This is a genomic window from Streptomyces sp. NPDC087901, from assembly GCF_044742205.1.
Taxonomy (GTDB): Bacteria; Actinomycetota; Actinomycetes; order Streptomycetales; family Streptomycetaceae; genus Streptomyces.
In genome coordinates, this window is sequence record NZ_JBIUUC010000008.1 from 284,760 (window position 1) to 334,891 (window position 50,132).

At 70.7% G+C, this 50,132-nt stretch carries 45 protein-coding genes and 2 tRNA genes (1 of these 47 only partly in view); 17 read left to right on the forward strand and 30 right to left on the reverse strand.

Features of this window, described 5'->3' with window-relative positions:
* The 7 genes from ACIOEW_RS25110 to ACIOEW_RS25140 all read right to left on the reverse strand — a co-directional run.
* Positions 1-136 carry the beginning of a hypothetical protein gene (locus ACIOEW_RS25110; protein WP_362545344.1) on the reverse strand. The gene continues 857 nt to the left of window position 1, outside the view, so 136 of the gene's 993 nt are visible here — the first part of the coding sequence; it begins with the start codon at positions 134-136; its stop codon lies off the left edge, out of view.
* Between the two features lie 90 nt (positions 137-226).
* Positions 227-1,519, reverse strand: a complete 1,293-nt coding sequence (locus ACIOEW_RS25115; RefSeq protein ID WP_401966085.1) for an HD-GYP domain-containing protein — start codon at positions 1,517-1,519, stop codon at positions 227-229.
* Positions 1,516-2,973, reverse strand: coding sequence for an HD-GYP domain-containing protein (locus tag ACIOEW_RS25120; RefSeq protein WP_362545349.1), 1,458 nt, complete (start codon positions 2,971-2,973; stop codon positions 1,516-1,518). The genes ACIOEW_RS25115 and ACIOEW_RS25120 overlap by 4 nt, the downstream gene beginning before the upstream one ends.
* A gap of 104 nt (positions 2,974-3,077) precedes the next feature.
* Positions 3,078-3,398 carry a mycothiol system anti-sigma-R factor gene (rsrA, locus tag ACIOEW_RS25125; RefSeq protein ID WP_362545352.1) on the reverse strand — a complete coding sequence of 107 codons (321 nt, stop codon included), beginning with the start codon at positions 3,396-3,398 and terminating at the stop codon, positions 3,078-3,080.
* Positions 3,395-4,051: a sigma-70 family RNA polymerase sigma factor gene (locus tag ACIOEW_RS25130; RefSeq protein ID WP_018105559.1), complete on the reverse strand. Its 657-nt coding sequence runs from the start codon at positions 4,049-4,051 to the stop codon at positions 3,395-3,397. The genes rsrA and ACIOEW_RS25130 overlap by 4 nt, the downstream gene beginning before the upstream one ends.
* 284 nt (positions 4,052-4,335) lie before the next feature.
* Complete coding sequence (locus tag ACIOEW_RS25135) at positions 4,336-4,995, reverse strand: alpha/beta family hydrolase (protein WP_401966087.1); 660 nt, start codon at positions 4,993-4,995, stop codon at positions 4,336-4,338.
* A 47-nt stretch (positions 4,996-5,042) separates the two neighbouring features.
* A complete protein-coding gene (locus ACIOEW_RS25140) occupies positions 5,043-5,858 on the reverse strand; it encodes an SOS response-associated peptidase (protein WP_362545358.1) in 816 nt (271 codons plus the stop codon).
* Positions 5,859-5,923: 65 nt separating this feature from the next.
* Between ACIOEW_RS25140 and ACIOEW_RS25145 the strand changes: the two genes are divergently transcribed.
* From ACIOEW_RS25145 to ACIOEW_RS25160, 4 genes are all read left to right on the forward strand, one after another.
* Positions 5,924-6,637 (forward strand): M50 family metallopeptidase, encoded by a 714-nt coding sequence (locus ACIOEW_RS25145; RefSeq protein WP_401966089.1) that lies wholly within the window; start codon positions 5,924-5,926, stop codon positions 6,635-6,637.
* 90 nt (positions 6,638-6,727) lie between these two features.
* Positions 6,728-8,068: a 3-phosphoshikimate 1-carboxyvinyltransferase gene (gene aroA / locus ACIOEW_RS25150; RefSeq protein WP_362545363.1), complete on the forward strand. Its 1,341-nt coding sequence runs from the start codon at positions 6,728-6,730 to the stop codon at positions 8,066-8,068.
* A gap of 3 nt (positions 8,069-8,071) precedes the next feature.
* Positions 8,072-9,088 carry a ribosome small subunit-dependent GTPase A gene (gene rsgA, locus ACIOEW_RS25155; RefSeq protein WP_362545366.1) on the forward strand — a complete coding sequence of 339 codons (1,017 nt, stop codon included), beginning with the start codon at positions 8,072-8,074 and terminating at the stop codon, positions 9,086-9,088.
* Between the two features lie 228 nt (positions 9,089-9,316).
* Positions 9,317-9,640, forward strand: coding sequence for a multidrug efflux SMR transporter (locus tag ACIOEW_RS25160; RefSeq protein WP_124716491.1), 324 nt, complete (start codon positions 9,317-9,319; stop codon positions 9,638-9,640).
* Between the two features lie 31 nt (positions 9,641-9,671).
* Here the strand turns inward: ACIOEW_RS25160 and ACIOEW_RS25165 are convergent, their stop codons facing one another.
* Entirely contained in the window at positions 9,672-10,292 is a 621-nt protein-coding gene (locus ACIOEW_RS25165) for a TetR/AcrR family transcriptional regulator (RefSeq protein ID WP_401966093.1), read from the reverse strand.
* A gap of 120 nt (positions 10,293-10,412) precedes the next feature.
* Between ACIOEW_RS25165 and hisN the strand changes: the two genes are divergently transcribed.
* A complete protein-coding gene (gene hisN / locus ACIOEW_RS25170) occupies positions 10,413-11,213 on the forward strand; it encodes a histidinol-phosphatase (protein ID WP_362545372.1) in 801 nt (266 codons plus the stop codon).
* A 198-nt stretch (positions 11,214-11,411) separates the two neighbouring features.
* Positions 11,412-11,813 (forward strand): CBS domain-containing protein, encoded by a 402-nt coding sequence (locus ACIOEW_RS25175; RefSeq protein ID WP_362545375.1) that lies wholly within the window; start codon positions 11,412-11,414, stop codon positions 11,811-11,813.
* Between the two features lie 224 nt (positions 11,814-12,037).
* Here the strand turns inward: ACIOEW_RS25175 and ACIOEW_RS25180 are convergent, their stop codons facing one another.
* Positions 12,038-13,489 carry a catalase gene (locus tag ACIOEW_RS25180; protein WP_401966095.1) on the reverse strand — a complete coding sequence of 484 codons (1,452 nt, stop codon included), beginning with the start codon at positions 13,487-13,489 and terminating at the stop codon, positions 12,038-12,040.
* A 187-nt stretch (positions 13,490-13,676) separates the two neighbouring features.
* Here ACIOEW_RS25180 and ACIOEW_RS25185 point away from each other — a divergent pair, with 187 nt between their 5' ends.
* From ACIOEW_RS25185 to ACIOEW_RS25200, 4 genes are all read left to right on the forward strand, one after another.
* Positions 13,677-14,096 carry a Fur family transcriptional regulator gene (locus tag ACIOEW_RS25185; protein ID WP_326738631.1) on the forward strand — a complete coding sequence of 140 codons (420 nt, stop codon included), beginning with the start codon at positions 13,677-13,679 and terminating at the stop codon, positions 14,094-14,096.
* Between the two features lie 209 nt (positions 14,097-14,305).
* A complete protein-coding gene (locus ACIOEW_RS25190; RefSeq protein ID WP_362545381.1) occupies positions 14,306-15,124 on the forward strand; it encodes an ABC transporter ATP-binding protein in 819 nt (272 codons plus the stop codon).
* Entirely contained in the window at positions 15,121-15,990 is an 870-nt protein-coding gene (locus ACIOEW_RS25195; protein ID WP_362545384.1) for an ABC transporter permease, read from the forward strand. Before ACIOEW_RS25190 ends, ACIOEW_RS25195 begins: the two co-directional genes overlap by 4 nt.
* Positions 15,991-16,061: 71 nt before the next feature.
* Entirely contained in the window at positions 16,062-17,183 is a 1,122-nt protein-coding gene (locus ACIOEW_RS25200) for an ABC transporter substrate-binding protein (RefSeq protein WP_401966099.1), read from the forward strand.
* Positions 17,184-17,285: 102 nt separating this feature from the next.
* On the opposite strand, the gene ACIOEW_RS25205 is transcribed toward ACIOEW_RS25200, so the two are convergent.
* The 4 genes from ACIOEW_RS25205 to ACIOEW_RS25220 all read right to left on the reverse strand — a co-directional run bounded on the left by ACIOEW_RS25205 (position 17,286) and on the right by ACIOEW_RS25220 (position 22,804).
* Positions 17,286-17,359 (reverse strand) — tRNA-Met (locus ACIOEW_RS25205).
* Positions 17,360-17,473: 114 nt separating this feature from the next.
* Positions 17,474-19,531: a tetratricopeptide repeat protein gene (locus ACIOEW_RS25210; RefSeq protein ID WP_401966101.1), complete on the reverse strand. Its 2,058-nt coding sequence runs from the start codon at positions 19,529-19,531 to the stop codon at positions 17,474-17,476.
* Between the two features lie 213 nt (positions 19,532-19,744).
* Positions 19,745-19,818 (reverse strand) — tRNA-Met (locus ACIOEW_RS25215).
* Between the two features lie 52 nt (positions 19,819-19,870).
* The gene (locus tag ACIOEW_RS25220) at positions 19,871-22,804 is read right to left on the reverse strand and encodes a UPF0182 family protein (RefSeq protein ID WP_401966182.1); all 2,934 of its coding nucleotides are present in this window, start codon (positions 22,802-22,804) and stop codon (positions 19,871-19,873) included.
* 127 nt (positions 22,805-22,931) lie between these two features.
* On the opposite strand from ACIOEW_RS25220, the gene ACIOEW_RS25225 reads away from it, so the two are divergent.
* Positions 22,932-23,501 carry a PPA1309 family protein gene (locus ACIOEW_RS25225; protein WP_362545392.1) on the forward strand — a complete coding sequence of 190 codons (570 nt, stop codon included), beginning with the start codon at positions 22,932-22,934 and terminating at the stop codon, positions 23,499-23,501.
* A gap of 31 nt (positions 23,502-23,532) precedes the next feature.
* On the opposite strand, the gene ACIOEW_RS25230 is transcribed toward ACIOEW_RS25225, so the two are convergent.
* From ACIOEW_RS25230 to ACIOEW_RS25245, 4 genes are all read right to left on the reverse strand, one after another.
* The gene (locus tag ACIOEW_RS25230; RefSeq protein WP_362545394.1) at positions 23,533-24,621 is read right to left on the reverse strand and encodes a PDZ domain-containing protein; all 1,089 of its coding nucleotides are present in this window, start codon (positions 24,619-24,621) and stop codon (positions 23,533-23,535) included.
* Between the two features lie 144 nt (positions 24,622-24,765).
* Positions 24,766-24,954: a hypothetical protein gene (locus ACIOEW_RS25235; protein ID WP_401966104.1), complete on the reverse strand. Its 189-nt coding sequence runs from the start codon at positions 24,952-24,954 to the stop codon at positions 24,766-24,768.
* A 128-nt stretch (positions 24,955-25,082) separates the two neighbouring features.
* Positions 25,083-25,544 (reverse strand): molybdenum cofactor biosynthesis protein MoaE, encoded by a 462-nt coding sequence (locus tag ACIOEW_RS25240; protein WP_362545400.1) that lies wholly within the window; start codon positions 25,542-25,544, stop codon positions 25,083-25,085.
* 180 nt (positions 25,545-25,724) lie between these two features.
* Entirely contained in the window at positions 25,725-26,915 is a 1,191-nt protein-coding gene (locus ACIOEW_RS25245) for an SDR family oxidoreductase (RefSeq protein ID WP_401966106.1), read from the reverse strand.
* A gap of 190 nt (positions 26,916-27,105) precedes the next feature.
* On the opposite strand from ACIOEW_RS25245, the gene ACIOEW_RS25250 reads away from it, so the two are divergent.
* Together ACIOEW_RS25250 and ACIOEW_RS25255 are read left to right on the forward strand one after the other, a co-directional pair.
* Positions 27,106-28,551: a zinc-dependent metalloprotease gene (locus ACIOEW_RS25250; RefSeq protein ID WP_401966108.1), complete on the forward strand. Its 1,446-nt coding sequence runs from the start codon at positions 27,106-27,108 to the stop codon at positions 28,549-28,551.
* Positions 28,548-29,132: an NUDIX hydrolase gene (locus ACIOEW_RS25255; RefSeq protein WP_362545409.1), complete on the forward strand. Its 585-nt coding sequence runs from the start codon at positions 28,548-28,550 to the stop codon at positions 29,130-29,132. The genes ACIOEW_RS25250 and ACIOEW_RS25255 overlap by 4 nt, the downstream gene beginning before the upstream one ends.
* 107 nt (positions 29,133-29,239) lie before the next feature.
* Here the strand turns inward: ACIOEW_RS25255 and ACIOEW_RS25260 are convergent, their stop codons facing one another.
* The 4 genes from ACIOEW_RS25260 to ACIOEW_RS25275 all read right to left on the reverse strand — a co-directional run bounded on the left by ACIOEW_RS25260 (position 29,240) and on the right by ACIOEW_RS25275 (position 33,056).
* The gene (locus ACIOEW_RS25260; RefSeq protein ID WP_401966110.1) at positions 29,240-29,995 is read right to left on the reverse strand and encodes an AIM24 family protein; all 756 of its coding nucleotides are present in this window, start codon (positions 29,993-29,995) and stop codon (positions 29,240-29,242) included.
* A 19-nt stretch (positions 29,996-30,014) separates the two neighbouring features.
* A complete protein-coding gene (locus ACIOEW_RS25265; protein ID WP_250967767.1) occupies positions 30,015-30,695 on the reverse strand; it encodes an AIM24 family protein in 681 nt (226 codons plus the stop codon).
* Positions 30,696-30,706: 11 nt separating this feature from the next.
* Positions 30,707-32,326, reverse strand: a complete 1,620-nt coding sequence (locus ACIOEW_RS25270; protein ID WP_401966112.1) for a TerD family protein — start codon at positions 32,324-32,326, stop codon at positions 30,707-30,709.
* Positions 32,327-32,432: 106 nt separating this feature from the next.
* The gene (locus ACIOEW_RS25275) at positions 32,433-33,056 is read right to left on the reverse strand and encodes a M48 family metallopeptidase (protein WP_362545418.1); all 624 of its coding nucleotides are present in this window, start codon (positions 33,054-33,056) and stop codon (positions 32,433-32,435) included.
* A gap of 187 nt (positions 33,057-33,243) precedes the next feature.
* On the opposite strand from ACIOEW_RS25275, the gene ACIOEW_RS25280 reads away from it, so the two are divergent.
* Both ACIOEW_RS25280 and ACIOEW_RS25285 read left to right on the forward strand, forming a co-directional pair.
* Complete coding sequence (locus tag ACIOEW_RS25280) at positions 33,244-34,389, forward strand: ThiF family adenylyltransferase (RefSeq protein WP_362545421.1); 1,146 nt, start codon at positions 33,244-33,246, stop codon at positions 34,387-34,389.
* Positions 34,390-34,430: 41 nt separating this feature from the next.
* Positions 34,431-35,915, forward strand: a complete 1,485-nt coding sequence (locus ACIOEW_RS25285; protein ID WP_401966115.1) for an ABC1 kinase family protein — start codon at positions 34,431-34,433, stop codon at positions 35,913-35,915.
* A 103-nt stretch (positions 35,916-36,018) separates the two neighbouring features.
* Here ACIOEW_RS25285 and ACIOEW_RS25290 read toward each other — a convergent pair whose 3' ends face one another.
* From ACIOEW_RS25290 to ACIOEW_RS25310, 5 genes are all read right to left on the reverse strand, one after another.
* Positions 36,019-36,222, reverse strand: coding sequence for a hypothetical protein (locus ACIOEW_RS25290; protein ID WP_362545427.1), 204 nt, complete (start codon positions 36,220-36,222; stop codon positions 36,019-36,021).
* Positions 36,223-36,516: 294 nt separating this feature from the next.
* A complete protein-coding gene (locus tag ACIOEW_RS25295; RefSeq protein ID WP_148022160.1) occupies positions 36,517-36,840 on the reverse strand; it encodes a hypothetical protein in 324 nt (107 codons plus the stop codon).
* A gap of 32 nt (positions 36,841-36,872) precedes the next feature.
* On the reverse strand, positions 36,873-37,241 hold the full coding sequence (locus ACIOEW_RS25300) for a WhiB family transcriptional regulator (protein WP_326738612.1): 369 nt from the start codon (positions 37,239-37,241) through the stop codon (positions 36,873-36,875).
* Between the two features lie 173 nt (positions 37,242-37,414).
* Positions 37,415-37,750, reverse strand: a complete 336-nt coding sequence (locus ACIOEW_RS25305; protein WP_362545430.1) for a hypothetical protein — start codon at positions 37,748-37,750, stop codon at positions 37,415-37,417.
* Positions 37,751-37,916: 166 nt separating this feature from the next.
* A complete protein-coding gene (locus tag ACIOEW_RS25310) occupies positions 37,917-40,106 on the reverse strand; it encodes an ATP-dependent DNA helicase UvrD2 (protein ID WP_401966118.1) in 2,190 nt (729 codons plus the stop codon).
* Between the two features lie 382 nt (positions 40,107-40,488).
* On the opposite strand from ACIOEW_RS25310, the gene ACIOEW_RS25315 reads away from it, so the two are divergent.
* Positions 40,489-40,731, forward strand: coding sequence for a mycoredoxin (locus ACIOEW_RS25315; RefSeq protein ID WP_362545436.1), 243 nt, complete (start codon positions 40,489-40,491; stop codon positions 40,729-40,731).
* A 152-nt stretch (positions 40,732-40,883) separates the two neighbouring features.
* Here the strand turns inward: ACIOEW_RS25315 and nudC are convergent, their stop codons facing one another.
* From nudC to ACIOEW_RS25330, 3 genes are read right to left on the reverse strand one after another with little or no spacing between them, the layout of a single operon-like run.
* Positions 40,884-41,828: an NAD(+) diphosphatase gene (nudC, locus tag ACIOEW_RS25320; RefSeq protein WP_362545439.1), complete on the reverse strand. Its 945-nt coding sequence runs from the start codon at positions 41,826-41,828 to the stop codon at positions 40,884-40,886.
* A 44-nt stretch (positions 41,829-41,872) separates the two neighbouring features.
* A complete protein-coding gene (locus ACIOEW_RS25325; RefSeq protein ID WP_401966121.1) occupies positions 41,873-43,267 on the reverse strand; it encodes a dipeptidase in 1,395 nt (464 codons plus the stop codon).
* Between the two features lie 10 nt (positions 43,268-43,277).
* A complete protein-coding gene (locus tag ACIOEW_RS25330) occupies positions 43,278-46,748 on the reverse strand; it encodes a UvrD-helicase domain-containing protein (protein WP_401966124.1) in 3,471 nt (1,156 codons plus the stop codon).
* A gap of 302 nt (positions 46,749-47,050) precedes the next feature.
* On the opposite strand from ACIOEW_RS25330, the gene ACIOEW_RS25335 reads away from it, so the two are divergent.
* Positions 47,051-47,989 (forward strand): SAM-dependent methyltransferase, encoded by a 939-nt coding sequence (locus ACIOEW_RS25335; protein WP_401966126.1) that lies wholly within the window; start codon positions 47,051-47,053, stop codon positions 47,987-47,989.
* Between the two features lie 16 nt (positions 47,990-48,005).
* Here ACIOEW_RS25335 and ACIOEW_RS25340 read toward each other — a convergent pair.
* A partial coding sequence (locus ACIOEW_RS25340) for a PD-(D/E)XK nuclease family protein (RefSeq protein ID WP_401966129.1) occupies positions 48,006-50,132 on the reverse strand: 2,127 nt, incomplete at its 5' end.

Below are 50,132 nucleotides of genomic sequence, written 5' to 3' on the forward strand. Positions count from 1 at the left end.
GCTCCAAATCCGCCGCGCGCGTCAGCAGTGCGCCCGCGTCCTCGTACCGGCCGTCGCCGATCAGCGTGAACGCGCGGTCCGTGGCCTGCCGCCAAGAGGCGGAGGGCCGATGCCGTACCTTCCCGAAGATCCTCACGATTCCCGCCTGTCCCGACTGGACACCCTCGTTTTCCGCTCTCTTCGCATCCAACCATGCCCGGCCGGACGCCCGCTCATTACCCATGGGTTACCCAGGCGGGACGGGGGTCAGACCGCCCCTGGCCAGAACCCTGGCGAGCGACTCCACGACCTGGGACTGGTAATCGCGGCCGGTCCCGAGCCTGAGCTGTTCCAGTGCGCCGAGCGGCCCGCTGAGACCTTCCCCGCACAGGTCGTCGTATGCGTTGACCGCCCGGACGATCCTGGCGGCCAGCGGCTGCTCGCGGTAGGGGTCCGCCTGCTGCTCCACGACTACGGCGACCTCGGTGTCCACCCCGGTCTGCCGGACCACCGCACCCCCCAGCAGGGCGATCCGGCGCTGCTCGGCGGCCGGCAGGGCGGCGGTCGCCCCGGCCGGCACCGGATCGACGAGCGAGAGCTGGCCGATGTCGTGCATCAGCGCCGCGTACTCCAGGACGGTGAGCTCGGGCCCGGAGAGACCCATCTCGCGCCCGACGGCCGTGCAGAGCGCCGCGACCCTGCGGGCGTGGCCGTGCGGGGTGTACCCGGCGATCTCGGTGGACCGGGCCAGCGAGGCGATGGTCTGCCGGTAGGTGGTGCGCACGGCGGCGAACCGGCGGAAGGACACCTGCGTGAGCAGCAGCGGTACGCACAGGACGGGCAGCGCCCACAGACCGGCGACGGCGACCCCGAGCGCCATCACCGCACCGGTCGCACAGACCGCCGATCCGATGCCTCTCAGCGCCCTCAGCTCGTCGCGGAGCAGCGGCCCGTACGGGACGGGGGTGGCGCCCACCGCACGGAGGCTGCGCGGCAGTGTGCGGGCCCGCAGCAGCAGGGCGCCCAGCACGGCGTCGCACAGGGCGGTGAGGCCGAGCAGCACGAGCAGGAAGGCCGCGTAGTACGGGCCGTCGCCGAACCAGCTCGCGGAACGGCCGGAGTTGTACAGCGGCTGGAAGCAGACAGCCGCGAACGCGACGGTCACGATCCGGCGGGCCACCTGGTCGGGGCCGGGCCCGCTGCCGCGCGCGACATGGGGCACGGAGGCGACGAGCTGCGCCGCGACGAGCACGGCGATCACCTGGAGTGCCCCGTGGCTGGTGGGCTCCCCGCCACTGCTCCCGAGCAGGGCGTACGCGAGTGCGCCGGCGGCACCGAGCGGCGCGGGCTCCCGCTCCCCCGGCTGGGCGCCCCAGCGGGCCAGCTCACCGATGGTGACGAGTACCCCGAAGGCGAGGGCGTGACCGGGTTCACGGACGCCGTGCCAGAGGGTGTGCCCGAGCCCGGCGGCGGCGAGCGCGAGGGCGGCGCCGCGCACCGCCAGGACGACGGGCGGCAGCCGTACCCACCTCGGGCTCACCGGGGGCGGTCCGGCAGCCCTGACGGCGAACGCGACGCACCCGTGTCGAGCCCGTCCGGCGACTGGGGACAGGCCGGCCCCCGGACGGCCCCGGCGCCCCTGCTCCGGGCCCCGCCCGCGCCCTCTGCCCGCGGCAGCGGGACCCGCGCCTCGTCCGCCGTCACGGCCGTCGCCGCCCCCGACCACCCGTGCCGTTCCAGACCCCGCGCCAGCGCCCGTACCATCTGCGGATCGAACTGGGTGCCGGCACACCGCTTGAGCTCCGCCACGGCGACCGGCACCGGGCGGCCCGGCCGGTAGGAGCGGGTCGAGGTCATCGCGTCGAACGCGTCGGCCACGGCGACGACGCGGGCGAACTCGGGGATCCCACGGCCGGTCAGCCCGTACGGGTACCCGCTGCCGTCGAGCCGTTCGTGGTGGTGCAGGATCGCGGCCCGTGCCTCACCGAGGAAGCCGATGCCGCGGACGATCTCGTGCCCGTACTCCGGGTGCAGCTCGATCACCCGGCGTTCCTCCGGCGTCAGCGGCCCGTCCTTGCGCAGAACCCGCGTCGGCACACCGAGCTTTCCGACGTCGTGCAGGATCCCGGCGAACCGGAGCACCTCGATCCGTTCCTGCGCCATGCCCAGCTCCTGGGCGATGAGCACGGACGCGTGTCCCACCCGCTCGCTGTGCCCCCTGGTGTAGGTGTCCTTGATGTCGACGGCCTGCACCAGGGCCCTGATCGTGGCGCGGTGCGCGGCGTGTTCGCGGTGGTACTGGGCGAAGACCCAGCAGGAGATGTACATCGGCAGCAGCACGAAGAGCGCGGCCAGCGGCCCGTACGAGCTGTTCCACAGGATCGCCATCATCAGCCCGGCGAGGCCGTGCACCAGGTGCGGTCCCAGCGAGCGCGGCAGCAGCCCGCTCCAGGCCCGTCGCAGGGGCAGCTGTTCGGCTGCGGCGAGGATGGACCCGTCCAGGAGGGTCAGTACGAGGCTGAAGGCCAGCGCGGCAGCGCAGGCGGGCAGCAGGGCGTACGGGAGGTCGGGCAGCCGGCCGGGTCCCGGGCCGCCGAGCGCTGCGGGACCGCCGAGCAGGGAGTGCACGGACGAGGCCGCCCAGACGGTGACGGGCAGCTGGCCGGCCCGCCAGATCCGGCGCGCGGTGGCGGGCGGCTTCTCCACCCTGCCGACGAGTGAGCCCGGGATCGCCACCAGCGCGGCGGCCGAAGGCGGCAGCAGGAAGGCCGCCACGAGCAGCAGGGGAAAGAACGATCCGGCACTGATCGGCACGGAGCTGCCGAAGAAGGGGCAGCGGCCGGGCAGTTCGCAGACGAGGTAGAGCCCGGCGAGCAGTCCGAGGGTGGTCCACGGAGTGCCCGCGCCGGGACGCAGCGCGGGCAGGACACACAGGGCGGCGCCGAGCGCGACGGCCAGGATGTACGCCCGCGCCGCGCCGCGTGTGGCTCTCACCCGTTCCGCCCGCCCCCCAGCATCGCCAATGAAGGCGTCAGGCTAGCGAGTTGGGCGTCCCGGCTGAGTGCCGACGGCTGCGATTAGCACGTTCGGGTGATGCGTCAGTCCTTGGCTGCGGCCGGCAGCTCGGTGTCGGAGACCGTGACGTCCTGGTCCGGCACCGCCTGCCCGGACCGGATCAGGTCGATCCGCCCCATCACCTTCGAGCGCAGGTCGGACGGCACGTCGTCCTGACCGCAGCAGCGCTTGACCAGCTTCTTCACGGCCTGTTCCAGACCGTACTTCTCCAGGCAGGGGGAGCACTCGCCGAAGTGCACCTCGAACTTGGTGCAGTCGCTGTCGGGCATCTCCCGGTCGAGGAACTCGTAGAGGTGATCGAGGACCTCAGCGCACTCCGTCTCGTGCGGCTCTCCGCAGCTCATGAGCCCGAGCCTTTCCGATCGTCCGACTCACCGGCACCCGCCGGGACGAGCCCGCGGTCACGGGCGTAGTCCTCCAGCATGCCGCGCAGTTGACGGCGGCCCCGGTGCAGTCGGGACATCACCGTACCGATGGGAGTCCCCATGATGTCCGCGATCTCCTTGTAGGCAAAGCCCTCTACATCGGCAAGATAAACCGCGATGCGGAACTCTTCGGGGATCGCCTGCAGCGCAGACTTCACATCGGAGTCGGGCAGATGGTCGAGGGCCTGGGACTCGGCGGAGCGCAGACCGGTCGACATGTGCGACTCGGCACGGGCAAGCTGCCAGTCCTCGATCTCCTCGGCGGCACTGCGCTGGGGTTCGCGCTGCTTCTTGCGGTACGAGTTGATGAAGGTGTTCGTGAGGATGCGGTACATCCACGCCTTGAGGTTGGTGCCCTCACGGAACTGGTGGAAGGAGCCGTACGCCTTGGCATACGTCTCCTGGACCAGGTCCTCGGCGTCCGCGGGGTTGCGCGTCATGCGCAGCGCGGCCGAGTACATCTGGTCCAGAAAACCGAGGGCGTCGCGCTCGAAACGCGCGTTGCGCTCGGCGGTCGTCTCCTGCGGGCGGCCGTCGTCGGTCCCTGTGTCGGTCCCAGTGACCGGACCCACCTCCTCCAACGCTGTGGCGGAGCCGAAACCGGACCCGCTCGAATCGGAGAATAGTCGACCTTGGTCCGACGCGGGCTGTCGATCCGATCCGCTCATGGCCCGCTCGGGAGTGGTCTTGGCCGCATGCAGCACCGTCCACTCCAGGTCAGCGACGTTCGAGCGACGCGGGCAGATGGTCGAACCCATGCGACGGACTCCCTCTCCACATACGACGTTGGTGTACCGACGTCCCGAACAACAGTGGCCCCCCGTCCAACATTCCCGGCTCCGGAACCAGTACCGGTTCAGCCGATTCCGGCCAGCCATCCGGTCACGGACGTGGTGAGGATCTCCATGGCCTGAACCTCGGTCAGCCCCGACTTCTTCGGTACGGCGAAGCCATGGTCCCCGTGCGGCACCTCGGCCATCCGGTACTCCCCCGGAGGGAATTCGGCGGGCCTGCCGAACGGGTCGTTGCCGCCCTGGACGACGAGCGTGGGGAGGCCGGCGGCCAGGAGTTCGTCCGCGCGGGACTTCTCCGGACGGCCCGGAGGGTGCAGCGGAAAGCTGAGCGCGAGAACCGCGCGGGCGCCGAGCCCGGCCGCGGTGCGGCAGGCCACCCTGGCCCCGGCGCTGCGCCCGCCGGCGACGACCGGAAGCCCTGGTGCAGTCAGCGCCGGCCACAGGCCGCGCCAGCCGCTGTCCAGGGTCTTCGGGGCGGGCGCGAGCTTCTTCCCGGCGACCCGCCAGGGCTGCTCCACCAGGGCGACGCTCACCCCGTGCGCGGGCAGCGCGGCGGCCAGGGCCCGCAGGTCGCGGGCCTCGATGCCGCCACCGGCGCCGTGGCCGAGCGCGAGCAGGAGGCGCGGTTTGCGTGCGGGGGCCCAGGTGATCCGGGCGGTTCCGGTGTCGGTGTCGACCGTCTCGGTGCGGGGTGCTGTGCCGGTGGGTTTCACAGCAGCCATCCAACCAAGACCGGTCCGGCCGGGCCGGTACCGGCGCATTCCCGGTGTCAGAAGAGGGTGCTCACCTCGGGCGCCGCCAGCTCCTCCAGCAGCTCGGGGCCGTTGTTGCGGACGTTGCTGACGGCGGTCGCCACCGGATAGGCCCGCATCAGGCCGCCGGGCGGGGGCGTGAGCAGGCCCCGCAGCTCCTCGACGTCGGTGCGGGAGGGGTCCAGCCAGTCGTCCCAGCGGTCCGGGGTCAGCATCAGCGGCATCCGGGGGTGGATGTCGGCGAGCGCGGCCGGCCCCTCGGCGGGCGCGACGGCGAGCGGGCTCGTCTCCGCCTCGGTCGTGATCACCGAGCAGGTGACCCACCAGGCCTGGGGGTGGTCGTCCGGCAGCGTCCGGTCGCGCCAGAACTCGTACAGACCGGCCATGGCGAAGACCGATCCGTCGGCGGGCGTCACGAAGTACGGCTGCTTGCGGGGGCGCTTCTTGCGGCCCTTCTCCTCCAGCTGCCGCTCCTCGGTACCGGTCACCCACTCGTAATAGCCGTCGGCCGGCAGGATGCAGCGCCGGGAGACGAAGGGGCGGCGGAAGGACGGCTTCTCGTGGATCGTCTCGGAGCGGGCGTTGATCATCCGGGCGCCGCCCTCAGGGGATTTGGCCCAGGAGGGGACGAGCCCCCATTTCAGGGCGCGCAGCTGGCGAACCGGACGCTGGTCATCAGCGTCTTTCACCGGACGTTCCAGTACGGCGTAGACCTCCTTGGTCGGCGCCACGTTGTAGTCGGGTTCGAGCGTCTCGGCCGGTTCCCACTTCTCCACCTGGAAGAGTCCGGTCAGATCCTCGGGCCGCCGACTCGCTGCATACCGTCCGCACATAAGTGCCAGACTGCCACGATCGTCATCCCGACCGGATGCCAATACCGCAAGGAGCCGCCCACGCCATGGACAGCACCGATCTCGGCAATCTGTGGGAACGCATCGTCGGCACCCAGCCCGCCCCGGAGCAGTGGCTGGTCGTGGTGACCGCCACGGCGGCGCTCATCGCCGTCGTACCGAACTTCATATGGAGGCTGTCCCGCAACGCGATCACCATCGCCCACGAGGGCGGCCACGGACTCGTCGCCCTGCTCACCGGACGGCAGCTCTCGGGCATCCGCCTCCACTCGGACACCAGCGGACTGACGGTGAGCCGCGGCAAGCCGACCGGGATCGGCATGGTCCTGACCGCGGCGGCGGGCTACACCGCCCCCTCGCTGCTGGGACTGGGCGGTGCCTGGCTGCTGGTGAACGGCCGGATCACGCTACTGCTGTGGGTGGCGACGGCACTGCTCGCGGTGATGCTGGTGATGATCCGCAATGTGTACGGGGCGCTGACGGTGATCCTCACCGGTTCGCTCTTCCTGCTGATGTCATGGCTGGCCTCGCCCGCCTGGCAGTCACTGTTCGCCTACAGCGCGGTCTGGTTCCTGCTGCTGGGCGGCGTGCGTCCGGCGTTCGAGCTGCAGTCCAAGCGGAGGCACGGCGGAGCACCGGACTCGGACGCGGACCACTTGGCCCGGCTGACGGACGTGCCGGCCGCGCTGTGGCTGTTCCTGTTCCATGCGGTGTCGCTCTGCTCACTCATCGGCGGCGGCCGCTGGCTGCTGGGTCTGTGACCTTCATCCCCTATCACTCCTGCATTACGCGCCGATTTCGTTGCTTTTGATCAAAATCCTGGTTTGCGATGAGCCACTAAAGTGAGCTCCATGACCGAAAGTTCCGTGCACCCCGCCCTCTGGCCCGCCCCTCACGCGAGCGGAGCCGTCGACGCGACCGTCACCGTGCCCGGATCGAAGTCGGTCACCAACCGCGCGCTGGTGCTCGCCGCGCTCTCCTCCGAGCCCGGCTGGCTGCGCCGCCCGCTGCGCTCCCGCGACACCCTGCTGATGGCCGAGGCGCTGCGCGCGATGGGCGTCGGCATCGAGGAGACGGTGTCCTCCAGCTCGTCCGTCGCCGGCGGCCCGGACGGTTCGGGCGAGGCCTGGCGGGTCATCCCGGCCGGCCTGCACGGCCCGGTGACCGTCGACGTGGGCAACGCCGGTACGGTCATGCGCTTCCTGCCCCCGGTGGCGACCCTGGCCAACGGGCCGGTCCGTTTCGACGGCGACCCCCGTTCCTACGAGCGCCCGCTGACCGGGGTGATCGACGCCCTGCGGGTGCTCGGCGCCCGGATCGACGACGACGGCCGCGGCTCCCTGCCGATGACCGTGCACGGCGGCGGCGCGCTGGACGGCGGACCGGTGGCGATCGACGCCTCCTCGTCCTCCCAGTTCGTCTCGGCGCTGCTGCTGTCGGCGCCCCGCTTCAACCAGGGCGTTGAGGTACGCCACACCGGCTCCCGGCTCCCTTCGATGCCGCACATCCGGATGACCGTCGACATGCTGCGGGCCGTCGGCGCCCAGGTCGACGAGCCGGAGACGGGCGGCGAGCCGAACGTCTGGCGGGTCTCCCCCTCGGCGCTGCTCGGCCGTGACCTGACCGTGGAACCGGACCTCTCCAACGCCCAGCCGTTCCTGGCCGCGGCACTGGTCACCGGCGGCCGGGTCACCATTCCGGACTGGCCACTGCGCACCACGCAGCCCGGCGACGCGCTGCGCGAGATCTTCACCGCGATGGGCGGCAGCTGCGAGCTGACCGAGCACGGGCTCACGTTCACCGGCTCGGGCCGGATCCACGGCATCGACGTCGACCTCGGCGAGGTCGGCGAGCTGACGCCGGGCATCGCGGCCGTCGCGGCCCTGGCCGACTCCCCCTCCACGCTGAGCGGTGTCGCCCATCTGCGGCTGCACGAGACGGACCGGCTGGCCGCGCTCACCAAGGAGATCAACGAGCTGGGCGGCGACGTCACCGAGACCGCGGACGGACTCCACATCCGGCCGCGACCGCTGCACGGCGGTACCTTCCATACGTACGACGACCACCGGATGGCCACCGCGGGGTCGATCATCGGCCTTGCCGTCCCCGGAGTGGAGATCGAGAACGTGGCGACGACCGCCAAGACCCTGCCCGACTTCCCGCAGATGTGGACCGGAATGCTCGGGGCCTGAGACATGCGCCGCTACGGCAAGAACCCCGACGAGGACGACATCCGGGTCCGCCCCAACCGCAAGGGCAACCGGCCTCGTACGCATATCCGTCCCAAACACGAGGACGCCGAGGAGGGCATGGTCCTCACCGTGGACCGCGGCCGCCTCACCTGCCTCGTCGAGGGCCGCACGGTCATCGCGATGAAGGCCCGTGAGCTGGGCCGCAAGGCCGCGGTGGTGGGCGACACCGTCTCCATCGTCGGCGATCTGACCGGCGACAAGGACACCCTCGCCCGGATCGTCCGGATCGGCGAGCGCCGCTCGGTGCTGCGCCGGACGGCGGACGACGACGACCCGTTCGAGCGGGTGGTGGTGGCCAACGCCGACCAGCTGGCGATCGTCACCGCGCTGGCCGACCCGGAACCCCGCCCCCGCATGATCGACCGCTGCCTGGTCGCCGCGTACGACGGCGGGCTCTCCCCCCTCCTGGTGCTGACCAAGTCCGATCTGGCCTCCCCGGACAAGCTCCTGGAGGCGTACACCCCGCTGGGCGTGCCGTTCATCGTCACCAACCGCGAGGAGCTGGAGAACGGCGACGCGGCGGAGCGGGTCCGCGAGCAGCTGCACGACCGGGTGACCGCCTTCGTCGGGCACTCCGGTGTCGGGAAGACCACGCTGGTCAACGCCCTCGTACCGAAGGACAGGCGCCGTACCACCGGGGTCGTCAACGCGGTCACCGGACGAGGCCGCCACACCACCACGTCGGCGCTGGCGCTCCCGCTGCCGGACTACCGGGGCTGGGTGATCGACACCCCCGGTGTCCGCTCCTTCGGCCTGCACCACATCGACCCGTCCCGGGTCATCAACGCCTTCCCGGACCTGCAGCCCGGCACCGAGGAGTGCCCGCGCGGCTGCACCCATGACAGCCAGCAGCCGGAATGTGCGCTGGACGCCTGGGTGGCGGCGGGGCACGCCGATCCGGCACGGCTGGATTCGCTGCGCCGGCTGCTTTCCACGCGGGAACGACGCGAAGGCGACTGACCCCGGCGTCCCGGGCCCCGGGGTCCCGGGGCACCCGTGTCCAGGAGGCATCCAGGAGCCTCGGTGTCCAGGAGCCCCTGCGTCCAGCAGACATCCAGGGGCCCTGTATTCACCCGGAGCGACGGGAAGACGACTGGCCCCGCCACGTTTGCGATCACCCGCCGTTGGTAAGTGCATAATCACACCCAGCGGTACAAGGCGGTCACCTACGCGGGAGGGGCACTGACGATGGCGTGGCTGCTGGTCGTGGTCGCGGGACTTCTGGAGACCGGCTTCGCGGTCTGCCTCAAGCTCTCGCACGGCTTCACCCGGCTCTGGCCGACCATCGCCTTCTGCATCTTCGCCCTCGGCAGTTTCGGCCTGCTGACCATGTCGCTGAAGAAGCTCGACGTCGGGCCCGCCTACGCGGTGTGGACCGGCATCGGCGCGGCGGGCACCGCGATCTACGGCATGGTCTTCCTGGACGACGTCGTCTCCACGCTCAAACTGGTCTCGATCTCGCTGGTGATCCTCGGCGTGATCGGGCTCCAGCTCTCCGGCTCGTCCCACTGACGGTCCGCCCCGCCGGCGGCTCCCCCACCGCTCAGGCCGCCACGTCCGGCAGCCGGTCCACGACGTCCCGTACCAGCGGCACCCCGTCCCCCGCCACGCCCGCAGGCGGCGGTACCAACGCGTAGGACAGGGCGAGCCGCAGAGCGAGCTCGCACACCATGGCCAGGGCCGCCCGGTCGTGAGGCGGGCGCCCCTCGTCCAGTGCGGCCACCGCACGATCCCTGACCTTGCCCAGTAGTTCGGCGGAGGTCGGTGATCCGGCATCCGCCCGGCGCTGGGCCGGCACGGCGGACGCGGAGCGCCGCACCGAGGCTGCGGGGTGGGGTAACCGCTCACCCCAGCAGCCCGTGAGCAACGCCCTGACCAGGGCGTTCCCCCGCGCGGCACGCACCGTCCAGGCGGCGGTGGCGGCCAGCCTGTCGCCCGTTCCGCCGGGGGACCCCAACGCCCGTTCGACACCGGCCAGATAACTGTCGGCGGCGCGCCGGACCAGGGCCCGGGCCAGTCCGTCCTTGCTGCCGAACTCGTTGTAGAGCGTCTGGCGGGACACCCCGGCGGCCGCGGCCACGTCGACCATCCGCACGTCGTGCCAGGGCCGGGCCACCAGAGCCCTGTGGGCCGCGTCCAGCAGTACGTCCCGCGCTGTCGGCATCGCCGCCTCCCCCACCGAGGTCTGCGTTTCAGAGTTGAGGCGCTCCTCCGCACTGTCAAGGGCCCTGGCAGCCTCCGGGGCCCTGTGGCTCCGTTCACCGGCGGTGGATACTGTGACGGCATGCCCGATTACCACGATGATCTGCGCCTCGCCCACGTGCTGGCGGACGCCGCCGATGCGACGACGATGGACCGGTTCAAGGCTCTGGACCTCAAGGTCGAGACCAAACCGGACATGACGCCGGTGAGCGAGGCCGACAAGGCCGCCGAGGAGCTGATCCGCGGGCACCTCCATCGGGCACGGCCGCGCGACGCGATCCTGGGCGAGGAGTACGGGCTCGAGGGGACGGGTCCGCGCCGCTGGGTGATCGACCCGATCGACGGCACCAAGAACTACGTACGCGGCGTGCCGGTCTGGGCGACGCTGATCTCGTTGATGGAAGCCGGCGAGGACGGGTACCAGCCGGTGGTCGGCGTGGTGTCCGCGCCCGCGCTGCAGCGGCGCTGGTGGGCGGCCAAGGGGGCGGGGGCGTTCTCCGGCCGGAGCCTGACCTCCGCGACCCGTCTGCATGTGTCGAAGGTGGAGCGGATCGCGGACGCCTCGTTCGCGTACTCCTCACTGAGCGGGTGGGAGGAGCAGGGCCGGCTCGACGGCTTCATGGACCTGACCCGGGCCTGCTGGCGCACCCGTGGATACGGGGACTTCTGGCCGTACATGATGGTCGCCGAGGGTTCGGTCGACATCTGCGCCGAGCCGGAGCTCTCGCTCTGGGACATGGCGGCCAACGCGATCATCGTCCAGGAGGCGGGGGGCCGGTTCACCAGCCTGGACGGGGTCAGCGGACCGGGCGGCGGAAATGCCGCGGCCTCGAACGGAACACTCCACCACGAACTGCTCGGCTACCTGAACCAGCGCTACTGACCCGTGTCGCAAGGGGCTGTCCGGGCCTGAGCAGGCATACGGGACCTTCGAGGGGCGTGCCGCACCACCGCACGCCCCTCGAACGATCTTCGCTCCCCCTTGTTGCCGCCCCTCATCGGTGCAACTCTGAGAGTCCCCCCACTTGTGAACTTGTGAATCGGCTCACAGAGTCGCTTCACGAAGGAGGTGGCTCCCTTCATGCTCGTCCGAGACGCCATGAGCACGATGGTCCTCACCATCGGCCCGGCCCATACCCTCCGTCAGGCAGCCCGGCTGATGTCGGCGCGCCGGATCGGAGCAGCCGTCGTCCACGATCCGGACACCTGCGGACTCGGCATCATCACCGAGCGCGACATCCTCAACGCGGTCGGATCGGGGCAGGACCCCGATGTGGAGACCGCTTCCACCCACACGACGACCGATGTGGTCTTCGCCGCACCCACCTGGACCCTGGAGGAGGCTGCCGAGGCCATGACACATGGCGGCTTCCGGCATCTGATCGTGCTGGACGATGACGGGCCGGTCGGCATCGTCTCGGTGCGCGACATCATCCGCTGCTGGGCACCGGCCAGACGCCACCCGGTGGAGCTGGTCGGCTGAGGGCCGCGGGCCCTACGGGCGAACGGCCGGCCACCCGCGCAGGGGAGCCGGCCGGTCCAGCGCCGCCACGCCCGCCCGAAGGGCGTCGATGACCGTCGTTGGCCACCGGCTGCACGTCGGCACGGGGCAGCGTGGCGCACCGGCTCGCCCTGTGACGGGAGCGCGCACGAAAACGCGGGGTGGGGCAGCGGATTCACTGCCCCACCCCGCGGGCGTGGCCGGTCTCAGCCGCGCAGGGCCTGCACGGCCGCTTCCAGCCGCTTGCCGAAGTCGCCGTCGGCCTGGCGGAAGTTGTTGATCGCGCGCTCGGCGATGTCGTCGCGCGAGACCTTCGCGATGAACCCGGCGAGGTTGTCGATCAGCCGGCTCTTCTCCTCCTCGGAGTAGAGCCGGTAGAGGTTCCCGGCCTGCACGAAGTCGTCGTCCTCGGCGTGGCTCGGCGCCTCGTGGGTACCCGTGCCGCCCGTGACCGGGGTGGCCTCCCACAGGGGGCGGCCGGTCTGGACCGGCCCGCCGAAGCTGTTCGGCTCGTAGTTCTTCGCACCCTTGTGGCGGCCGTCGTACAGGTACCCGTCACGGCTGTTGGTCCGCGCCTCGGTGGCGTGCGGGCGGTTGACCGGCAGGTGGTCGGCGTTGATGCCGACGCGGTAGCGGTGCGCGTCGCCGTACGCGAAGAGGCGGCCCTGGAGCATCTTGTCCGGGGACGGACCGATGCCGGGCACGAAGTGTGCGGGGCTGAAGATCGACTGCTCGGTCTCGGCGAAGACGTTCTCCGGGTTCCGGTTGAGCTCCAGCTTGCCTATCTCGATCGGCGGGTAGTCCGCGTGCGGCCACACCTTGGTGAGGTCGAACGGGTTGAAGCGGTAGGTCGCCGCCTCGGCCGCCGGCATGATCTGGACCTGCACGGTCCAGGACGGGAAGTCGCCGCGTTCGATGGATTCGCGCAGATCGCGCTGGTGGCTGTCCGGGTCCTCACCGGCGAGCTTGTTCGCCTCATCCTGGGTGAGGTTCTTGATCCCCTGGTCGGTCTTGAAGTGGTACTTGACCCAGAAGACCTCGCCGGCCTCGTTGCTCCACTGGTAGGTGTGCGATCCGAACCCGTTCATGTGACGCAGCGTGGCGGGGATTCCCCGGTCACCGAAGAGCCAGGTCACCTGGTGAGTGGACTCGGGCGACAGACCCCAGAAGTCCCAGACGTTGTCCGCCTCCTGCGAGCCGGTGTACGGGTCGCGCTTCTGGGTGTGGATGAAGTCGGGGAACTTGATGGCGTCCTTGATGAAGAACACCGGGGTGTTGTTGCCGACGAGGTCGTAGTTGCCGTCCTCGGTGTAGAACTTCAGCGCGAAACCGCGCGGGTCGCGCACCGCGTCGGCCGAGCCGAGGTTGCCGGCGACCGTGGAGAAGCGCAGGAAGGTCTCGGTCTGCTTGCCGACCTCGGAGAGGAACTTCGCACGCGTCCACTGCGAGACGTCACGGGTGAGCGTGAACGTGCCGTACGCGCCGGCGCCCCGGGCGTGCACGATGCGCTCCGGAATGCGCTCACGGTTGAAGTGCGCAAGCTTCTCCAGCAGCGACTGGTCCTGCACCAGAACCGGACCGCCGACGCCCGCGGTCTGGCTGTTCTGGTTGTCGGCGACCGGTGCGCCGGCCTCCGTCGTGAGCGGTCCCTGTGTCACGTGCGCCTCCTGCGTCGTTCCTGCGCATTCGTCATGCCGTTCGTTCCCGCACGTTCGTCATGGCGAGCACAGCCTGTCCCTGGCCTATGTCGTATCCGATCCTACAATGGACTAAGTCCAAGTCAAGGTGAGCTCTAAAGCCACACCTGTTCAGAACCCGACTCCCGCCACTGTTAGGCTTGCCCCCATGAGTGACCTGCTGGAACGACTTCGCGGACGCGGCTGGCGCATGACTGCACAGCGGCGCGTCGTGGCCGAGGTCCTCGACGGGGATCACGTGCACCTGACCGCCGATGAGGTCCACGCACGGGCCGTCGCCAAGCTGCCCGAGATCTCCCGCGCCACCGTCTACAACACCCTGGGCGAGATGGTGACCCTCGGCGAGGTCATCGAGGTCTCCACCGACCGCCGGGCCAAGCGCTACGACCCGAACGCACACCGCCCCCACCACCACCTGGTCTGCGCGAAGTGTGGTGCCATCCGCGACGTACACCCGGCGGGTGACCCGCTCGCGGACCTGCCGGCAGGCGAGCGCTTCGGCTTCATGATCTCCGGCGTCGAGATGACGTACCGCGGCATCTGCCCGAACTGCGCCGCGGCCGCCTGACCCCAAGCACCCCCGCCTCCCCCCCCCGCCCTCACCCGACGTCCCGGTGAGGGCGTTTTCGTGCGGGCCCGGGCGCTCCCGGGACGAGTCCCCGCCCACGCGTTCCCCGCGCACCCCCTTCCCGAATCTGACGGGTCGTCATATCGTCATCGGCGATCACAGCCGCCCCCGCGACGGCTGTGCACCTCGATGTGCACGAGGAGAGACCCGTGGGAGACCCGCACCCGAACCCACCCCAGGCAACCGCGCCACCGACCACCGCCCCCAAACTCCGCGCCCGCTCCCTGTCCCGCTCCTTCGGGCGCGGCACCCGGGCCCTGGCCGCCCTCGGCCCCGTCGATCTCGACATCGCGCCGGGCGAGTTCACCTGCATCGTCGGACCGTCCGGCTGCGGCAAGTCCACCCTGCTGAGAATCGCGGCCGGACTCCTGCGCCCCAGCGCCGGTGAGCTGTCCATCCGTACGACGTCGCCCCGCCCGGCCGCGATGATCTTCCAGGACTACGGGATCCACGACTGGAAGACCGTTCTCGCCAACGTCCGCTTCGGCCTCGACATCCAGCGCGTTCCTCGCCGGGTGGCCGATGCCGGAGCACGCGACTGGCTGGCCCGGCTGGGGCTCGCCGACTTCGCGGGCGCCTATCCGGCCGAGCTCTCCGGCGGGATGCGCCAGCGGGTTGCGATCGCCCGCGCACTCGCCGTCGAGCCCGAGATCCTGCTGATGGACGAGCCGTTCGCCGCGCTCGACGCCCAGTTGCGCACGATCATGCAGGACGAACTGCTGGACCTCACTCAGACCACCCGCACCACCACCCTGTTCATCACCCACAGCCTGGAGGAGGCGATCGTGCTCGGGGACCGGGTGCTGGTGATGTCCGCCAGACCGGGCCGGATCATCGCCGAACACCGGCCGCCGTTCGCCCGGCCGCGCACCGGCGACATCCGCTCGCAGCCCGAGTTCACCGCGCTGAAGAGCGAGTTGTGGGAACTGCTGCGCGGCGAGGTCAGCGGAGAGGCGGCCGCAGTATGAGCACAGCCGTGAAGTCCACCACCGTCGATGAGCAGGTCCTGGTCCGCAGGCCGGGGCCGCAGGAACTCCATCCCGTACGCACCCACCGCAGGCGCCGCACCCTGGAGATCGCGCTCGCCGTCGCCGTACCACTGCTCCTGGTGCTGCTCTGGCAGCTGGCCGCCGCCAGGACCTGGATCGACGACCGCGTCTACCCCGCGCCCTCCACCATCTTCGCGGACGGCTGGGACCGCGCGGCCGACGGCGACCTGTGGCCCGACGTGTGGGCCACGCTCAAACGGGTCCTCGGCGGCTACGCGATCGGCACGGTCGCGGGCTACGCCCTCGGGCTGCTGATGGGTTCCCTCGCGCTCGTCCGGGCCGCGCTGGAACCGCTGCTCGACGCCCTCTACGTCGTACCGAAACTGGCGCTGCTGCCGGTCTTCCTCAACATGTTCGGCCTCGGCGAAGGGCCACAGATCGCCTTGGTCGCCACCACCGTCTTCTTCTTCGTCTGGATCTCGACGATGGCGGCCGTGCTCGCCGTTCCGGCCGGTCACCGGGACGCCGGGCAGGTGTTCGGCGCCTCGCCCTGGCAGATGTTCCGGCACATCCTGCTGCCCGCCTCGCTCCCCGCCGTCCTGGTCGGTGCGCGGATCGCGGCGGGAGTGGCGGTCCTGGTCATCGTCGCCTCGGAGCAGATCGCGGCGGCCGACGGACTGGGGCACCTGATCTTCGACTCCCGCGCCCTGTTCCAGAACGACGTGATGTTCGTCGGCATCGTCTGCGTGGCGCTGCTCGGCGTCGTCTTCTCCGAAGTGGTGCGGATCGCGGGCCGGCTGCTCACCCCGTGGGCCCCGCGCGACCGCGGCCGCAGCCAGTCGTGAACGGCTCCACCCGCTCCCCTTACGGAGGCACTGTGCATACACGTACCCCATTCACCTGCACCGTTGTGCTCGTGGCCGCGTCCCTGCTCGGCGCGGCAGGCTGCGCCGGAAACGACTCGTCGGACGGCGCCGACGCCGCGGACGCCGCGCCGCGCACCGTCAAGCCCGTCGCCGGCTGCGGCGCCGGCAGCTGGACCGACCCCTCGGACCTCGCGCCCGACCGCAAGCCCGCCCGCTGCGACAAGGGCGCGCCGGCCGCCCAGGCGCTCGCGAAGAAGCGGAAGATCACCGTCGCCACCGGCACCCTGAGTGCGGAGTATGTCGCTCCGCTTCAGGTCGCGGTCGCCAAGGGCGAGTTCGAGAAGGAGGGCCTCGACGTCTCCCTGAAGGTGCTCCCCACCCCGGACGCCCTGCCCCTGCTCGCCAAGGGGGACGTCGACGCGCAGTGGGCGGCGCCCGAGGCCGCCGTGATGAACGGCATCAACGGCGGCTTCGCCATCAAGTGGGTCGCTGGCAACTTCTCCCCCGACCCGAGCTCGAAGAGCGGTCTCTGGGTGCGCCTCAAGGACGGCGAGAGCGCCGGTCACGTGGACATGGCGGGGCGGAAGCTCGGCACGATGATCGGCAAGGGCTCGGTGATCGCGTACCCGATGGACACCTCGCTGAAGAAGCACGGCGGCGGGCTCGACAAGATCAGTTTCCAGCAGCTCGGCTCCGCGGACGTGCTCACCGCACTGCAGAACGGAGGCGTCGACTCCGCCTGGCTGCTCGACCCGATCTGGCGGAAGGTGGACGGCGACAAGAAGTACGCCTTCCTCGGCGGCCAGCCGGTGGGAGAACCGCTCGGCGGGCTGCTCTTCGGTCCCAACCTGCTGAACAAGGACCCGGACGCGGGCGTCGCCTTCCTCCGTGCCTACATCCGCACGGTGAACACCTACTTCACCGACGACTACAAGTCCGATCCCGCCTTCGTCGCCGAACTGGCCGGGCTGATGAAGACCGACGAGGCCACCCTGCGGTCGACACCGTCGATGCGGATGGACTGGGAGATCCGGAAGGGCACGACGGACCGGTTGCAGAAGGCCTATGCCGACTCGGGCGTCTCGGAGGGCACTCCGGTGCCGGAGGACAAGGCCGTGGACCGGGCGATGTACGGGGAGGCGGTGGGCCACAAGCCCAAGCCCAAGCCCTGAGTCGGACCGGCCCGTGCGGTGCATGCACAGAGGGTCGAATGCACAGAGGGCGGAATGCACAGAGGGCCGGATCCTTGAAAGGATCCGGCCCTCTGTCTTCAGTAGCGGGGACAGGATTTGAACCTGCGACCTCTGGGTTATGAGCCCAGCGAGCTACCGAGCTGCTCCACCCCGCGTCGTTGTGATCCCCACAGTACGTCACGCCCTGGACCAGCGCAAATCCCTTTTCCGGGCCCCGCCGGCGCCGGGCGCGGCGCCGGCGGGAGGCCCCGCAGCCCGCGCCGCACTCACTACGCGGTCAGCTCCTGGTGCAGCGCCTCGCGCAGCCGCGCGGCCCGCTCCGAGACCTCCGCGGGCCCCAGCTCGACGGCCCGCGCACACCACCGCTGCCCCTCGGTGAGCTCACCGCGGCGCGCGGCCAGCAGGGCCAGGCGCAGGGCGGCCCGCCCGTGCCCGTCGTCGGCGGCACGGCTCCACCACAGCGCGGCCTCACGCTCGCTGCCCTCGCGGGCCAGCAGCAGCCCGAGGTTGAAGGCCCCGTTGCGGCTGCCCGCCTCGGCGGCCTCCCGGTACCAGCGGGCCGCGCTCTCCACGTCCCCCCGGGCCGCGGCGAGCATGCCGACGCGCACCTGGGCGCGGCGGTGCCCCTGCTCGGCGGCGCGCTCGTACCACTCCTCGCACTCGGTCTTGTCCGGCATGGGCTCGCCGAGCGCGGGCGGGCCGGGCGGCGGCTGGCGCGCGTCCAGCAGCCCGGCCAGCCGGAAGGCGGCCTCCGAACTGCCGCCGCCCGCCGCGCAGCGCAGATGACGCTCGGCCTCGCGCTCATGGCCGTGGTGCAGCAGCGCCATGCCGACCTGGAGCGCCGCCTCGGTGTGGCCGGCCGCCGCGGCACGCTCGTACCAGAGCAGGGCCGTACGGTCCTCGTCCCGCCCCGCGTGCAGGATGCCGAGGTTGAAGGCTGCGTCGACGCTGCCGGCCTCGGCCGCCTTGGAGAACCAGGGCTCCGCACCCGTCGCGTCGCCAGCCTGGAGCAGGAGCACGGCCAGCGCGTTGGCGGCCTCGCGGTGGCCCGCGTAGGCGGCGCGCCGGTACCACTGCTCGGCCTGCGGCGTACGGTCCTGGGCCGCGCAGAGCAGCCCGAGGTTGTACGCACCGTTGACGTCGCCCGCGTCCATCGCCGCGCGGTACCAGCGCTCGGCGGTCTGCTGCTCGCCCCGGGCCGCGTGCAGCGCGCCGAGTGCGTTGGCTGCGTTGCCGTCGCCGTCCTGGGCGGCGCGCAGCCACCACACGGCGGCGCTCTCCTGGTCGCCCGCGTCGCGCAGCAGGAAGCCGAGCGCACAGGCGGCCCGCGCCTCGCCGGCCTTGGCGGCGATGAGGTACCAGCGGCCGGCCTCCTTGAGCTCGCCGCGCTGTTCGAGGATGGCTCCGAGGTGCAGAGCGGCACGCCGGTGTCCGCGGGCGGCGGACTGCCGGTACCACTGCTCGGCCTCGCCCACACGTCCCGCGTCGGGGCCCGCGACCGGGCTGTCGCCCTTGCGCACGGCAGCACCGCGCGCTCCGGCGCCCGTCTCGGACTCGGGTCCGGTACGGGGCCCCAGGCCGGGGCGGCCGAACGCGTCGTGCGCGTCGTCCGTCGCGTTGCGCTCCAGCGTGCGCGCCAGCCGGTACGCCGCCTCGCGGTGGCCCTGCTCGGCCGCGGCGCGCAGCCAGCGCTCGGCACCCACGTCGCTGCGGTGTTCGAGCAGGTCGGCCAGGGCGTACGCCCCCAGCGCGTGGCCCTGCTCGGCGGACTGGCGCAGCCAGTATTCGGCTCCGGGCTCGTCACCGCGCTCGCGGTAGTGGCGCCCGAGGGCGTGCGCGGCAGCGGCGGAACCGGCGACGGCGGCGATTCGCCACCAGCCGGCAGCCTCGTCCGCGTAGCCGCGCTGATGCAGGAGGACGCCCAGGTTGTTGGCCGCGGCACGGTCGCCGTCGGCGGTGGCCGCGCGCAGATAGGACTCGGCGCCGCTCAGGTCGCCCCGGCGCAGCAGCAGCGCACCGAGAACGCTCATCGACGCGGTGTCCCCGGCGTCGGCGGCACGGCGGTGGCGCGCCTCGCTCTCGGCGTTGTCCGCGCTCGCCGCGGTCTCCGCACTCTCGGCGTTCTCCACGCCGTCGGCGGTCTCTGCGGTCTCTGCACTCTCGACGGTCGCGGCACACTCCGCAGTCTCGGCGGTCTCGATGTGGTCGTTGTACTGCGCGGCCGCAGCAGCAAATGCCACATCCGCCATTTTTTCCGCCGGATGGACGCGTTGCTGCACAAACCGCCCTGTCTCCAACAGAGTTGCCCTGTCCCCCATAAATACCATCGTCGCACCACCCGCAACCCGCGTACACCTGGTATATCGCGGCCAGTGAGGTCACTTCAGCGTTTTGTCGACATGCCCACAGAGAGACAAGTCAAACACGCTCGTGCCCAACTCGCGCTCCACGAACCGCACTTCACGCAGACTGCACAAAAAAGCCACCACGACATGACGAAGGCCCGGATCCCCTGGAGGATCCGGGCCTTCGTGTTTCAGTAGCGGGGACAGGATTTGAACCTGCGACCTCTGGGTTATGAGCCCAGCGAGCTACCGAGCTGCTCCACCCCGCGTCGTTGTGTTCAAACCGTACCACGACGCGGGGGTGAAGCTTTACCGAGTTACTCAGCCACCGCTGTCGGCGCTGGCCGACGCCGCCGGCTTCTTCGATTCATCCGCTGCGCTCGGACTGCCGGACTTGGGCTGGGCCGCGGCTGCCCGCTCCAGCGCGTCCTGCAGCTCGTCCTGGGCCTTGCCGTAGGCGGTCCAGTCCTGTTCCTTCAGGGCCGTCTCACCTGCCGTGTAGGCCTTCTGCGCATCGGCGATCGCCTTCTTCAGCGCGGCGTCGCCGGTGGCCGGCGGCTCCGTGGTGTCGCCCGGCGGTTCCGTGGTGTCGGCCGGTGGCTCGGTCGTATCGGAGCCGTCCACCCCGAAGACCGCGTTGAGCGCCTCCCCGAGGCTGTTCTCAAAGACGATCTTCGATCCGTACGAGGCGGCGACCTTGCGCAGCAGCGGATAGTTCTGCGTGCCACCGCGCGTGTACACCGGCTCGATGTAGAGGAACCCTCCTTCGAGCGGCACCGTGAGCAGGTTGCCGTACTCGATGTCGGAGTCGGTGCCCTTGAGGTTTCTCACGAACTCTGCGACGTCGTCGTTGCCGTTGAGCTCACTCTGTACCTGGCCGGGGCCCTTCACCGTGGTGGTGACTCTCAGCAGCCTTATCGTGCCGTAATCCTTGCTGGCCGCATCGGCGTCGACCGCCATGAACGCCCCGAGGTCGGGTCGCCCCTTGGGGGTGAACGTCGTCGTCAGCGAGAACTTCTGAGCCGTCTGGTCCGGCATCTTTATGCTCAGGTAGTACGGCGGAACGGCACCGGACTCCTTGTTGGTCGGATCGTCCGGGACCTGCCACGCGTCACTGCCGCTGTAGAACTGCGCGGGGCTCGTGACGTGGTAGCGGGTGAGCAGTTCGCGCTGCACCTTGAACAGGTCCTGCGGGTAGCGCAGGTGGTCCATGAGGTCCTGCGGAATGTCCGCCTTGGGCTCCACGGTCCCCGGGAACGCCTTGCGCCAGGTCTTGAGGACCGGGTCCTCGGTGTCCCACTCGTACAGCGTGACCTTGCCGTCGTACGCGTCGACGGTGGCCTTCACCGAGTTGCGGATGTAGTTGACCTGGTTCTGCTGGGCGACGACCGCGCGCTGGTTGGTGGTCAGCGAGTCGGCCGTGGTGTCCCCGAGCGTCGTGCGCGAGGCGTACGGGTAGCCGTTGGTCGTGGTGTACGCGTCGACGACCCACTGGATCTTTCCGCCGACCACGGCCGGGTAGGCGTCGCCGTCGATGGTCAGCCAGGGGGCGACCGCCTCGACGCGCTCCTTGGGCGTGCGGTTGTAGAGGATCCGCGAACCGTCGCCGATCGCTCCCGAGTACAGGATCTGCGGCTCGCTGAACGCCACCGCGTAGGCGGCGCGGTTGAACGCGCTGGAGAGACTGACGCCGCTCTTGCCCTTGTAGCTGGTGGTCTTCTCGCCGTCCTCCTCGTAGTCGAGCTCCTTCTGGGGCCCGCCGACGATGGAGTACTGCTCGGTCTTCTCGCCGTAGTAGATCTCCTGCTGGTACTTGCCCAGCTCTCCGGTGGTCGGCAGACCGGACTCGATGAAGTCGGGAGACCCCTTCGGGTTGGTGCCGGTGGTGGTGCCCAGGGCGGCGATCGCACCGTAACCGTGGGTGTAGGTGAAGTGGTCGTTGATCCAGTTGCGCTTGGGGATGCCCTGGAGGTTGAGCTCGCGCAGACCGATGACCGTGTCCTGCTCCTTGCCGGTCTCGTCCTTGTAGCGGTCGACATCCAGCGTCTTGGGGAACTGGTAGTAGTTCCTCTTCTGCTGGAGCTGCTGGAAGGCCGGGGAGACGACGTTGGGGTCCATCACGCGGTAGCTGGCCGCAGCGTCCGCGCTGGCGCGGAGCTTCGTGTCGTCGTCCGTGGTGGACTTGCCCGCGTAGTCGGTGACCTTCGCGTCATCGATGTCGTAGGCGTCCCGCGTGGCCTTGATGTTCTTCTGGATGAACGGGGCTTCCTTGGCCTGCTCGTTCGGCTGGACCTGGAACTTCTGCACGATCGCCGGGTAGAGCCCGCCGATCAGGATCGCGGAGAGGACCATCAGCCCGAACCCGATCACCGGAAGCTGCCAGGTGCGGCGCCAGAGCGTCGCGAAGAACAGCACGGCACAGATCGCGGCGATGCAGAACAGGATGGTCTTCGCCGGCAGGTAGGCGTTGGCGTCCACGTACCGCAGGCCCGTCCAGTTGTCCGTGGCCTTGAAGTCGCTCGACTTCACGGCCAGACCGTAGCGGTCGAGCCAGTACGCCACGGCCTTCAGCGCGACGAAGATGCCGAGCAGCACCGAGAGATGACCGGTGGCCGCCCCCGTCGCCCGCGCGCCGGGGCTGGTGATGCGCAGCCCGCCGTACAGGTAGTGGGTGAGCGCGGCGGCGATCAGCGAGAGCACCGTCGCCGCGAAGCCGAAGCCAAGCAGGAAGCGGTACCACGGCAGGTCGAAGGCGTAGAAGGACACGTCCAGGTGGAACTGGGGGTCCTTCTGACCGAACGACACCCCGTTCACGTACATCAGCCAGGTACGCCACTGGCCTGAGGCGGACGCTCCGGCGATCAGACCGACGAGCGCGGTGATCGCGAGCAGCACCCACTTCTTGTACGGGGCGAGACTCATCCGGTAGCGGTCCAGGCTCTGCTGCTCCAGCGACATCGCGCTCAGCGGCGGCCGGAGCCGGTGCGCGAGCCAGATGTTCACACCGATGGCGAGGGCCATCAGCAGTCCGAAGACGAGGAACAGTCCGATCTTGGTCCACAGAGTGGTGGTGAAGACGGATGAGAACCCGACCGACCTGTACCAGAGCCAGTCCGTCCAGAACCCGGAGAACATGACGAACGCCATGGCGAGGATCGCCAGGACGCCGAGTGTCATGAGCAGGGTTCGGGCGCGCCGGGACGGGCGGCCGACTCTGATCCGTGGCCCGGTCGGGCCTCCGCCGCGGTCCGGCATCTGGAAAGCCAACGTGCGCACCTCGAAGTTCGCGGTCGTGTGGAGCGGGCCCAGCGATCGTAGAGCCCACCTATGCAACTTACTGAGGCTTTACCTAGTTCCCGTTCCCGGGGCGGAAGGAGGCAGGATGTTGTCCATGCCCAACGTTTCCCCCTCAGGCCCTCCGATGGCCGCGAGCCCGCTCACCGTCGCCGTGCTCGAAATCGACGAGTACATCTCCGGCCTCGGCTGGGACCAGCCCGCCCGGCTCTTCGCCCTTGTCGACACCGCACGGCTGCGGGTCCAGGAGCCCGGACTCGCCGCTCAGCTCGGCCTCGACGACGGCGGCTCGAAGACCGCCGCACTCACCCCTATCGAGCAGGAGGAGCTTCCCGCAGGTACCGCACTGGACGAGTTCCTCGCCACGATCGCCTGGCCCGACGCCGTCGTCGGGTGCGCGATGACGGTCGAGCGGCTGATGCTGCCGCCGTCCGCCGAGGCCTCCGTACCGGAAGGTCTCAACGACGCCCAGCTGACCAAGTGGGTGGCCAAGCACCCCGACCGGCAGGAGGTGCGGATGACCGTGGCGGTCCTTCGGGACGGCGCGCGCGAGTCGGCCGTACGCCTGCGGGAGAAGGACTCGCCCAACGACGTGCTGACCGGCGCCGGCCTGGTGCCTGGGCTGGCCGAGGCGCTGGCCGCGACCTTCGAGTCCTGACCCCGCCGTCCCGCCCCCGTCAGGGACGCGGTCAGCCTGCCGAGCAGCTCGGCAGTGCGGCCGCGTCCCCGGTGCGGATCCGCTCCAGCGACTTCTTGGCGTCGTCGATGGTCTTGACCTTCACCAGCGTGAGTCCGTCCGGGGTGTCGGAGGCGGCCGCCTTGCAGTTCTCGTCGGGGGTCAGGAAGTAGCGTGCGCCGGCGTTGCGCGCGCCGACCAGCTTCATGTTGATCCCGCCGATCGGTCCGACCTTGCCCTTGTCGTCGATCGTCCCGGTGCCGGCGATGAACTTTCCGCCTGTCAGCTGGCCCGGTGTCAGCTTGTCGACGATGCCGAGGGAGAACATCAGACCGGCGCTGGGGCCGCCCACGTCGGCGAGCTTGATGTCGATCTCGAACGGGAAGGTGTGGTCCGTCCCCGCCTGGATGCCGACGATCGCCCGGTTCTCCTTGGGGGCCTTCTCGGTGGCGATGGTGATCTTCTCGGTGCCCTCGGGCACCTTGCCGGCCTTCTCGGCCGCTGCTGCGGTCTTGGCCGGGATGACCGTGAACGTGACGTCCTGGCCTGGCTTGTGCTTGGTGACGAGTTTCGCCACGTCCTCGGGCTGCTTGACCGCGGTGCCGTCGACGGCCTTGATCACGTCGCCCGCGTGCAGCTTGCCCTGTGAGGGACTGTCCTTGAGGACCGTGGAGACCACGACCCGCGACGACACCGGGATCCCCAGCTCCGTGAGGGCCGCGACCTTGGCGCTCTCCTGGGACTGGCTGAACTCCTCGGCGTTCTCCTGCGTCGACTGTTCCTCGGTCTTGCCGTCCGGGTACAGCGTGTCGTGCGGCACGACCACACTGTCGTGGCCCAGCCATCCGTAGACGGCCTCGACGAGGTTCATGTGATAGTCGGCGCCGGTGACCCTGACCGTCGTCATGTTGAGATTGCCGGTGGTCTCGTACGTCTTGTGCCCGGTGATCTGCAGAACGGGTGCACCGTCCACCTCGCCGAGTGTGTTCACGGTCGGCCCGGGGGACATCTCCGAGTACGGCACTTTGATCAGCACGCCTGCGCAGAGCAGCGCGATCAGGATCAGGGTGGAGGCGAGCATCGTCGCGGTGCGGCGTGGCATGGAACGACAGTACGGGAAGGGCCTGTCAGTGCACCGCCGGGGCCGGTCCGTACGTGGGCCGCGGCCGGGCGCGGCGAGGGCGCCGGGCGGTAGCGGGGACGGCTACGGACTGCGGATTGGCGACTGCGTACGGCAGGTGTGGCGTCAGACGTTCGATATCTGCTCGGCCGGTTCGGAAGTGGAGTGCGAACGCTCCATCGCTTCACGGAACCGGGCGTAGCCGGCGAGCTCAGTGACGTCGCCGGTCGTGCGATTACGGGCGGCCCAGCTCCCCCATATCGCGGCACCGAGCGCAGCGAAAAGCGGAATCAACAACCAGGCGAGTGCTGCCATGACGACCTCCCTGCCCCATGAGCGACCGCAACCGAATGATCAGCAGATTAACCATCTGCAGAAACAACGCTCATGGCAGGGGTGTGGTTACGCAAATCGGGGTGGATGTCCGCCAGGACGGTTTGCGCTCAGCAAGCGCCGACCCACTCCTCCGTACCGTCGGAGAAGCGCTGGTGCTTCCAGATCGGAACCTCGTGCTTGAGGTCGTCGATGAGCTTGCGGCAGGCCTCGAAGGCCTCTGCGCGATGCGGGCAGGAGACCGCCACCACCACCGCGAGATCGCCCACCTCCAGTTCACCCACACGGTGGACAGCGGCCAGTGCCCGGACCGGGAACCCCGCGACGACCTTCTCCGCCACCCGGCGCATCTCGTCCTGCGCCGAGGGGTGGCACGAATAGCCCAGCGCCCCGACGTCCTGGCCGCTGTCGTGGTTGCGCACGGTGCCGACGAAGAGTGCGGTGCCGCCCGCCGCTTCGTCACCGACCGCGCGGAAGACCTCGTCCACGGACAGGGGTGTGTCGCGGATCTCCAGCAGCCGGATGGGGTCCTGTGCCGCCTGCTCGCCGGGGTGGTCATACGTGGGTGCCATGGCGACCATCGTGCCGTACCGCTCCGGCATCGCGGAATACGGCTTTCACCCGGCGGGGCGCCGGGCGCCTTGGAGCCTCCTACAGCCGCCGGCCCCGGAGCCACCCGCGTGGCGGGTGCCCACCGGACGGGCCCCGGGCCTGTCCGGCCACCGGACCAGGCTGCGGGCCTGTCCGGTGGCCTAGAAGCGGCGGCGGGCCTTGCGTGCGCGGCGTACCAGGGCGGCGGTGCCGAGCAGCGCCACGGTGGCGCCGGCGGCTCCGGCGGCGGTCGCGTCCTTACGGCCGAGCCGGCGGCCTGCGACGGTGTGGCGTCCCTCGACCTCTTCGAGGAGCGCCGCGAGCACCTCCTCGTTGGTCCAGCTCGGGCGCCACCCCACATCGTGCAGCCGGCTCACGCTCACCACCCAGGGATGCATCGTGTACGCCAGGTCGCCCGCCGGCGACGGGGTCAGGCCGATCCGGTGCAGCCGGGCCGCTGCGCCGAGCGCGACGGCCGAGGGCAGCTCCATCCGTCGGACGCCGCTGAGCTCCTCGACCTCCGCCTGTTCGAGCCAGCCGTCGCAGCCGACCGCGAACTCCCCGTCGATCTTCTCCAGCGCGGCGTACTCCAGCGCCGTGACCAGGTCCTCGACGTGGCAGAACTGCCAGGTGGGACGCGATCCGGCGACAACCAGGAGGCGCGGCGACTCGAAGTAGCGGGTCAGCGCCGTGTCCGTACCGCCGACGAGCACGGTGGGACGGACCACGGTGACATGGAGTCCGGGGTGGGCGCGGGGTGCGCGGCGGCCGAGCCGTTCGATCTCCAGCAGATCACCGACACCGGTCGCCTCGGCCGTGGCGCGCAGCTCGGCGTCCTCGGCGAGCGGGACGTCGTTGTCGGGCAGCGCGCCGTAGACCATCGCCGAGGTGCACAGGACGACGCGGTGCACGCCGACGGCCGCGGCCGCGGTCAGCACTGTCTGGGTGCCGCGCACGTTGTAAGCGGTGCGGGCGGCGGGATCGGTCTCCAGGTCGAGATCGAGCGCCAGGTGCACCACCACGTCGGCGCCGCGGAGCTTCTCCGCGATGGCGGGGTCGCGCACGTCGAGGATGTGCCAGGTCGCCTCGGAAACCTCTCCGCGGCGCTCGTCGATGGCGATGACCTGCTTGATCTCCTCGGAAGCCGCCAGGCGCGCGGTAAGGAGCTCACCGACACCCGTCGCGGCTCCGGTGACGGCCACGACGGGGCCGCGACTTCTGGAGCCGCTGCGGACGGCCTGGTGCTCGGCCTTGTTCTCGGGCTTGTTCTCGGCCCTGTTCTCGGGCTTGTTCTCGGGCGATGGGTCGGCCAGGTTTCGCGCTGCGCGAACCTGAGGATCTGGGGAACTCACCGGGCGTCTCCAGCGGTTGTCTTCAGTACGTACCCGAATGACGCGTACGTACCAGGTGGCGTCCATCCTGCCGCAGGCCGGGAGCAGGCGGAGCACTGAGGCCCCGAGCGGACTTGGTGTCTACGCTGGATGGTGATGTCGGGCAGTCGCCGTCGGTTCGAGCCGGCGGCCCTACGAGCCGAGGAAACCCGTGAGTGACACCCCATTCGGATTCGGCCTTCCGCCGGAGGAGCCGGACGACGGCGACAAGGGCAAGAAGAACGACCCCACCGGAGGTGGGCAGGGTTCGGGCGGTCCGACGAACCCGTTCGGCTTCGGCCCCGGCGCGGGCGGTGACAACCCCTTCGCCGCGATGTTCGGCTCCATGAACCCGAACGACCTGGGCGCCGCCTTCCAGCAGCTCGGCCAGATGCTGAGCTACGAGGGCGGTCCCGTGAACTGGGACATGGCCAAGCAGATCGCCCGCCAGACGGTCTCGCAGGGCACCCAGGACGGCACCAAGGACGCGAGCGTCGGCCCGTCCGAGCGTGCCGCGGTCGATGAGGCGCTGCGCCTGGCGGACCTCTGGCTCGACGGCGTGACGTCACTGCCGTCCGGTTCCGTCTCCACCGTGGCGTGGAGCCGTGCCGAGTGGGTCGAGGCGTCCCTCCCCGCATGGCAGAAGCTGGTCGACCCGGTGGCCGAGCGTGTCGGCCTCGCCATGGGTGATGTGCTGCCCGAGGAGATGCAGGCGATGGCGGGCCCGCTGATCGGCATGATGCGGTCGATGGGCGGCGCGATGTTCGGCCAGCAGATCGGGCAGGCCGTCGGCGTGCTCGCCGGTGAGGTGGTCGGTTCGACCGACATCGGGCTGCCGCTCGGGCCGGCCGGCAAGGCCGCGCTGCTTCCGCTGAACGTCGAGCGGTTCGGCAAGGACCTGAGCGTGCCGCAGGACGAGGTGCGGCTGTACCTTGCCCTGCGCGAGTCCGCTCACCAGCGGCTCTTCGCCCATGTGCCGTGGCTGCGCTCGCATCTGTTCGGTGCGGTCGAGGGCTATGCGCGCGGCATCAAGGTCGACACCAGCAAGCTGGAGGACGTGGTCGGCCAGTTCGACCCGTCACAGCCGGAGCAGCTGCAGGACGCCCTTCAGCAGGGCATGTTCCAGCCGGAGGACACCCCGGAGCAGAAGGCGGCCCTGGCCCGCCTGGAGACGGCGCTCGCGCTGGTCGAGGGCTGGGTGGACGCCGTGGTCCACGAGGCCGCGAAGGCCCGGCTGACCTCGGCCGACGCACTGCGCGAGACGATGCGCAGGCGCCGTGCCTCCGGTGGTCCCGCCGAGCAGACGTTCGCCACGCTCATCGGGCTCCAGCTGCGTCCGCGACGGCTGCGCGACGCCTCGCGGCTGTGGGCCTCGCTCACGGACGCGCGGGGTCTCGACGGCCGCGACGCGCTGTGGGAGCACCCCGACATGCTGCCCACCGCCCACGATCTGGACGATCCGGACGGTTTCGTCCACCACGAGCAGCTGGACTTCTCCGAGCTGGACAAGATGCTCGGCGAGGCGGCGAACGGGCCTCAGAAACCCGCTCCCGGCCCCGACGGCGCGACCGAGGACGGGCCCGAGGACAGCGAAGGCAAGGGCGACACCGACAAGTGAGCCTGCGCGACGACGCCGTTCTCGTACTGAAGAACTACCGGAACGGACCGGACGGGACGGACCCGTCCGACGACGCCCGGCCGGACGGCACACAGGAGGAGCTGCGCAGCGCCTACCTGGACCATCTGGCACTGCATCCCGACGGCATGTGGAAGGCCTGCGGGACCGGGCATCTGACGGCCAGCGCCCTGGTCGTCGACCCGGAGCGCGGAAAGGTGCTGCTCACCCTGCACCGCAAGCTGCAGATGTGGCTGCAGATGGGCGGCCACTGCGAGCCGGGCGACGCCACCCTGGCCGCCGCGGCGCTGCGTGAGGCGACGGAGGAGTCCGGCATCGTCGGCCTGACCCTGCTGCCGGGCGGCCCGGTGGTACTGGACCGCCATCCGATCCCCGCTCCGTGCCACTGGCACCTGGATGTCCAGTACGCGGCGCTGGCGCCGTCGGGGTCCACGGAGCGGATCAGTGACGAGTCGCTCGATCTGCGCTGGTTCGCGTACGACGAGGTCGCCGGGGTCGCCGACTCCTCGGTGGTCCGTCTGCTGGAACGTACGCGCGCGGCCCTGGACGGCGGCCTGCGGTAGGAAGCGCGACGGCATGGGTAAGGGGCGGCCTCCCAGGAGACCGCCCCTTACCGCGCGCTTCACCGCGCCCCTCTCACCCCTCGTACGCAGAGGTGGTGGCGCGCTGCTCAGTTCCAGGCGTTGTTCTGGTTCTGGGCGTGGGTCCCCTGCTGCCCCATGCCGTACTGGGCGCGCAGACCCTGGCCGATCTGGGCACTCTGCGGGGGCAGCACCTCGCTCGGCTGAACGAGGGCGAAGCCCTGGCCGAGGAAGCTGAGCTCCCAGCCCTCGCCCGTGTTGCCACGCCGCCGGAAGACGCCCGAGGAGTGCGTCTGGGCCTGCATCTGCACCCGCAGGGAGCTGGACCAGGCGACGATCGCATCGGCGTCGGCGTTGACGTACTTGTCGGGCGTGACCTGCATCATCAGCGGCTGGCCGGAGGTCATCAGCGCGACCTTGCCGGTGCCGGAGATGTTGAGCTGGTACTTGCCGGTGCCCGAGATGCCGTACTGGCTGTCCACCGCGATGACCTCGGTGTGGAGGGACGAGTCGAGCGCCAGGACATAGGCGCTGTCCACCGTCAGACCGTCGCGGTCGACGTCCACCACGTGGACGTACTGCGCGAGGTTGGCGAGGTAGACCGTGCCCTGCCCGGAGCAGCGCATCAGGTCGAGGCCCTCACCGGTGGTGGCGCGGGCGCGGCGCTGTCCGTGCGACTGGTACTCGCCGTCGAACTCCATCAGTCCCTGGTACGCGACCATGGCCCCCTTGCGGGCGAGGACGTCGTCGTGACCCGTCAGCGAGACCCGCAGGAGCTGCGGGTTCTGCACCGTGTAGCGCTCCTGGGACTGCTGTTCCGTGAAGCTGAAAAGCGGACTCTGCATGGTGTGTTCTCCCTCCCCGTCAGTTCCGGACGCGCAGGCGGTCGGTACTGTCCTCGCTCGGCTGGACGACGACGATCCCCTGGCCCGAGAAGGCCATCTGGAACGCCTCGCCGCTGCCCCGCCCGATGAGCGAGGAGGCCTTGAAGCTGCGCTTGCCCTTCACCTTGAGGTTCGGGGACCACGCCACCAGGGCGTCCGGGTCGACGTACGTCTCGTCCTCGCCGCGTCCGCAGTCGACGACGATCGGCGTGCCGCGCGAGGTGATCGCGACCCAGCCGGTGCCGGAGATGCAGACGTTCCACAGGCCCTGGCCGGCGAACTTGGCCAGCCCCTTGACCCTTTCGACACCCCAGGTGAGGTGGCCGTCGAAGGCGAGGACGTTGGTGCCGTTGACCGAGAGGGAGTCGTTGTTGAGATTGACGACGACCACATCGGCGCCGTAGTCGGCGAGGTAGAGCAGCCCGTCACCGGCGCACTTCATCAGGGGTGCGCCCTCGCCGGTGATCCACTGCGAGGCGATCTGGCGGACGGCCGGCGGGTTGGGCTCGTACTGGATGAAGCCCTCGTACGCCACCATCGAGCCGGTGCGCGCGTACAGGTCCTGCCCGGTCGCCATGGCGACCTTCAGCATCGAATGGCCGTGGTTCTCCATCCGGGCCGTGACGGGGGTCGGGGCGTAGCCCGCGAGTTGCTGATTCATGACGGGCTCCCTCAGACCTCGTAGGGCTGGACGACGATGAAGTTGCCGGGGGCGCCCCGGAACTGGAGGTTCACGGTCTCTCCACTGTGTCCGGGGTAGGCGTTGCGGCGCAGCCGGACCTGGCTGGAGATGATCACCTGGGACGCGGCCGACCACGCCACGACGGCGTTGCAGTCGGCAAAGGTGGTCGGGGTGACCGGCAGGACGACGGGGACACCATGGGTCTTGACGACGATGGTGCCGGTGCCCTGGAACTGCATGGTGAACAGCGCGCCGCCGGGGATGCCGTGACCCTCGATCCTGCGGACCTCGTACTGCAGCGACTCGTCGAAGGCGAGGACGCTCTCCGCCGAGACGCAGATGCCGTCGCCCTGGAGCTCGATGGCGTGCAGGTGGGAGCCGTCCTCCGCAAGGAAGACCTGTCCTCGGCCGGTACAGCGCATCAGCTGCATTTCCTGACCGGTGGCGTTGCCGACCATCCGGCCCGCGAAACCCGCGCCCTTGTAGCCGAAGTCGACCTTGCCCTGGTACATCACCATGCTGCCCTGCCGGGCCAGCACTCCGGCCCCGCCCATGGTGAGGTCGACGCGCATGAGCTGCTGGTTCTGCGGCGTCCACCGCTGACCGGTGGCCGTCTCCTTGTACGGCTGGAGCGCGGCCAGAAGACCCGCCCCGGCCTGTGGCACACCCTGCGGCACTCCTTGAGGCATTCCGGGCGGCTGCTGCCCGAACGGGACCGGGGCCGGCTGCCCGTACGGCGCGGGGGCCTGCTGCCCGAAGGGAGCGGGCGCCTGGGCCGGGACCTGCCCGAACTGCGGCTGCTGGGGCGGCTGCCCCGGCTGCCCGTACGGAGCGGGCGCGGGCGGCGGCGGAACGCTGCCGCCCTGCGGGGCCAGTGGCGCCGCTATGGTCGGCGCGGCATGCATCTGCTGTTGCTGCGGCGAGGGCGCCGGCGCCTGAGCAGCCGGTGCACCGAAGGACGGCGCGGGCTGCGGGGCCTGCGGCGCGGCCGGGGCTCCGAACGAGGGCGGAGGCGCCGAAGCCTGGGCAGGCGGAGCGAACGACGGGGCCGCGGCCTGGGGCTGGGGAGCGGCCGGGGCCTCTTCGGCAACCTCGCCGCCGAAGTTCTTCAGCAAGGAGTCGAGCCCGCCGTCGAAGCCCTGGCCGACAGCGGCGAACCGCCAGACGTCCTTGAGGTAGAAGTCGCCCAGCATCACCGCGCGCTCAGTGGTGAACTCCGAGCCGGTGAAGGCGTACCTGACGACTTCTTCGCCGCCCGCGACGATCCGGATATAACCGGGACCGACCTGCGACATCTGTCCGGCGCCGTCCAGCGTCGCGGTGAAGGACAGCTTGTGGATGTTCGCCGGAATGCGGTCCAGAGTGACACGGAACGACTCCGTGTCACCTGCCTGCGTGCCGAGGAGCTGAATGGACTCCTCGGGCGATTTCGGCTGATTGAAGAAGATGAAATAACGGTCGTCGGAGAGCTGCTCATTGACATCGAGGCCGAAGCAGCTGATGTCAAAAGTCAGCCCCGGGCCGGCGATCTGCACACCTACGTACAGGTCCGTCCCCGGCGTGAGATCGCTGATCTTGGCCTTGTGGCCGCGTTGGAATTCCCTGGCCATGCGTAACGACCGTCCCCCATCCGGAAGGTGAATGCGTCGCGTCAGGCTAACCGCAAACTCCGGCATTGGGCCAAGCCGGTACAGACCCGGTACAAAATCGCGAACGTCACTCGCCGCGCGCGGCGGGCAGGTGGGGCAGCCGGTCGGCCGCCACCACCCCTTCGAGATAGCCGCGGGCCCGCTCGGTACGGGGGTAGGCGTCGAGGAGCCGCCAGAACCGCGGTCCGTGACCGGGCACCAGGAGGTGGGCCAGCTCGTGGACCAGCACATAGTCGACGACGTACTCCGGCATGCCCTGCAGCCGGTGCGAGAGCCGGATGCTGCCCTCGGCCGGGGTGCACGACCCCCAACGGGTGTTCTGGTTGGTCACCCACCGCACGGAGACGGGCCGGGCCCGGCCCTCGAAATACTGGGCCGACAGACGCTCGGCCCGCTCGGTGAGCTCGCTGTCGCCGAGGATCCGCTTGTTCTCCTGAGCGGCGAGCTTGTCGAGCATCACGCTCACCCAGCGCTGCTCCTCCGCCTCGGACATCCGGGCCGGAATCAGCACGATCGTGCGGTCGCCCTCGCGGTAGGCGGAGACCGTTCTGCTGCGGCGGGCGCTCCTGCGAACCTCGACCGCACTCGTCGCCGAGGCACGGGTCGGATGATCGGCCGCACTGCGCCGGCGGGTTCCGGCGCCGCGCGCGGAAGTCTCCCCGGCGAAGCCGGGTGACGAGTCGGCGGGCACGCCACGACGTTACCCGCTGTCAGTGGGGGAAGTCCCGCCTCCGGGACGGTTCACACATGATCCACCCCATGGCTTGCACCATTTGAACGACTAATACCCCCGCCTGTGGATAACTTTTCGCACCGCTCCGCGCCTCGCCCCATTCTGGCAATGGATCTCACACAGCCACTCAGACCGGGGGGAAGCCTTGCATCCGATGTTGAAGCCCGCACTGCGCCGCGCATGGCGGGGCAGCGGCACCGTGCAATTCGGCGTGACACCCGCGCATGCCGTCAAGGTCGGCCCGATGGATATCGCGACGGGCTGTTTCCTGGAACTCCTCGACGGGACGCGCGGGATGTCCCTGCTGCGCGAAGAAGCCAGGGCCCTCGACCTGAATGATCATCAAGTGGACACGCTCGTGGTGCGGTTGATGGATGCGGGACTCATCGACGACGTGCGGGCGGGCGGTCCGGAGGCCGATGCGTTGAGGAACCGGGGAGACACGCTGGAGCGCCACCGGCCCGACCTGGCGTCACTCTCAGTCGTGCATCCCGAGCCGGGAGGAGGAGTGCGTCGGCTGGCAGCGCGCCGTTCCATGCGCGTCCAGGTGCGGGGAGCGGGACGGGTCGGTGCGGCGATCGCGGCGGTGCTCTCCGGGGCCGGCGTGGGCCGGGTCGAAGTCCTCGACGGCGGATGCGCCGAACCGTGCGATGTCTCGCCCGGCGGCCTGCCGGCCTCGGCGGTCGGCGAGCGCCGGGACTCGGCGGCGCGGCAGCTCGTCCGCCGCTCCTCCCCCGGTCCTGCGCCTCGGGCCGTGCAGACGGCGGCCGGATGTGCGAGCGGTGAGCCCGGCCTGTCCCTGATCGTCGTCGCCCCTCGCGACGGCCTGTCCGTCTACGTTCCCGACGCGGGCACCGCCGAGCCGTGGATCGCGTCGGGCACACCCCATCTCTATGCCGGGGTCATCGAGGCAACCGGGTTCGTGGGACCGCTGGTGCTGCCAGGAGGCACGGCCTGTGCGGGCTGCCTCGATCTGCACCGGCGGGACCGGGACCCTCAGTGGCCGCGGATGCTGGCTCAGTGGCAGTCCGGGCGGCGCACTGCCGTGCAGGCGTGCGACCTGGGACTCGCGACGGCGGTGGCAGGGCTTGCGGCGTCCCATGCGCTGGCCTTCCTCGACGGCGAGCTGCCGGCCAGCACCGGGGCCCGCTGGGAGGCCGCACTGCCGCTGTTGGACTGGCGGTCCGAGCAGATCGGGGCGCACATCGACTGTTCCTGTGGAGCGGGTGGGCAGACTGAAGGGGTGCGCACCTCCGAGGTCGGCACGGCGCACGACACAATGGCCAGGTAACCGCCGCACGCAGCGCGGCAGTCTGGGATTTGGAGGGGCATATGTCTGATCTTCCCCGGAAGGCGGTCACCCGAACCGCCAAGCTGGCCGCGCTGCCTTTGGGGTTCGCCGGCCGTGCCACGTGGGGGCTGGGAAAGCGCATCGGCGGAAAGTCCGCGGAGCTGGTCGCCCGCGAAGTCCAGCAGCGCACCGCCGATCAGCTCTTCAAGGTGCTGGGCGAGCTTAAGGGTGGGGCCATGAAGCTCGGACAGGCCCTGTCGGTCTTCGAGTCCGCCCTGCCGGAGGAGGTCGCAGGTCCCTATCGCGCGGCCTTGACGAAACTTCAGGAAGCCGCCCCTCCTCTGCCGAGCGCCACGGTCCACGCGGTACTGGCGGAACGGCTCGGCGAGGGCTGGCGGGAGCTGTTCCTGGAATTCGAGGACAAGCCGTCGGCCGCCGCCTCGATCGGGCAGGTCCACCGGGCGGTGTGGCACGACGGCCGTGACGTCGCCGTGAAGGTGCAGTACCCGGGCGCCGGTGAGGCGCTGCTCTCGGATCTCACCCAGCTCAGCCGGTTCGCCCGGCTGCTCGGCCCGCTGATCCCCGGCATGGACATCAAGCCTCTCATCACGGAGCTGCGCGACCGGGTATCGGAGGAACTGGACTACGAACTGGAAGCGCAGTCGCAGCGGGCGCACGCCGAGGAGTTCGCTGACGATCCCGATGTCGTGGTCCCCGGCGTGGTCCACCAGTCCGATCAGGTGCTGGTCACCGAGTGGATCGACGGTGTGCCGCTGGCCGATGTCATCGCCGACGGGACCCCCGAGCAGCGGGACAGAGCCGGGCAGCTGCTGGCCAGGTTCCTGTTCTCCGGCCCCGCGCGCACCGGACTGCTGCACGCGGACCCGCACCCGGGCAATTTCCGGCTGCTGCCCGCGGCTTCGTCCCTCGCGAAGGACGGCGAGGGTGATCAGGAGGACGCCGGGGATGACGGGCCGGCTCAGTGGCGCCTGGGGGTACTGGACTTCGGCACCGTGGACCGGCTGCCGGGCGGGCTGCCCCGGACCATCGGGGACTCCTTGCGGCTGACGCTCCAGGGAGATGCGGACTCCGTGTACGAGCTGCTGCGAGAGGAGGGGTTCGTCAAGGACTCGATCGACCTCGAGCCGGACGCGGTCCTCGGCTACCTCCTCCCGATCATCGAACCGGCCGAGGTGGACGAGTTCACCTTCAGCCGGACCTGGATGCGCAATCAGGCCGCCCGCATAGCGGACCCGCGTTCCCCCGCGCACCAGCTGGGCAAGCAGCTGAATCTGCCGCCCGCCTACCTGCTGATACACCGGGTGACGCTGAGCACGATCGGGGTGCTGTGCCAGCTCGGCGCCACCGTCCGGCTGCGCGAGGAACTGGAGTCCTGGCTCCCGGGGTTCCTGCCTCAGGACGCAGAGGGGCGGGCCGAGGAAGACTGGGTCGCGGAGGATCCGAACGAGTTCGAGGCGGCGGAGGAACCCACGGCGGGGGCCGCAGCCGTCGCGGAGGCCAAGTAACGGGTCCCCGGTCTGGTACGCCAGTCGGCGGCCCGGCCTGGGACGACAGCGGGTGGCCCGGCCTGGGGCGACAGTCGGTAGCCCTGCCTGTCGCCACCGGCGGTCACCACCAGGCGGAGTCGAGGCGGCCCTCGATGGCCCTGATGTGGGTGCGCGCGCAGTCGTCGCAATAGTAGCGGCGGCTGCCGTTCTCCACGGAACAGAGCCAGGTCGGCGGTGCGTTCTCGCTCCCGGCGCGTGTGCCGCACAGGGCGCATACGACGTCCTCGGTGCCACCCGCTCCGGGGCCATGAGTCTGCTCGTCCACCTCGTGACGATAACTCCGCCGCCGCATTCCGGCGCGGCGCGGCACCGCGACACCGCGACACCGCGACACCGGCCCGTCATGCGGTCGTACCCGCCGCCCGACCGCGGCCAGGACCACGGGCGCGACACGAGCACGAGCGCGGGCGCGACACGGGCGACACACGGGCACGACCGCGGGGCCGGTCCGAGTGGACCGGCCCCGCGGTAGGGGTACTGATGGTGTGGGTACTGCTTGCCAGGGAGCAGAGAGCGGCTGCCCCTCGGCGGACAGAGCCGGCATTCGGCCCTGCTCGGTTCAGTGCATGACCGCCATGGCCAGCGCACGACGGGCGCGCATCGAGGCGCGCTCGGCCCGGCGCTGCATCCGCCGCGCGGTGATCAGGCGCACGGCCTGACGTTCCGCGGCGGATTCCCGCAGGCGGTCGTGCATATGCGCACGAGCCAGGGCTTCTGGGATGAGTTGCATCTCACGGGTCCTGTTCTGACGCGAGTCGTTCGCGCCGATGATGGTGACGTCCGGTGTCGCGGAGCCGACGGGCTCCCTCGTGGGGATGGTCATTGGTGCCTGGTTTCGGGGGTCGTGGGTCAGGGGACGGTCGATGGTTCCGATGCGTTTCATGGGCTTGGGGGCCGTGACCCCCAGGTCGGCGGTCACGCCGCGACCGGGTTCTTGCGCGGACGGCCACGGGGCCGCTTGCGAGCGACGACGACACCCTGGATGAAGAGCTCGCCACCCCAGACACCCCACGGCTCGCGGCGCTCTTTGGCACCGGCCAGGCAGGCCTCGACGAGCGGACAGGTGCGGCAGAGGGACTTGGCGTACTCGACGTCGGCCGGCGACTCGGCGAAGAAGACCTCGGGGTCGTAGGAACGGCAGGGGACGGGCACGCCGAGGTTCTCGATGGCGTCGTCGAGCGCGGTGAGCGCGGTGAGGGGGATCAAGGTGGAGTCCTCCGTGAGGCCGGGCGGGGAGATCGTTTCGGAAGGCGGTACGGACGGGGCGTGCGCTTCGAGTTGCACGGTGGTGGTGTCCTCGTCTGGTCGTTTCCGGCCTGTTGGCCGGGGGGCGGCTGGTACCAGGTCTTGCTTGTCCCGAGGCTCCTTCGTGCTGTCTCGTCCGTTCGGACAAAACAAAAGGGCCGCGGATCCCGAGTGGGGTTCCGCGGCCCTGAAGGCGCCGGCCTGATCGTCGATCAGGCTGGATCACTCCAGGGTTCAGGCCCACGGAAGGCCCACATCGTGTGGTGGTGCGTCGTCTGCTTGTTGGCTCCGGATTCCGCTCCCGCACCGACGGCCGCAAAGGCATAGGCCTGGGCCTGTCCCTTCGCTACTGCTGCTGCCGGTGCCTGGGTCGGTCGCTCATTGCGCTCCCGCACGGGAAGGCTTGCCAGGGGCAGCGGGCTGACGGCTGAAATGCCGGACATACCGGTGCCACGCAGCGAGGAAGCCGAAGAGCAGGCGAGGCCGAGCGAGCAGGCGGAGACGACCGAGAGATCGGTCATTTTGTTGGTCTCGATGATGCTGATCACTTCAATCGCCTCCTCTCGGCGTCTCGGGGGACCGGCTGGGCCGGTCCTGCGTATTCGGAATAAGTACAGCACAGGGTCAGGGCTTCAGAGAAGTCGCTGTTCCCGTGGTTAAGAACCTATGGTGATGACTGGGGCAGGCGCAAACTATTTTTTCGACGAGTTTTTCTCACATCTCCTCGTCGGCCGCCCCAGGCCCCTCAACCCCGTCCCCACCTGCACAGATGTCCAGGACGGCGGCTCCGAACCGGCCCAGCTTCCGCGCGCCGACCCCGGGGATCCCGGCCAGTTCGCCCTCGGCGCCGGGCACCGCCTCCGCGATGGCCATCAGCGTCTTGTCGGTGAACACGCAGTAGGCGGGCTGGCCGATCTCCTGCGCCCGCGCCGCGCGCCAGTCGCGCAGACGCTCGTACAGCGCCTCGTCCATGTCGGACGGGCAGTCGTCACAGCGCATCAGCTTCATCTCGCCGGCGTCGGTCAGGGTCTTGCCGCAGACCCGGCACAGCGCGGGCCCTCGCCGCTTGCGCCGCGCCGCGGCCGGGCGCTCGATCCCGCCGCTGCCGCCTGCCGTCGCCCGGCCGCCGAGCGCCCCCGAGCCGGGGCGCAGCCCGTTCAGGAAATGGCTCGGGCGGCGGCCCGCCCGGCCACCGGGTGAGCGCGCGAGCGACCACGACAGGGAGAGATGGAAGCGGGCCCGGGTGACACCGACGTAGAGCAGCCGGCGCTCCTCCTCGACCTGCTCGTCCGTCTTGGCGTAGGTGATCGGCATCATGCCCTCGGTCAGCCCGACCAGGAACACGGCGTCCCACTCCAGGCCCTTCGCCGAGTGCAGCGAGGCCAGCGTGACGCCCTGGACCGTGGGGGCGTGCTGGGCGGCCGCCCGTTCGTCCAGCTCGGCGACCAGGTCGGAGAGGGTCGCGCCCGGCCTGGCCTGTTCGAAGTCCTCGGCCAGCCTGACGAGGGCTGCGAGGGACTCCCAGCGGTCGCGCACCGCTCCTGATCCGGTGGGCGGCTCACTGGTCCAGCCCTTGGTGGAGAGCACCGCCCGCACCTCGGAGGGCAGCCCCTCCGCGTCGTCGAGCAGGGAGTCGTTGCCCCCCGCCCTGGCTGCGCCGCGCAGGGCGACGCCCGCTTCCCGTACCTCCGCACGTTCGAAGAACCGCTCAGCACCCCTGAGCTGGTAGGGCACACCCGCGTCCGCGAGGGCCTGCTCGTAGACCTCTGACTGGGAGTTGACCCGGTAGAGCACGGCGATCTCACCGGCCGGGACTCCGGCGGCGATCAGATCCCGGATGCGACGGGCGGTGCCCTCGGCCTCGGCGGGCTCGTCCGCGTACGCCAGATAGGCGGGTTCGGGGCCGGACTCGCGCTGCGAGACCAGTTCGAGTCGGTGCTCGGCGGCCCGGCCGCGCGCCTGGGCGAGCAGTCCGTTTGCCAGATGGACGACCTGGGGCGTGGAGCGGTAGTCCCTGACGAGTTTGACCACGGTGGCCCCGGGGTGGCGGGTGCGGAAGTTGAGCAGATGGTCGGGGGTGGCTCCGGTGAAGGAGTAGATCGTCTGGCTGGCGTCGCCGACGACACAGAGGTTGTCCCGGTCGCCGAGCCAGAGGTCGAGCAGGCGCTGCTGGAGCGGGCTGACGTCCTGGTACTCGTCGACGACGAAGTGCTGGTACTGACGACGCACGTGGTCGGCGATGTCGTGACGGTCCTGGAGGATGCCGACGGTGAGGAGCAGCACGTCCTCGAAATCGATCACCGTGCGGTCGCGCTTCAGCTGCTCGTACATCGCGTAGACCTGGGAGATCTCGGCGGGATCGCGCGGGGCGTCCCGCTGGGACTTGGCGACCACGGCCGGATAGTCGGCGGGCACGGTCTGGGTGACCTTGGCCCACTCGATCTCGCTCGTGACATCGCGCAGCTCGTTGCGGTCGAGCCGGATGTGGCAACGGGCCGCCGCCTCGGCGACCAGCTGGACCTTGCGCTCCAGCAGCCGGGGCAGATCGCCACCGACTGCTTTCGGCCAGAAGTACTGGAGCTGACGCAACGCCGCGGAGTGAAATGTCCTCGCCTGCACCCCGCCCGCGCCGAGCTCGCGCAGACGCCCGCGCATCTCGCCGGCGGCACGGTTGGTGAACGTGACGGCAAGCACACTCGACGGCTGGAGTATTCCCGCGCGCACCCCGTAGGCGATGCGGTGCGTGATGGCCCGCGTCTTGCCCGTACCGGCTCCGGCCAGCACGCAGACCGGGCCCTGCAGGGCCACAGCGACCTCGCGCTGCTCGGGGTCGAGCCCGTCGAGGACGGCGTCGGCGGAGTCGGGGACCTGAGGGAAGAGGGTGGAATGCGTTGCTGATGTCACCCCGCCATGCTGCCAGGTCGAAAGGGGCGGCCGCGGAAGTTGTCCACAGGGGAGCCACGTCTGTCGTACTAATACGGAGGTGGCTCCGGCCGATACGGACGGGGCTCCGGCCGACACGGGGGTAGCCCCGGCCGTTATGGGAGGGGGCGGTTCCGGCCGATACGGGAGGGGCGGTCCCGGCCGATACGGGGGCGGTCCCGGGAATGGTGACCGGCTCACGTACGTTCCCCTTCCGTGCGGCAACGCACGCCCGGCTCTTCCGTGAGACCTCGGTGTGACTGAGAAGTGTGACTGAGACGTGTGACGGAGGAGTGTGACGGAAGAGACTGCTGCGGGGCGTGACGGGATTGCCGTGACCGATGAGACAGAGGAGCGCGAAGACATGCCGGGCACTGTGACGATGTACAGCACCACGTGGTGCGGCTACTGCCGTCGGCTCAAGGGCCAGATGGACCGCGAGGGCATCGCGTACACCGAGATCAACATCGAGCAGGACCCGGATTCGGCGGCCTTCGTCGAGAAGGCGAATGGCGGGAACCAGACGGTCCCGACCGTTCTCTTCGCGGACGGCTCGACCCTGACGAACCCTTCGCTGGCCCAGGTGAAGCAGAAGGTCGGCGCCTGACCACTGCTGCCGCTCGGCTGCCTCCGCCCGCTTCTTCCCGCGCATACCGACGGGAAGAAGCGGGCGGTTTCGTGTTCCACACCGTCAGGCCGGGCAGGTGCGGCAGCGGGCGGCCCGGCAAGGGCGCATACCCCGCACAGGCCCCGCCGGGTTCAGCTCACCCTGACCGGCTTCGGGAGCGGCTTCCCGTACCAGATCTCGATCAGTCGGGCCGCGATCGAGATGCCGAACGGCGGCAGGATCTCGCCCGATTCGAAAGCGGCCGTCAGCTCCTCTCGGGAGAACCAGCGGGCCTCCTCGATCTCCTCGCCGTCGACGTTGATCTCGAACGTCGTGGCCCGTGCCATGAAGCCGAGCATCAGGCTGGAGGGGAACGGCCACGGCTGACTGGCGATGTACTCGACCTCGCCGACCGTGATGCCCGCTTCCTCGAACACCTCGCGGGCCACGGACTGCTCGATCGACTCGCCCGGCTCGACAAAACCGGCCAGTGTGGAGAACCGGCCTTCGGGCCAGTGGACCTGGCGGCCCAGCAGTGCGCGGTCCTGGTCGTCGGTGACGAGCATGATGACCGCCGGGTCGGTGCGCGGGTAGTGCTCGGCGCCGCAGGCCTGGCAGCGACGGATGTGACCGGCCGCCGCGATGACCGTGCGTTCGCCGCAGCGCGAACAGAAGCGGTGCAGCCGCTGCCAGTTCTCCAGTGCCACCGCGTGCACCATCAGACCGGCGTCGCGGGCGCCGAGGAGCAGGCCCGCTTCGCGCAGGCCCGCCGGGCGCGCCGACTGGTCCATGCGGCCAGGCAGCGAGTCCTTCTGGAGGGCGAAGTAGCTGACCCCGTCGTCATCGGTACCGAGGAAGTAGCGGTGGGTCTCGGTGACCGGCGCCTCGAAGGCGGGGGTCATCACGAGTTCGGTGCCGTCGGCGGTGTCGTCGATCAGCACCTGGCCGCCGGAGACGACGAAGACCCGGGTCGTCGGGTGGCTCCACGCGGCGGACAGCCATGCCTCGTCGAGGCGATGGTGCGCCGCGCGGTCGATACCGCTCGGCGCGGTCAGACCGATGGGACGGTCCGTGATGGCGTTGTCGAAGGTGCTCACAGGTGCTTCCTACTCCCCCGGGATGGATCGGGTGTTCAGAGGATTCAGCGGAGTGCGGCTGCCAGTTCGCCCCAGAGGTGGGCGGTGGTCTCCACGCCCTTGAGCAGCAGGTCGAGTTCGACCTTCTCGTTGGGGGCGTGCCAGCCGTCGGACGGTACGGAGATGCCCAGGAAGAGGACGGGGGCGCCGAGCACGTCCTGCAGATCGGCGGCGGGTCCCGAGCCTCCTTCGCGGGTGAAGAGGATCTTCTGGCCGAAGGCCCGTCCCATTGCGCGGGCCACGGCCTGCAGCGCGGGGTGGTCCAGGGGCGTGAGGCAGGGGCGGGTGGCCGGGAGGAAGGTGATCCGGTGGCGGATGCCGGCCGGGATGCGGTCCTCGGCCCAGGCCTGAACGGCCTTTTGGACGTCGTCCGGGTCCTGGCCCGCGACCAGGCGGAAACTGATCTTGACCCGGGCGGACGACGGGATGATCGTCTTGCTGCCGGCGCCCTGGTAGCCGCCGCCGATGCCGTTGACCTCGGCGGTGGGCCGGGCCCAGATCCGTTCCAGTGTGGAGTAGCCGGCCTCGCCGGATGCGGCCCCGGACCTGGCGGTGCGCAGCCAGGTGGCCTCGTCGAACGGCAGCTCGGCGAAGAGGGCGCGCTCGGTTTCCGTGAGTTCGGCCACGCCGTCGTAGAAACCGGGGACGGCGACCCGGCCGTCGGAGTCGTGGAGCGCAGCGACGAGGCGGGCGATCTCCGTCGCGGGGTTGGGGACGGCGCCGCCGAACGAACCCGAGTGGATGTCCTGCTCCGGCCCGTGCAGCTCGATCTCGCACTCGGCGAGCCCACGCATGCCTGTGCAGACGGTCGGGGTCTTCTCGTCCCACATGCCGGTGTCGGAGACGATCACGGCATCGGACGTGAGGCGGCCGGCCCGCTGCTCCACCAGGGCGCGGAAGTGCGGAGAGCCCGACTCCTCCTCGCCCTCGACCAGGAGCTTGAGGTGGACGGCGGGGCTGGTGCGGCCGGTGGTGGCGAGGTGGGCCCGGACGCCGAGGGTGTGGAAGAACACCTGCCCCTTGTCGTCGGCCGCGCCGCGCCCGTACATCCTGCCGTCGCGGATCACCGGTTCGAACGGGTCGGTGTCCCAGCCGTCCTCGCGGGCGGCGGGCTGCACGTCGTGGTGCCCGTACACAAGGACCGTGGGAGCGTCCGGATCGTCGGAGGGCCACTCGGCGAAGACGGCGGGCGCGCCGTCCGTCTCCCAGATCTCGGTGACCGGGAAGCCGGTCTCCTTCAGCTTGGCGGACAGCCATGCGGCACTGCGCCGTACGTCCCCGTCGTGCTCCGGCTGCGCGGATACGGACGGGATGCGCAGCCACTCCGCGAGGTCGTCGAGGAAGGCTTCGCGGTGCTGCTCGGTGTACGTACGGACGGCGCTGTCCGGGGTGTCGCTCATGACCTTCAGCTTATCCGCCCGCGGGAGGTGGCTCGTCCAGGAGGATGCGCTCCAGTTCCGGGCGGCCGGGAAGGCGGGCGGGACGGACGCTCTCGCCGCTTCGTACGAAGAGGAAGGTGGCCGTGACGTCGGTGAGCGGCAGCCCGTGCAGTTCGGCCCAGGCCAGCCGGTAGACGGCGAGCTGGAGGGGGTCGGCGGTGTTCGTGCGGCTGGTCTTCCAGTCGACGATCTCGTACGTGTTCCCCGTGCGGTACACCGCGTCGATGCGGCCGCGGATCACCCGGCCGGCCAGCGTGATCTGGAAGGGCGTCTCGACGCGGTACGGGGTCCGGCGGGCGTACGGGGTTCGCTCGAAGGCCTCCTTGAGCTCGGCGAGATCGCGCTCGTCGGCGATGTCCGTGTCGCTCTCGTCACCGCCGGGCAGCTCGTCGGGGCCGAGCATGGGCAGCGGCAGCTCCTCGAAGCGGGACTCGACCCAGGCGTGGAAGCGGGTGCCGCGGCGGGCGGCGGGCTGCGGGGGGCGGGGCATGGGGCGGGCCAGTTCCTGGGCGAAGCCGTCCGGGTCGTCGGCGAGGCGCAGCAGCTGGGTGGCGGAGAGCGAGGCGGGTACGAGGACGTCGCGCACGGTGGCGCGGGCGCGACGCAGCTCCCCGGCGAGGGCGTCGAGGTCACGGTCCCAGGACGCGAGGGTGCGGGACTCCTCGGGGGTGAGGCGCGAGGGGACCCGCTCGGGGGTGCGGGCGGCCGGGACGTGCGGGGCGAGCGGGCCCCTGGGCGGGCCGTCGTCGGGGACGGGTACCTCATCGGGGACGGGAGCCTCGTCCAGGAACGGGTCGTCGTCCAGGAAGGGGTCGTCCTCGGGGAACGGCTCGTCGTCCGCGAACGGCTCGTCGCCGAAGCAGGTGTCGTCCGACGGGGCCGGGGGCTCCGTCGCCGCGTACACATCGGGCACCGGGCCCGCTGTGGCCAGCGCCTCCAGGTGGGCCATCACCGTGTCCGCGGCGGCCCGGCGGCGGGCCAGCGCGGTGTCGTCCAGCGGCAGCGGCCAGGCGTGGTCGGCCGTGGCCTCCCCCAGGGCCGGGTTCTCCTCGTCCTCGGCCGGCTCGTCCGCCCAGGCCTCGATCTCGCCGTGCCCGGCCGCGCAGTGCTCGTACAACGCGTCCAGGAAGGCGGACGGGCCGCGCGGCTTCTTCTGGCTCGGGCCCCACCAGTGGCCGGAGCCGAGCAGCAGGGTGCGGGGCCGGGTGAAGGTGACGTAGCCGAGGCGGAGCTCCTCGGTGTGCTGGTGCTCCTTCATCTCCTCCTTGAAGCCCTTGAGGCCCTTGGCGTCGAAGGAGTGGACGACGGGCAGCGTGGCGGTGTCGCCGCGCAGGGCGTGCGGGAGGACCTGGGACTGGGAGGTCCAGGCGTCACGGGACTGACCGCTGGGGAACTGGCCGGTGACCAGGCCGGGCACGGCGACGACGTCCCATTCGAGGCCCTTGGACTTGTGGGCGGTGAGCACCTTTACGGTGTTCTCACCACCGGGCAGCGCGTTGTCCAGGCCCTTCTCGTACTGGGCGGCGGTGCGCAGGAAGCCGAGGAAGGCGAGCAGCGTCGCCTCCCCGTCGACGGCGGCGAACCGGGCGGCGACGTCGAGGAAGTTGGCGAGGGTCTCGCGGCGACGGGCGGCCAGGGCCTGCGGCGAGGCGGAGAGTTCGACCTCCAGGCCGGTGGCGGCGAGGACCCGGTGGAGTACGTCCATCAACGGGTCGGCGAGCGAGCGGCGCAGGTCGCGCAGCTCGGCGGCGAGGCGGGCGAAGCGGATCCGGGCCTCGGCGGAGAAGGGCAGGCGGTCGTCCTGCTCGCCACCGGAGTCGAGGAAGGTGTCCAGGGCGTCGGCCAGGGACGTCACCTCGGCCGGGTCGACGCCCTCGACGGCTTCGGCGAGCCGGCGGTCGGGGTCGAAGTCCTCGTCGTCGCCGTGCGAGGCGCGGTGGACGAGGAGGCGGGCGCGGCGGCCGAGCAGGGCCAGGTCGCGGGGGCCGATCCGCCAGCGGGGGCCGGTGAGCAGCCGGACCAGGGAGGCGTTGGCCCCCGGGTCCTGGAGGACCTCGCAGACGGCGACGAGGTCGGCGACCTCGGGGAGGTGGAGCAGCCCGGAGAGGCCGACGACCTCGACCGGGATGTCCCGGGCGACGAGCGCGGCCTGGATCTCGGGGAAGTCGCCGGCGGTGCGGCACAGGACGGCGATCTCGCCGGGGGCCTTGCCGGTGCGCACGAGATGGGCGATCGAGTCGGCGAGCCAGTCGATCTCCTCGGCGTGGGTGCGCAGCAGGGCGCAGCGGACGAGGCCGTCGCGCTCGGCGCCCGGTGCGGGGCGCAGGGCCTCGACGCCCTCGTGCATGGCGCGCAGGGGGGCGGCGAGTCCGTTGGCGAGGTGGAGGAGGCGGCCGCCGCTGCGGCGGTTCTCGCTGAGGGAGTAGCGGGCGGCCGGGGTGCCGTCGGCGTGCGGGAAGTGGCTCGGGAAGTCGTCGAGGTTGGCGACGGAGGCGCCGCGCCAGCCGTAGATGGCCTGGCAGGGGTCTCCGACCGCGGTGACTGCGTGTCCGGACGCGGTGCCGTCGGGTCCGCTGCCGAAGAGGGCGGAGAGCAGGAGGCGCTGGGCGACGGAGGTGTCCTGGTACTCGTCGAGCAGGACGACCCGGTACTCCTCGCGCAGGATCGCTCCGACCTCGGGACGGGTGAGGGCGAGCTGGGCGGAGAGGGCGATCTGGTCACCGAAGTCGAGGAGGTCGCGGCTGCGCTTCGCCTCCCGGTAGCGCCGGGTCAGTGAGAGCAGCTCGCGGCGAGCCTCGGCGGTCTCGGGGATCTTGCGCAGTTCCGCGTTGCTGAGTTTGGCGGTCTCCAGGGTGCGGAGCAGCTCGGTGTCGTACTCCGTGAGCTGTTCGGGACGTACGAGGTGTTCGGCGAGCTCGGCGTCGAGGGCGAGCAGATCGCTGACCAGGGTGGGGAACGACCTGGTCAGGGCCGGGTAGGGGCCGGGCGCCTCGCGCAGCACGCGGGCGGCGAGCTGGTAGCGGGTGGCGTCGGCGAGGAGGCGGGTGGTGGGTTCGAGCCCTATCCGCAGCCCGTGCTCGGTGAGGAGCCGTCCGGCGAAGGCGTGGTACGTGGAGATGCCGGGTTCGCCCGGGGGGTTGTCCGGGTCGATGACGTCCGGGTCGGTGACCCCGGCGGCGATCAGGGCCTTGCGGACGCGCTCGGCGAGCTCGCCGGCCGCCTTGTTGGTGAAGGTGAGCCCGAGGACCTGCTCCGGGGCTACCTGACCGGTCCCGACCAGCCACACGACACGGGCCGCCATCACCGTGGTCTTCCCCGACCCGGCTCCGGCGACGATCACCTGCGGAGCGGGCGGCGCGATGATGCACGCCGTCTGCTCCGGGGTGAAGGGGATCCCGAGAAGCTCCTTGAGCTGCTCGGGATCGGTGATACGTGAGGACACTCCACAGAGGCTAACCGGAGGGACCGACAACCCACGAAGCCGTGAGGAGCGACCCGTCCCCTGCGCCCCACGCCGGGTGATCGTCCCGGAAGGCCGTCCGGTACGTGGCGGCGCGACGCCCGGGCTCGGCGCACCCCGAGGAGTCCGGGAAGTGCCTCCCACGCCTCCATGACCGGTCTAGGTTGAGGCTGACCACCGCCGATCACCACCGACTCACTTCCGATCACCGATGACCGTCATCGAGCACCGCTGATCGCATCGAGCATCTATGAACGCTTCAACATCCTTATGAGGACGGTCACATGAGCGCCGACGCACCCACCCCTGAATCCGCCACCGCGGTCGCGGCCGCCCTGGATGCCACTGAAGAGCTCAGGAAGCGCATCGACACCACGAAGGCGCACCCGGCACGGGTCTACGACGTCTTCCTCGGCGGCAAGGACAACTACCCGGCCGACCGCGAGGCCGCGGCCATGGCCCTGGCCGCCAATCCGCGCGGGTACCTCACCGTGCGGCACAACCGGGACTTCATGCGGCGGGCGGTCACGCTGGCCGCGAAGGACGGCATCCGGCAGTTCCTGGATGTCGGGACCGGGCTGCCGACCCAGCAGAACGTGCACCAGATCGCCCAGACGATCGCCCCCGACTCACGCGTGGTGTACGTCGACAACGACCCTGTCGTCCTCGTGCACGCGCAGGCCCTGCTCACCAGCGGGCCCGAAGGCCGCACCGACTACGTCGAGGCGGACCTCCGCGACCCCGCCATTATCCTCGAAGCCGCCCGCCGCACCCTCGACCTCGACCGCCCCGTCGCCCTCGTCCTCGCCGCCGTCCTCCACTTCATAGAGGACGGCGAGGCCTACCCGATCGTCGAGCAGCTCCTCGGCGCACTGGCGCCCGGCAGTTACCTCGTACTGAGCAACGTCAGTTCCGACCTCAACCCCGAGCAGGTCGGCCAGGTGACGAAGGCGTTCAAGGAGCGCGGTTTCGCCATGGTCCGGCGCTCGCACGCGCAGGTGGAGCGTTTCGTCACGGACAACGGTCTGGAGATGCTGGACCCCGGCGTCGTCCCGGTGCACCGCTGGCGGCCCGAGCAGGTCGTCGATCTACCCGAGGCCGCGAACCCGGATCCGGACTTCGTGGCGGGGCTGGACGAGCTGGACCGGACCCGTTACCAGGGGATCAACGACGTCACCGACGCGGACGTCAGTGTGTACGGAGTGATGGCCCGCAAGCCCTGACAGCCCCGGGAGCGGTTCACTCCAGGACGTGCCGCCCCTCCGGCTGGGCGCTGCACGAAGCCCTGAAGGTGCAGTGGGTGCAGTGCTGGCCGGTCGAGGGGGTGAACCGTTCGTCCAGGACCCGGCCGGCGGCGGTCGCCAGCAGATCGGACACCCACTCGGTGTCGGGCGGCTGCTGGACCTGCACCTTGGGGACGGCGTCGCCGCCCTCCTTCTTGGGCGCGGGCTGGCGCAGCTGTACGAGTTCGGCGCCCCCGGACTCGGGGCGCGTGCCGTCGAAGACCTCGTCGACCGCCCCTTCCCGGACCGCCAGCTGGTACACGGCCAGCTGGGGGTGACGGGCGACCTCGTCCTTCGTCGGGGACTGCTTGCCGGTCTTGAAGTCGACGACGTAGGCGCGGCCGTCGGCGTCGCGTTCGACGCGGTCCATGGAGCCCCGGATGCGCACCTCGTACTCCCCCGCCTCCAGCGTCACGTCGAAGTCGTGCTCGCTGGCGGCCGGGGTGCGGCCCGTGCGGTCCATGACGTGCCAGCGCAGGAAGCGCTCCAGAGCGATCCGGGCCTGCTGCTTCTCCTGCTGCGACTTCCAGGGCGCGTCGAAGACGAGCCCGTCCCAGACCGAGTCGAGCCGCTCCATGAGGACGGTCAGATCGGCGGGCGTCCGGCCGGAGGCCACCTCGTCGGCCAGTACGTGGACGACGTTGCCGAAGCCCTGGGCGGCGGTCGCCGGGGCGTCGGCCTTCACCTCGCGCCCGAGGAACCACTGGAGCGCGCAGGTGTGGGCGAGCTGGTCGAGCGCACTGCCGGAGAGGGCGACGGGCTGGTCCCGGTCGCGCAGCGGGACGGCCGAGCGGGTCGGTTCGTACAGGCCCCACCACCGGTAGGGATGGGCCGAGGGTACGAGCGGCTGTCCCTCGTCGTCGCTGAGCGCCGCGAGCCGGGCGAGGCGGCGGGCGGCCTCCTCGCGCAGCGCGTCGGAGGCATCGGGGTCGACGGTGGTGGCGCGCAGCTCGGCGACGAGCGCCGCGACGGCGAGGGGCCGGCGTGGCCGTCCGGTGACGTCGCGGGATTCGACGCCGAGCTCGGTGAGGAAGCGGGAGGGCTGGTCGCCGTCGTCGGCGGGGGCCTTGACCGCCGTGACGACGAGGCGTTCGCGGGCGCGGGTCGCCGCCACGTAGAAGAGCCGGCGCTCCTCGGCGAGGAGTGCGCCGGGGGTGAGGGGTTCGGCGAGACCGTCCCGGCCGATCCGGTCCGCTTCGAGCAGCGAGCCACGGCGGCGCAGGTCGGGCCAGAGACCCTCCTGCACTCCGGCGACGACGACCATGCGCCACTCCAGGCCCTTGGAGCGGTGCGCGGTCATCAGCCGTACGGCATCGGGCCGCACGGAACGCCGGGAGAGGGTGTCGGCGGCGATGTCCTGGGCGTCGACCTCCTCCAGGAAGTTGAGCGCGCCACGGCCGCCGGTGCGCTCCTCCGCACGGGCCGCGGTGTCGAAGAGGGCGCAGACGGCGTCGAGGTCGCGGTCGGCGTTGCGGCCGCCCGCGCCCCCGCGCAACGCGGCCCGCTCCAGCCTGGCCGGCCATGGGGTGCCGGACCACAGTGCCCACAGTGCCTCCTCGGCGGTACCGCCGCCTTCGAGGAGCTCGCGCGCCGTGCGCAGCAGCGCGCCGAGGCGCTGGGCGCCGCGGGCGTACGCCGGATCGTGTGCCACGAGCCGCTCCGGCTCGGCGAGCGCGCGGGCGAGCAGCTCGCCGGAGGGCGCGGGCACCCGGTTGCCGGCAGCGCGTTCCTCGTCGCGCAGGGCCCGGCCGAGCCGGCGCAGGTCGGCGGCGTCCATGGACCCCAGGGGGGAGGCGAGGAGGGTGAGCGCCGTCTCGGTGTCGAGCCAGGACGCGGGGGCGCGGGTCTCGGATTCCGCTTCGGCCCTGGATTCCCCTTCGTCCCCGGGTTCCACCTCGTCCCCCGATTCCCCTTCGGCCCCGGGTTCCACCTCGTCCCCGGCTGCTCCCCTTCCCGGGCCCGGGACCGGGCCCGGGGCCGCGTCCACCTCGGACTCGGACTCGGACTCGGACTCGGACTCGGACTCGGACTCGGACTCGGACTCGGACTCGGACTCGGACTCGGACTCGGACTCGGACTCGGA

Coding starts and splice junctions, on each gene's coding strand:
- rsrA (WP_362545352.1), bottom strand. CDS start 3,398: ATGAGCTGCGGAGAGCCGCACGAGACGGAGTGCGCTGAGGTCCTCGAT.
- ACIOEW_RS25135 (WP_401966087.1), bottom strand. CDS start 4,995: ATGGCTGCTGTGAAACCCACCGGCACAGCACCCCGCACCGAGACGGTC.
- ACIOEW_RS25140 (WP_362545358.1), bottom strand. CDS start 5,858: ATGTGCGGACGGTATGCAGCGAGTCGGCGGCCCGAGGATCTGACCGGA.
- ACIOEW_RS25145 (WP_401966089.1), top strand. CDS start 5,924: ATGGACAGCACCGATCTCGGCAATCTGTGGGAACGCATCGTCGGCACC.
- aroA (WP_362545363.1), top strand. CDS start 6,728: ATGACCGAAAGTTCCGTGCACCCCGCCCTCTGGCCCGCCCCTCACGCG.
- rsgA (WP_362545366.1), top strand. CDS start 8,072: ATGCGCCGCTACGGCAAGAACCCCGACGAGGACGACATCCGGGTCCGC.
- ACIOEW_RS25160 (WP_124716491.1), top strand. CDS start 9,317: ATGGCGTGGCTGCTGGTCGTGGTCGCGGGACTTCTGGAGACCGGCTTC.
- ACIOEW_RS25165 (WP_401966093.1), bottom strand. CDS start 10,292: ATGCCGACAGCGCGGGACGTACTGCTGGACGCGGCCCACAGGGCTCTG.
- hisN (WP_362545372.1), top strand. CDS start 10,413: ATGCCCGATTACCACGATGATCTGCGCCTCGCCCACGTGCTGGCGGAC.
- ACIOEW_RS25175 (WP_362545375.1), top strand. CDS start 11,412: ATGCTCGTCCGAGACGCCATGAGCACGATGGTCCTCACCATCGGCCCG.
- ACIOEW_RS25185 (WP_326738631.1), top strand. CDS start 13,677: ATGAGTGACCTGCTGGAACGACTTCGCGGACGCGGCTGGCGCATGACT.
- ACIOEW_RS25195 (WP_362545384.1), top strand. CDS start 15,121: ATGAGCACAGCCGTGAAGTCCACCACCGTCGATGAGCAGGTCCTGGTC.
- ACIOEW_RS25210 (WP_401966101.1), bottom strand. CDS start 19,531: ATGGTATTTATGGGGGACAGGGCAACTCTGTTGGAGACAGGGCGGTTT.
- ACIOEW_RS25220 (WP_401966182.1), bottom strand. CDS start 22,804: ATGCCGGACCGCGGCGGAGGCCCGACCGGGCCACGGATCAGAGTCGGC.
- ACIOEW_RS25225 (WP_362545392.1), top strand. CDS start 22,932: ATGTTGTCCATGCCCAACGTTTCCCCCTCAGGCCCTCCGATGGCCGCG.
- ACIOEW_RS25230 (WP_362545394.1), bottom strand. CDS start 24,621: ATGCCACGCCGCACCGCGACGATGCTCGCCTCCACCCTGATCCTGATC.
- ACIOEW_RS25235 (WP_401966104.1), bottom strand. CDS start 24,954: ATGGCAGCACTCGCCTGGTTGTTGATTCCGCTTTTCGCTGCGCTCGGT.
- ACIOEW_RS25240 (WP_362545400.1), bottom strand. CDS start 25,544: ATGGCACCCACGTATGACCACCCCGGCGAGCAGGCGGCACAGGACCCC.
- ACIOEW_RS25260 (WP_401966110.1), bottom strand. CDS start 29,995: ATGCAGAGTCCGCTTTTCAGCTTCACGGAACAGCAGTCCCAGGAGCGC.
- ACIOEW_RS25265 (WP_250967767.1), bottom strand. CDS start 30,695: ATGAATCAGCAACTCGCGGGCTACGCCCCGACCCCCGTCACGGCCCGG.
- ACIOEW_RS25270 (WP_401966112.1), bottom strand. CDS start 32,326: ATGGCCAGGGAATTCCAACGCGGCCACAAGGCCAAGATCAGCGATCTC.
- ACIOEW_RS25285 (WP_401966115.1), top strand. CDS start 34,431: ATGTCTGATCTTCCCCGGAAGGCGGTCACCCGAACCGCCAAGCTGGCC.
- ACIOEW_RS25295 (WP_148022160.1), bottom strand. CDS start 36,840: ATGAAACGCATCGGAACCATCGACCGTCCCCTGACCCACGACCCCCGA.
- ACIOEW_RS25315 (WP_362545436.1), top strand. CDS start 40,489: ATGCCGGGCACTGTGACGATGTACAGCACCACGTGGTGCGGCTACTGC.
- ACIOEW_RS25325 (WP_401966121.1), bottom strand. CDS start 43,267: ATGAGCGACACCCCGGACAGCGCCGTCCGTACGTACACCGAGCAGCAC.
- ACIOEW_RS25335 (WP_401966126.1), top strand. CDS start 47,051: ATGAGCGCCGACGCACCCACCCCTGAATCCGCCACCGCGGTCGCGGCC.